The sequence below is a fragment of the Candidatus Fokinia cryptica genome, assembly GCF_034359305.1.
In the GTDB taxonomy this organism is placed as follows: Bacteria; Pseudomonadota; Alphaproteobacteria; order Rickettsiales; family Midichloriaceae; genus Fokinia; species Fokinia crypta.
This window is the reverse complement of the sequence record NZ_CP110343.1, coordinates 367,851-425,521: the sequence shown is the minus strand read 5'-3', so window position 1 is coordinate 425,521 and position 57,671 is coordinate 367,851. Positions and strand designations below refer to the sequence as shown.

Genomic DNA, 57,671 nt, shown 5'->3' with positions numbered 1-57,671 from the left:
GTAGATATCATCATTGTGACATTCAACATTTAGAATCACTTTTAGAAAATTATAAAGAAGATCTTAGGCCAAAATTTATCGTAACAGAGACTATTTTTGGGATGGATGGTGATATAGCACCCCTTAAAGAAATAGTAGAAATTGCAACGAAATATAAAGCTTTTTTATATTTAGACGAAGCACATGCAACTGGAATTTTTGGCAAAAACGGATATGGTTTTTCTACTACAATCCAACTAGACCATATCCCTCATGTAGTAATGGGGACGTTTAGCAAAGCAATAGGATGTAGCGGAGGTTATATCGCAAGCCATAAAGTGATAATTGATTTTCTTATAAATAAAGCAACGGGATTTGTATATTCTACCGCACCTTCCCCACATGTTATTGGAGCTGCTCTAATAGCATGGAAAATGATAAAATCTTTGCAAAATGAACGTTCTCATTTACAAAATCTAGGAAATATATTACGTGCAAAACTTAAAGAATATGGATTTGATACTGGAGCATCTACAACTCACATTATCCCTATTATTCTCAAAGGAGAAAAAATCTGCTTACAAATTCAAGATGAACTCCTAAAACAAAAAATAATAGTATCAGGTATCAGACCACCTACGGTACCTTATAATTCCTCTCGCTTAAGAATAGCACTCACATCAAAACATCAATTACAAGATGTTGAAAGATTGGTGAACTGTTTAAAAATAGTAATATCATGAACCGACATTTTATCTTTTGCCATGGTTTTGGATTTGATGTGAGTTTTTGGGATAACTTATCTCCATATTTCGCTAGGGAAAAGTGTACATTCATAGATTTAGGATATTTTAAAAAACCTTTATATCCAAAAATATTTCACGAGCAGAAAGTCATAGGTATAGGACATTCATTAGGGTTATTGAAATTAGTAGAATTACACAAAAATTTTGAATACATCATCATCTTAAATGGTTTTAGAAATTTTTTAGGATTCAATCCAATATTACGAAAAAAAAGAGAAGTAGAATTAGAAATTTTAGAAAGAAAATTTATGATAAATCCTCTAGATGCGTTGAATATTTTCTATAGAAAATGTGGAATTTCATCCTTTACTAAAGGTTTTCGTAAAGAAGATTTGAACTTCAATCTCATGCAATCTGAACTCAATCTACTTCGAAATATCATAATACTACCATCTATCCCAATACTTGTTCTATCGTCGAACGATGATATGATAGTACCACCACAGATTGTAAAAGATAATTTTAGTAATTTTAATGCTAAGTTAGAAATAATAAACCATGGTGGACATATACTTGGACTGGCTGAACCGTTATTTGTTTATGAGAAAATTATGAAATTTCTAGATGACAGCTCTATCAAGTAAAGTACGAAGATGCTTTAACAGAGCTAGTAAAACGTATGACTCAGTCGCTACTGTTCAACGAAAAGCAGCAAATTCTCTAGTTAAAAAATTAATAAAAATCCACACTCTCGCTCCAAAAACTATTTTAGATTTGGGAACCGGAACTGGATATGTAGCAGAATTATTAATGCAAATATATCCTAAAAGCCATTATACGCTAAACGATATTGCTGAAGAAATGCTAAATGTGTGCAAACTGAAATTTATTCAAAATTCAAATTTTACTTTTATACAAGGGAATGTAGAAGAATTAAATATCGATACTTATGACCTAATAATAAGCAATCTTGCAATACAATGGGTAGAAGACTTATTAGGAGTGATTCAAGTACTCCACTCCAAAAGCTCTCAAATATTTGCATTTACCACATTATTAGATGGAACATTTCAAGAATGGCAAGATATTATAAATATATATGCAGATGTCACACTTCAACACTATCCTACAGAAGTAGAGCTAGCTAAACATTGTAATATAATTAAAAATCAACATCATTTTCAGTACTGGACTATGAATAGCACTATGAAATTTGAAACATCATCATTATTTATAAATTATCTCAAAACATTAGGAGCATCAACATCACGTAGACAAATACCTCTACATGCATTAAAAAAACTAATACGTGAACAAATTAACCCTTTTACGGTGTCTTATAGGATATTTTTTGGAATTTTTAAAAAGATATAAAGATGAAGGTATTCATATGCGGTACAGATACTAGTGTAGGAAAAACAGTAATATCATCTTGGCTTGCAGTACATACTAAAGCTACATATTTTAAACCGATACAAACCGGCACAAGTGAAGGTACGGACTCTATAGAAGTAAAAAATTTATCTAGAACTAAAATAAATCGAGAAAGTTTTGTATATAAAGAAGCTCTATCACCTCATTTAGCTGCTAAAATTGAAAATAAGAATATTGATATCGATAAAATAAGATTGCCACAAGAAGAACATTTAATCGTTGAAGGCGCAGGAGGATTGCTCGTACCGATTAACGATAAATGTTTTATTATTGATCTTATAAAAATGCTGAATATTCCTGTTATTTTAGTTACTCATACAAAACTCGGAACTATTAATCATACTTTACTTAGTATAGAAGCATTAAGAATGAGAAATATTGAAATTCTAGGAGTTATCATGAATGGTCAAGATAATAATCAAAGCAAGGAAGCTATAGAATTTTACGGTAAAGTCCAAGTAGTAGCAGAATTTCCTTATCTAAATAAAATCGATTACGATGTTCTAAAAAGTATTCTACTTCCAGAAAAATTTATACAAGTTTTAAAAGGCAGATGACAACACTTTCTAATCTCGACAAAAGAATGATATGGCATCCATTTACACAAGAGAAAACAGCACCAAATGTAATTGATATCAAAAAAGCTTCTGGATCATACATTTACGATCAGAACAATAAAGCTTACTTAGATCTAATTTCAAGTTGGTGGGTTAATATCCATGGACATTGCAATATAGAAATAGCCAATAGTATATATGAACAAGCAAAAACCTTAGAACATGTAATTTTTGCTGGTTTCACTCATGAAGCAGCTATTAATTTATGTAAAGCCTTACGCACAATATTACCGCCAAAGCTTACGAAATTCTTTTTTTCAGATAACGGCTCTACAGCCGTTGAAGTAGCTATTAAAATGGCTTATCAATACTGGCATAATTTAGGATATAAGGGAAAAAGTATATTTCTGAGCTTTGAAGGTGGATATCACGGAGATACATTTGGAGCGATGTCTGTTGGAATGGAATCCGGATTCAACACACAATTTAAAGAGCTATTTTTCAAAGTACTTGCAATACCATACGCCGATACATGGGATGGAGATCTGGAAATTGAAGTAAAAGAAAGAAAAGCTATAAAAGTACTTCAAGAATATTTGACACAATATCAAGGAAAAATTGCAGCTATCATTTTAGAGCCATTAATTCAAGGAGCTAAAGGAATGAGGATATGTCGCACAGAATTTTTACAAAATATCATAAAACTAATACGTCAAAATAATATACTGGTAATCTTTGATGAAGTTATGACAGGATTTGGTAGAACAGGAACTTATTTTGCACTTGATCAGCTTTCTGGTATTGTGCCAGATTTTTTATGTCTTTCAAAAGGCATTACCGGAGGTTTTCTTCCATTAGCTTTAACAATTACTAATGATGATATATATGCGGCATTTTTAGGAGATGATTTTAATACTGCATTTGCTCATGGTCATTCGTATACTGCAAATCCTTTAGCATGTAGTGCAGCAATTGCCTCATTTAACTTACTGATGAAACGTGAATGCAAAACAGCAATTCAAAATATTAATAGCGTACATCATACTGGTATAAAATTTCTAAAAGAGAAATGCAAACTAATAGAAAAGTTTAGAATCATAGGTACAATTTGCGCTTTTGACATAAAAGCAAAGAATTTAATGACCATAATGAAAGCAAGATTTCTTGATGAAGGACTGTTGCTAAGACCACTTTCAAATACTATTTATTTATTACCTCCATATTGTGTATCACGGGAAGAATTAGAAAATGCATATGATAAGATTGCTGAGATTATCAATTCTCTAGAGTAATCTACACAACTAAATTTTTTAAAAGATCGTGATTCTTGTTCTATAAAGATATAATAAGCTAGATAATTTTGAGTGAAAAAAACTATGCAAAAAATGGAAATACAATTCAGTAACTGTAATTTAAAATTAATGAAGTGATTTATCACATACTTCTCCTCGAAGACCTAAACGCTTTAATAAAGCATTATCTTTTTGCATTGTAGGATTTTCTGCAGTTAGAAGCTTCTCACCGTAAAAAATGGAATTGGCACCTGCTAAAAAACATAAAGCCTGCATCTCATCCGACATTTGCTCACGACCAGCAGATAACCTCACATACGACTTAGGTATCATAATCCTAGCAAGAGCTACTATTCTTACAAAATCGAATGGATCTACGTCTTCTTGCTCAGCTAATGGAGTACCCGAAATTCTTATTAACTTATTTATAGGTATAGATTCTGGAGGCTCATCTAAATTCGCTAATACAACTAGCATCTTTATACGATCATTATTTGTTTCGCCCATTCCTATGATGCCACCACAACAGACTTTTATACCAGCTTTACGTACGCATTCAATAGTATCCAACCTACTTTGAAAATTTCTCGTTGTAATTACTTTGCTATAAAACTCTTCGGATGTATCGATATTATGATTATAAAAGTCTAATCCAGCTTCTTTTAATTTCACCGCTTGCTCTTCCTTCAACAAACCTAACGTCATACAAACTTCTAATCCTAATTTCTTTACCTCTCTTATCATTTCGCAGATTGAAGGCATATCTTTATCTCGCAAACTTCTCCAAGCAGCTCCCATACAAAATCTACTCGCTCCTTTTTTTCTAGCCTCTTTTGCCTCTTCCATCACTTCATCCAGTCCTAATAAAGATCCTTTCTCCACTCCCGTATTATGATGCATCGACTGTGGACAATACTTACAATCCTCAGTACAGCCTCCCGTTTTTATACTCAAAAGTGTGCTAATTTGGATAGTATTAGGGAGAAAATGCTGTCTATGTACAGTCTGAGCATCATAAACAAGCTGATTAAATGGAAGCTCAAAGAGTACTTTCGCTTCCTCAAAAGCCCATTTTTTTTCCATTGCCGTAGCACATTTATTTTCCGTTATGTGTACACTGAAATAGATAATATTGCAATGTATTACGGTACGTACTTATAACACATCAGTAAATTATAAAATCTCAGTTCACAAAGGGTATTTGAAGAAAGTTGATAAAATACTACTAAGCAGTAGACCACTCTTCACAAAGGAACTTTTGTAAGTGATAAAGGAAGATGAAGAATAAGTTAATATCTCAAATATATTATTCTACTTATAGCAATAACAATATAGATTTATACAAGCGAAAAACTTTTTTTTTAAATGGAAAATTTATTGCTGATTAAGATTTCTTAATCAAAGATTTTACAATAGAATTTTTAGATATTATACATGTGATATTTCTTCACTGTTTTACACGTATTACATGCCTAGATTTTGGATAGGAGTAGCATCAAAAGAGCATGTAGAAAATGGTGTAAAACATGGAATATGTCAATTCTGCCATGGGAAGCTAGCTCCTGCAAAAAGACTAAAATTAGGTGATTTTATAATATACTACTCCTCTAAGGTAGTGATGCATGAAAGTAAAATTTATCAAAAATTTACTGCAATTGGTACAATTATAGATAACGCACCATATCAACTTAATATGTCCGAAGGATTTCAACCATATAAACGTAATGTAGAATACTTTAATGGAAGACATGTTGATATTAGACCTCTTATCAATTCCCTACCATTTATAAAGAATAAAAATGCATGGGGCGTGGTTTTTCGTTACGGTTTTTTGGAAATTGACAAGGAATCTTTTAAAATTATTGCTAAAGAAATGCTGAATGAGTCTTTTATACAAGATATCGCAGTATAAATATAAAAACTTTAAAATAGACTTAGAAAATAAGAGAACATTACGATAAGTGTAGCAGTAATATAAACTTGCAGACGTATTATCATATTATCAAAAGGTGGTTAATCATCTGCTTTAGCTCACAAACTACATAATAAGATTAAAAGCAAAATCAGTGAAATTTACGAAACATAATATTGGGAGCAATATTAAAAAAAAGCGGAAAGAGATTGCATCAGAAAATACCGATAATGAAAGCGCTATCAATAACGAAGCTTTCAGAATTTTACAAGTAAACTACACAAATCGTATTGATATGTAGTTTGAGGTAATGATATAGTACGGAGCAAAAAATTATATGACAAAGTTGAAGATTATAGCTGGTACAAATTCACAAAAACTTGCACAAAAAATAGCGCTTCATCAAAATGCGGAATACATCCAAGCTACAGTACAACGTTTTCCCGATGGAGAACTTTCCGTTCAACTACATACACAATTATATAATAGCAAAGCAATTATAGTGCATTCTATACATCAACATGTAAACGACAACGTTATGGAATTACTACTTTTAGCTAATGCTACTCAAAACGTAGGAGCTTCTAAAATAATCGCCGTAACTCCTTATCTCGCATATTGTCGACAAGATAAGCAAGATTATCAAAATCAAACTATACCATCAATTAATGCAATTGCTAAAATCATCAAAGCTAGCGGAATTGAATGTTTATTAGCCATAGATATTCACTCTAAGTCAGCAAAAGAAGCATTTGATATAGAATTTCATAACATTAATACGACAAATTTATTTGCATCATGTAGTAATGATATTGATAATCCATTGCTCATCTCGCCAGATAGTGGAGGAGCTAAGAGGTGTCAAGAAATTGCAAAATTACTGCATTGTGAACACATTGTAATGAATAAAAAGCGAAACATCGGAACATTCCTCAAACAATCCGACAAGATGATAATATCTGGTAGAAATTGCATAATTATAGACGATATTATAGACACAGGATGGACTATAACGAATGTTGCAAACATTTTGATGAAGTATAAAGCTAAAACCATAAGAGCGATGGTTACTCATGCCGTGCTTTCTCAAAATACTTTTTTTGCACTACACAAGACAGCAACAATGCATGAAATCACTACAACATCAACAATTACTCATATGAAATTACCAAAATACTTTAGGGTATTAGACATAAGTACCATTATTTCAAAAAAAATTTTAGAAATTATCAATCATTAAAGAGCAGTACTACTATACTCCATATCTAGTCATATTTTTCATTTATTCTTTACTAATCGCTTCTTTTAAGCACATTTTTGATGTTTTATTATATTTATAGATATGTGTAGGTATAAAATACTAGTTGAGAAATTTAAAGAAATAATACTCTTATAACTATGATTAAACATTATCCTTTCTACTGAAAAAAAACGTAACATATCCAAAGATTAAACATTACTCACTATAATTATGAATGTAATACAAGAGATAAGAAACTCTCTCCATAATAACATTACAAGAACTTCAACAGCAGCATCTTTTGGATTTAAAACAGAAACTGGAGAGTACGCTGAGTATGATCAATTTATTGGTATCTCAGTACCAAATTTAAGGAAAATCGCGACAATATTTAGTGAAATTAGTATTAGTGATATACAATTTTTTCTATCCTCTAAAATAAATGAAGAAAGAACATTCGCTCTACTAGTTTTAATAAAGCAATTTCAAAAATCTGTGGAGCATATAAAGGATGAATTATATCACTTCTACATGAGAAATTTACAACATATTAACAATTGGAATCTTATAGATTTATCTGCTCCACTCATAGTAGGACATTACTTATACGATAAGAATCGGACTATTTTATTTACCTTAGCACAATCACATTATTGGTGGGAACGTAGAATTGCAATTGTAGCAACATTATACTTTATCAGGAAAAATGATTTAAAATGTACTTTTCAAATTGCAGAATTACTACTTAATGATGAGCATAAACTTCTTCATAAAGGAGTTGGGTGGATGTTGCGTGAAGCTGGAAAAAAGGAAAAAGATGCTTTGATAAAATTTCTCAATATTCACACAATTCACATGCCAAGAACAATGCTAAGGTATGCAATAGAGAAATTTGATAGTACAGAAAAAGCCTTTTACATGAGGAAATAGCGTTATCTATGCTTGAGTGGCAACTATCGTCTCTCCTCCTATCATAGTTTGACCTAGGTATACCTTCATAACATAATCAGAAGGCACATATATATCCATTCTACTTCCGAATCTTATAATTCCAAACCTTTCACCAGCTCTCACTTTTGCACCTTTACTAAGGTTACAAACTATTCTCCTAGCAATAAGACCAGCAATCTGAACAAAGCATACGTACTTATCTTCATCAGTACGCACTAAGATAAGCTGTCTCTCATTGAACTCACTTGCTTTATCCAGCGATGCGTTAAAAAATTTTCCGGAATTATAATAAGTATCCACTACAACACCACTAACAGCATTTCTATTTACATGCACATTAAAAACACTCAAAAATATGCTAACTTTAGTGAATTTTGAATTTTCTAATTCTATTGCCTTGTCACTTATAATTTCTTTTGGAAGAGCAACATTATGATCAATGCTAAGAATTACTCCATCTGCGGGACTTAATATTACATTGTCTATAGGAGGCGAAATCCTATCTGGATCACGAAAAAAAGAAACTACAGCTACGGTAAGAATGATAAAAAATACAACTGATAGTGACGATATGAAAAAACTTACAAGAACACAGGCTAAGCATATTGCAATAAACGACCTACCCTCCTCATGAATTTTCATATTGAACATAATTTGATAAAATTTATTCTCTAGAATTTTTTTATATCAAAAAACACTAGCACTATGCCTTGCAATTTGATTTTTAGCGTAACAGATACTACTCTGAAGTCTCAATGCTAGATTCTATACATATATAACTGCACGATCAAGATGTACAAAGACTTTACATATCTAAGTGAGCGTAAAATGCAACACTTTTGGAGTAATTTCGGAATTATAAGCTCCTACACACTAGTACTAACATTTCTCATACTATGTTATTTCGATGTTTTTGACATCTACTATCAACTTTCATCCTTTATGAATCAAACAATACGAAGTGAAAAGGATTTTATGATGTTTGAAGTCGCAAGAAAATCATGCATCATAATTACTTTTAGTGCTCTCATGTTATCATTATATTCATATTTCAAAGAAGTAGTTAGTAAGGATACACACTGGGAAACTCCATTTTTAATGATATTAGGAACTATTTGCGCACTTATTATTACAACTGCACAAGATTTAATCATAATATATCTTTGTTTTGTAGTACTTTCCCTAATAGCTCAAATACTCTTAGCTCACTCAAAAAATAAATTTGAGTTAGAAGCTGCTATAAAATATTTTATCTTCGATAATTGTATAGGGATATTATTTCTACTTGGTGTCGCTCTAATATATCTCTCGCACGGCAATGTGAGCATGTACATTCATTCTATACAACATATAGAAAATATTTCTCACTTAAATCTACCAATTTCTACTTTGGAGAATGCTGGATTTACAATATTATTAATATATGGATGCTTTAAGCTAGGAGTACCTCCACTGCATTTCTGGGTACCAGATGTATTGCAGAGTACAAAAATGGAACATTCAATATATTTACTCGGTATACTGAAAGTTCCGATATGTATAATGATGATCAGAATTTTGAAGGCTTTTCCGAATTCGGAACACATATGCCAAATAATGCTATGGCTTGGAGTATTCGCAACTTTTTGGTCTGCTGTAGTGAATTTACAACAATCTAATATAAAAAGAATATTCGGATATAGCTCAATACATCAAACAGGATTCATACTAATAGCAATCTCTATTCCATTTGGAGAAAGTGCTTCAATAATATACGCAAATACCTATGTTATACTTATACACATACCGACAATGTACTTGCTATCAAAACTTGAATCGATATCAACTGACAACAACAAGTATTTCTTAAGTATTGACAGCGTTAAAGCTTTCTCTTCACACTCAGGTTATCATCAATTCTTATCCTGTGTACTTATGCTATCCGTAGCTGGAATTCCACCACTTGCTGGATTCTTCATAAAACTTAATATTTTTGAGCTATTAATACAGCAGTCTTATTATACAGCTTTGTGTATGGTATTTTTATCAACAGTGGTAGCTGCATTTTATCCGTTTAGAATAATTTCATCACTATTCTTTTCAGAAGTAATGAAAACATTAGCAGGATTAAAACACTCAGTATCAGTTGAATACGCTCTTGCTAGAGAATTTTCTATACACGTCCCAAGCACAAAACAACACAAACATTTTACTATCGATTTTCGTTTTTGTGTTATTGCACTTTTTGTTTTGATGAATCTGATGTATATCTTTTCAGGTACGTTCGATATGGAAAAATATCTCCCTCTATAGTGCCTCGTGTAATATTATTCGGAAATGAAAAAGGTGGTGCAGGAAAAACAACAGCAGCCATACATCTTTCTATCTTACTTTGCAGTGTTGGATTTAAAGTAGTTAGTGTTGATTTAGACAGCTATCAACAATCCTTCACTGGATATATAGAAAATAGAACAATTCAGAAAAATAAACTTGGATTAAATATACAAATACCAAGTCATATATGCTTTATAGATAAATCTTTCAGTAAATATAGAAAAGACATAGAAACGACAGAAGGCGGAGATATTGCAAAGATAGCAATACATCAAAACGGAAGCATGGAAGAACTAGAGGAGTGCTTGGAGAAACATATAATAAAAGAACGTGAAGGTTACGATTACGTAATAATAGATTCACCAGGGGGAAGCATATCGCTTAGTAGAGCTGCTCATTCATTAGCTGATATAATCGTCACTCCTATTAACGATAGTATAATAGACATAGAACTATTATCTAAAATAGGAGATTCATATGAATCGGTATCTCCAGGTCCATATGCAGTAATGCTTTTTGAGCAAAAAATACGAAAAACTGCAAAATGTGGTCATCCACCTCGTTGGTACGTAATGCGTAATAGAGTTGGTAATGCAGATACAGTTAATAGCAAAAACACAGAGATGATACTCTATCAACTCTCTAAAAAACTTGGATTTAAAAACATTTCCGGCTTTGGAAATAGAAACATTTTTAAAGAACTATTCAATATGGGGTTGTGCATACTAGATTCTGACGTGCCATTAGTAAAATCTAGACTATCTACGTCTGCTATTGCTGCAAAGTTAGAAATATTAGAATTGGCAAAAGAATTAGAAATTGATCTAAAGAAATAAAAATTTTAACTTCACTTTTTCCAAATATAGCATCACTCAAAACCTTGGACTTGCAACACTATTGATTACATTCTAAACTACGCTTATCAAAGTTTCTTCATAGGCGATGAAAATTCAATTCTCTTCACAGGCTTCATCTTTATCTGATGATAAAGTAAATGTACTTCTTGTAGATAGTACGATATCTCTCCAAGGCTACTCTAATATAGAAAGAGATTTACTACTAAAAATCTCTTCTAATGCTAGAATAACAAAGCATTTCTCGGGTAAAACTAAACAATCTCTTTTCTTTATTATCGATGGAAAAAAGATACTATTGATAGGTACAGACGATACTCACAGAAAAAACATGGCAAGATCTTCCAAATTTTGCCTCTACTCTCAAATTGGCTCCACTATCACAAATCGCATTAATGCTCTTAAAGAAGAGAAGATAGCGTTTCATATGCCTGATTTTATGAAAGAGGATGAAACCACCTCTATAATACTTGGAATGCAACTAAAAAATTACTCCTTTTCAAAGTATTTTATAAACAAACTCCAAGAGCATACCAATTCTTTCATAGAATGTGCAGTACATTCCGAGCTTCATGCTATATTACAAAAACATTTTGATGAGCACTATCACCATCTAGTGAATGGAGTTTTCCTGACTCGCGATCTCGTAAATGAACCTGCAAATGTGCTTTCTCCAGAAGAATTTATTAATGTAGTGCAAGATAAATGCTCTTCTATCAATGGGTTAACAATCAAAGTACTTAAAGAAAATGAGATGCGGGCATTAAAAATGAATGCTCTGCTCGGTGTAGCTCAAGGAAGTAGTAGAGAATCGCGCTTGCTCGTAATGGAATGGAATGGTGGTAGCAATACTAATATTGGCTTGGTAGGTAAAGGAGTTACTTTTGATAGCGGAGGAATTAGTATAAAACCATCTCAAAATATGGGAGATATGAAAGGTGATATGGGAGGGGCAGCAACAGTAATAGGTACTATGTACTCTGTCGCTAAACGAAACGCTAAAATTAACGTAGTAGCAGTTATACCGTTAGTTGAAAATATGCCTTCCGGAACAGCACAAAGACCAGGTGATGTAGTTTCATCTATGTCTGGCCAAACTATAGAAATTGATAACACTGACGCTGAAGGTAGGTTAATATTGGCTGATGCCCTATGGTATCTCCAAGAAAACTACCACAACATAACGAGAATTATTGATTTAGCAACCTTGACAGGAGCTATAACAATTGCTCTTGGAGATATATATGCTGGTTTATTCTGTAATAACGACGAATTAGCTCAAAATCTCATATCTGCAGGATATGAAACAGGAGAGTTATTATGGAGACTTCCGATTGCAAGTGAATATGATGAACAAATCAACTCGACAATAGCAGATATGAAAAATGTAGGAAGTGGTAGAGGAGCTGGAAGCACAACAGCAGCTCAATTTTTATATAGATTTATTAAAGATAAAGATTATAGCTGGGCACACATAGATATTGCAGGTGTGTCTATGTCTAAACATCCAGCACACTTTGGAACAAGTGGAGGTACAGGGTTTGGAGTTTTATTGTTAGATAAATTTATACGAAAATATGAGTAGTGAAATTATGTGGATTTTTTGATTTATATATAGCATATAAGATAATGTCTTTTACTAATCACACTAATATTCATGCATCCTTTTTCTCAGAATTTCAATTTTGGTACTGATGGTATTAGAGGCCTTGCAAATGGGAAGATAATGAACTCTGATGTGGCTCTAAGACTGGGACAGGCTATTGGGATATATCTGAAGAAGTATGAAAAAGTACCTCAACAGCATGTTTATAAAGTTATAATAGGAAAAGATACTAGACTTTCATGTTATATGCTTGAAAGTGCTATCACGGCTGGTTTTACTTCTGTTGGAGTACATGTTAAACTTGTTGGTCCCATACCAACACCGGCAATTTCATACCTTGTACGCTCTATGAGATGCGATGTAGGTATTATGATAACTGCGTCTCATAATAATTACGATGATAATGGGATAAAAATCTTTGATAGAAATGGAATAAAGATCTATCATGAAGTACAAGAAGTATTAAAGACTATTGTGATTGATCAAACCCTCATGTTACATAACCTTGCTACCTCATATGATATAGGAAAAGTCTCGAGGATAGATGACGTGCATGGACGCTATATAGAATACGTAAAAAGCGTATTTTCTAAACATCTGACCTTAGATGGGAGGAAAATTGTGGTAGATTGTGCAAATGGTGCAACATATAAAGTTGCTCCCACGGTATTTAAAGAGCTTGGAGCAGAAGTAATTTCAATAGGAGTTGAACCGAATGGACTAAATATTAATAAAGATTGTGGTGCTTTATGTACGACATTACTACAAGAAAAAGTAAAAAGTACAGGTGCTGATATAGGATTTGCGTTCGATGGAGACGGTGATCGACTGGTAGTATGTGATGAAAATGGCAATATTACATCTGGCGAATATCTAATAGCATGTGTAGCTGATTATATATACAAAGATGTTACAACTATTCCACGTAATATTGTAATCACTAAATTATGCAATGCCGCATTTAGCAATTATATGAAATCTCGAGATTTTAATATAATATATTCAGACGTTGGAGATGGTGCAGTAATGAGGACTATGGTGGAAAATAAAGCCCTTGTAGGTGGAGAGATTTCTGGGCATATAATGATTAGAAATTCATCTCAAAGTAGTGATGCTATTATTGCTTCCATGTATCTTCTCTCAGCACTACAAGAACAACAAACAGTGGCGAGTAAAATGCTTGTAAAGTTTTCTCTTTATCCGCAACTTACCTTTAATTTGAAATATCATGAAAACGTCAATCCTCTAGATTCTCAAGATATACAGAGAGTAATACAGGAAATAATAGAGCAAAATAAAGATTATAGAATAATTGTACGTAGTTCTGGGACAGAAGATGTAGTAAGAATAATGATAGAAGGTCAAGATACGAACAAGATGAAAAATATCATGAATACATTAGTTAATATATTGAGCAATAGATAAAAGGAATTATGAAAGAACAAAATAAAAAAACTGGAGTTGTAATGGTAATTTCAGGTCCTTCTGGTACTGGAAAGACAACAATATCTACAATGCTAGCTAAAACGGTTGATAATTTGAAATTTTCAGTATCGTTTACTACGAGAAAGAAAAGAGTAAATGAAATTGACGGAGAGAGTTATCATTTCGTAACTAGAGAATACATGGAACAACTAAGAGACAAAGGACAATTATTAGAGTGTACCGAAGTATTCGATAACTTATATGGTACATCAAAGACTCAGATAGAAGAACAAATAATGAGCGGTAAAGATATAATTTCTGATACTGACGTACAGGGATATATGGCACTAAAATCAGCACTTCCCGAGAGCGTAGTTGGAGTATTTCTACTACCACCAAATAAGGCTGAAGTACTAGATAGGTTAACTAAGAGAGGAGGAAGTAGCATTGAAATAGCAGAAAGATTTAAAGCCTTCAAAGAAGAAATTTCTCATCATGATAAGTATGACTATGTAATATTCAACGATAACATGGATAGTACACTACACGCAGTAAAAAGTGTACTGAATGCAGAGAGAAACAAAAGAGCTAGAAATCTTTATACCATCTACAATTTTATTAACGCCATGAATGCTGAACAGTAGCGTGCTGAACAGCGATAAGCTTTCACTTACAATATGTTTCCTCTCTACACTCTAGCACATTTATAGCATGCTTTTGTCTATATAGCCATGAGGTATATAATACTATTGCACCTGCATTCGATACGTTAATACTTGGCATATTTAATTCTTCATTCATTCCGATTTTCGCTATAAAATTGCAACTTTTCTCGGTAGATACCCTCATTCCCACCTCTTCATTTCCAAATACTAAAGCTACATTATCCATCATCCCTATCGTAGCAATATCTCTATATATAGCATCTATCTCTTTTTCTCCATTAGAACTTAATCCTACTACGATAAAACCGAACATTTTTAAGGTGTTAATAGCCTGCACTAAATTACTAACTTTAATGTATGAAACCTTTTCAAAACCACCACACGAAACTTTTAAAATTATCGGCATTTCATCAGGAGAATCAATTCTCGTAGTGATTACAGCACTAACACCAAAAGCAGCACAAGATCTAATGATAGCTCCAATATTGTAAGGATCTGTTACTTTATCCAGCAATATCACCGAAAATGCTTTGTTATTCTTAGATTTCATCTCTAAAAATTCCTCTAAACACATTTGCTTTAGTGGGACAGAACGCAGAGCAATCCCCTGATGCACAACATCACCACGCATGCCGGTGACAAAACGAAATTCTTGCACAGTCTCTACTATAGTATGTGGTATATTATTGAAGGTAGTACTAGTTTCGTGTAGGAATCTTGTTGCATATTTAGTCATAACAAGCATTTTTTTCTCGCGAGCAGGATTATGCATAGCGGCAACTACTGAATGTTTACCATATATCCAATATGCATTGTGCTTACCTTTTTTTTTCATCATAAGATGACTTATCATGTTATTGGAATAGATCCAGGGCTACGCTCTACTGGATGGGCTATCCTTGCGAAAGACAAACAGAATTGCAACATTCATCACGTTACATCTGGAATCATACAGAGCTCCAACCTTCAAGACGATGCAGAAAGATTATACAATATATTTGCACAACTCAAGGAAGTTATAAAATATTCGTCAATAGACTTCGCCGCAATAGAAAATACGTACGTAAATAAGAACGCAAAAACTTCTATAAGATTAGCTCAAACAAGAACAGCTGCAATACTAGCATGCTGTGAATACGGAATAAGTATCAAAGAATATCAAGCTAAAACTATCAAAAAAAGGATTACTGGAAACGGCAACGCCGATAAAGAAACTGTAATACAATACGTATGCTTGCATCTCAATATTAAAATAGAGGAGATTTCTCTAAAAATCACAACAGATCAGAGTGATGCAATAGCAATCGCTCTGTCTTGTATTTCGGAAATAGAATGAGTTTTAAGCAATATATAATTTTTAAAAAAGTCTTGACATTCATTTCATATTACTCATAATCGCATGAAATTATACTTTGAAAATGAAAAAAAGCATATCCTTAGTGATAGTGACTGCTATCTTTTACGTTTTTTCTGATACAGTAGTTAGTGATGCAGCACCTCACGCGACACCATCCGTACAACAACAAGTACAGAAAGATAGTGTCCCCCTATCTACTGAGTTAGGTTCGAGTAATACGCCGGATGACACCTCTATACAGAGTAAAGTGAACTCTCTCGTGCAGGGAGAAGTTACTGTAGTGAAAGACGAAGTAAAAATCCTCGTAAAGCCATTGCTCAACCTTCAGTATGGTGCCGTAATGAATAACGATGTCTTTAAAAGTGCAGATGCATTACAAGAAAAGTACAAATTCAAGAACAAGACTGAACTCTTTAAAGCTGTATACCCCTATAATATAATGAATCCTGGTAATCCATCTAGATGGGGTAGTTTTAACGGATTGGTAAACTTCAATAACGTAATAGTAGATGTAAGTACTTTAAGTCAAGGACTGAAGTACGGTGGAAATCTTTCATTATATGCAAACGTATCAAAACCAACATCTGGTGGTAATATCATGACTGCAGGAGAAGCATATGTATACTGTGAATCGATAAAACATAAAATAAAGATAAAGGCAGGAAGTACCGTTGGTGTTCAAAATACTCTACTAATATCTGGTGATAATTTAGCAAAAGGCGGAATGGGATTAAGCGGAGATTTGCCGTTTTATATTCAGTATCCTGCTATAGCTCCATATGATCATAAGTACGATAAAGAAGGTATATATGTTGAAGGTGAAACACCAAAGGCGATATTTACCCTACAACCTTTCGTCGACTCTGCTTCGCTTCCTGGTCCTGCGAATATAGCACCGAAGGCAAATAAAATATCAGTGACGAAAGAGCTTGAATTTCCAGATTTTTCAGCAATTATTGGTGCTTCCTTTACTCCCGATACGCAAGTTAAGGGAACTCTTTCTAATATAACATCCATATCTGGTGGTAGTTTAAATGGTTTTAAAAATGTAATTGGATATGGTGGGAAATTCACTGCTCAAGTTAACTCTGATATTATTCTTGAAGCATCTTTAGTTGGAGAATTTACTGGTCAATTTGATACTGTATGTGATGTAGAAAAAATGGGAATTGATGCTACGGAAGGTTCCTTAAAAATTAGAATGACGAGTATAGAATTACGTAGAAAAGGAGGTAATGCTGTTGCCATAGGTGGGTTAATAAAGTACCGGGAAAAATATGCGTTAGCTCTCGGATACGGCAATTATGGTTCTACTGGAGATTTTACATCTGCTAAAGTAAGTTTCTTGTCTGATAATAAAAAGAAATCATACGAAGGTACATATAAAGACGTGGGGAAAATCTCATCAACTTCTGGATACTATATTTCAGCTGGCGCTTCTTATACCGGTGATAAAAACGGAGTAAGTTTGACATATCTCTATGGAAATGCAAATGGCTTAAGACAGCAGCAAATATACCAGATATTAACTGGAGTACCTGCGGAAAATTTTGGAGACGGTAATAGAAGTGAGTTTCTTTCTTTCGCATATGAGAGAAAAATTCTAAGCTCTATCTCTGGCTATTTATCATGTGATCATTTCGCCTTGTCATGTGACCCAAGAAGTGGAGTTAAAGGAAACTCTGGATGGGCTATTGCTACAGGATTGAAGTTAAAGGCATAGAATTTCTAAACCTAGAGTAATACCCAATTGAAGATTTAATTTTTAGTGTTTTCTAATTAATTGCATTTTTCTGAAAAGACTAGAATTTAATTATGAATTAGTTCGATATTATAATCTTAGACATATTGCTATAAGTTTTTACAGTGTTCCACTAGAGTACTGAAGGATATAAGTTTTTATGCTTTTTTTTTAAAAAAATATTATCAAGCTATTGATGGGCTACAACCCATGATTCTTATATAAGTTTTTATGCTTTTTTTTTGAAAAATGTTATCAGGCTATTGATAGCCTATAATGCATGAATTTTTATATAATTAGCTTCTATAGTGAATTTCTAATTTTTATTCTGTATATTTATAATAAATTAAACATTCTTGAAATTACTATCTAATTGATTTAATTAAGCACACTTCTAGAAGAAGCCAACTCTATTATCTCTTGCGTAATCGCAGATTGACGATGTTTGTTATACTGGATGCACAAATTCTTTTGGATCTTTTCTGCATTCCTATTAGCTGCATCCATCATAATCATCCTTGAAGCATTTTCCCCTATGTATACTTCCAGAGCCGTATTATAAAATAAAGCTACAAAGTAAGACGGTATTGTTATTTGCAATACCTCAACACTAGACGACGGCTCTAATGTAAAGACTTTCCTCTCTGTACTATTATTCCTTCTCACTCTACCATATAAGGTATGATCAGTACTTTCATCAAGAAAATTAAACACGCCCTGCTTAAATTTTTCTTTATCTTGATCGATTAAAGGGAATAATTTTATCAAGCACGGTAACTGCAAAATGGTAGTAATGAAAGCAGGATACATTACGTACAAAAATTTAGCATCAGCACAGAACTTTGTGCAGCAGACATTTATATCATTTCTAAAAATTTCAAACCCCTTCATTACGTCAACATTATGCAAAACATACTCAATTTTCGTATTCTTCAATCTCTCTCCACCTATACGTTTTGCGTTTTCAATAATTCTCTTATTAAAACAGACTATTCTTATAGTATCAACTCCCGTTGACTGCTCTATATCACAACATACAGATTTTAACTTCTTCATCACAATACTATCAAATTTTCCACATAATCCCTTTTCTGCTGAAAAAAGAACTATCACTGCGGTATTTGAAGTAACTAGCTCATCATTTCTGTATAACTTCTTCATAGTAAGATTAGTATAATTACTACCATCTGATGCAATAATATCATTTATAATTTCATGAAAATAAGATAAATAATCAGCAGAATGAAATACCATATTCTTCAGTTTTTGAAATCTAGAAGCAGCAATAATCTGCATTGCTTTTGTTAATTTATGCGTAGAAATAACTGCATTTATCCTATTTTTTAAAGCTTTTAGCTGTGGCATTATTTTCTATTATCAGAAATAGTAGTTCCATTAATTCTACTCTCTATAACATCTTTAAAATTCTTTATCAAGCCTTGTATTGGCCATGCAGCAGCATCACCAAGTGCACAAATTGTACGTCCTTCTATTTGTTTAGTAATTTCGTATAACTCATATATCTCGTGTAATTGCGCTTTTCCAGATACAAATCTTTGCATAATTCTATACATCCATCCTGTGCCCTCTCTACAAGGAGTACATTGACCGCATGACTCATGCATATAAAAACGTGAAATATTCGCTATTGCATCTATTACATCTGCAGATTTATTCATCACTATTATGCTTCCAGTACCCAGAGCACTTCCAACACTTTTTAAGCCATCAAAATCCATTAATACATCATCACATACACTATAGTGCAAAAGCGGAGTAGAAGAACCGCCAGGTATCACCGCTAATAAATTATCCCATCCTCCTATCACCCCTCCCGCATACTCATTAATCAATGTTTTTAATGGAACTGACATTTCCTCTTCAACATTACATGGATTACAAACATGGCCTGATATTGAAAATATCTTGGTACCATAATTATTTGAACGTCCCATACTTTTATACCAATTTGCACCTCTTCTCATAATCGTTGAGATAGAAGCAATAGTCTCAACATTATTTACAATTGTTGGGCAACCATATAAACCACAAACTGCAGGAAAAGCAGGAGGCTTTATACGAGGCATTCCTTTCCTTCCCTCTATACTATTAAGTAAAGCACTTTCCTCTCCACAAATATACGCACCTGCTCCACGATGCACAAAAATATTTACACTGTATTTATGCTTTGGATTATTACCTAATAATCCATATTGCTCTGCTTCTTTGATAGCATTCTCTAATATAGAAGCCTCCGTCACATACTCTCCACGAACGTATATGTACACAATACGTGCTTGTACTGCAAATGCTGCAATTAAAGCTCCTTCTATAATTTTATGAGGCTCATATCGTATGATTGCTTTATCCTTACATGCTCCAGGTTCGCTCTCATCTGCATTTACTATGACGTATGATGTAGTACCATCACGTGGCATAAACGACCATTTTATACCTGTACTAAACCCTGCTCCACCTCTACCACGTATTTCCGATTCCTTAACAATCTGTATCACTTGATCTGAAGTTGTAAGAATAGCTTGCACACCATTCCAATCTCCTCGTAACATGGAGGATTTTATGTCAATAGACGCTTTAAGATCGATATTTTTAAAAATCTTATTCTTCTCCTTTATCATAAATACATTACGTATACTCATTTACCATCACTTTATATCATCAAAAAATCAACATTTTTTCAATATCAATAGAAATAATATAGATTATAAGTTACTTGAGTATTTCAAGCTTTATTCTTAGTAATGCATTCCAAACAATTTTTTTAGACAAAGCTTGTCTAAGCATATAAGATGGATGAAATAATGGTACCACATTAAGTTGCATGTCATTGTCGGCAATGTAATCATTATGCATCTTGCCGTATCGTATTACTTTTCCGTGTATTGGCGTTAAAGCCCCTTTATAGTGCAAAACTGATTCAGCCGCAGTCGCTCCCATCAATAGCAACAGCTTAGGCTTCACTATCGCTATATGCTTTTGTACAAATGGACGACATATGTCAATTTCTTCTGATGTAGGTTTTCTATTGCTAGGAGGTCGATAAAAAATAGCATTTGTAATATATATATCTTTCCTTTGAAGCCCCATACTCTTGAAGATATGTTCAAGTAATGCTCCACTTTCTCCGCAAAATGGTATACCGTATTTATCCTCATTTTCCCCAGGTGCCTCCCCTACAATCATAATAGAAGAGCTAGGCTCGCCATCTGCAAAAACCGTATTATTAGCTCCTGATTTCAGTTTACATCCCTCAAATTTCATAACTATATCTCTTAATTCTTCAACTGTTGAGATTTCTTTAAGTAATTCTCGAATTTCATTATTTACGTTATCTTTATTTTTAGAAACAGGTGCTATGTCTTCAACTTTTTTACTTATCTCACCCTTTATCATATCGCTTGAAACTGGAACTTTGGGATTATTTACAACTCCTTCTACTTTTTCGTGATTCATTGCTCTTAATTTTTGAAAAGACGAAATAATATCACTCATTTTCTCCCCATATTCTAACTCAAAAAACCTAAAATTGGTGTTAATAGCATTATTAGCTATTTTATGTAATTGTATACATATACTAGCGAGCATCGCTTTTGTAAGTAGTATATTGTTTGCCATTAGCAGATAATTTGATTTCTATAACTAGACTCATGATCTAGCCCCTTCACTACCTTAGGGATATAAAAGGCTAATAAGTAAGTCAACATACTGCTAATTAAAATATTGTACCAACTTGGTGTAAATTTCAGTTGATATAAAAAAACACTGTTTTTATTTCGGAACTTACTGTAGTAAGATGGCATGTTTTTTTATCAGAATAAAAAACGACAAAATCTCGTAATCTATTGATTATGTAAAAAAATTGTACATCTTCTTCCGAACTATGTTTTTTCTTTTTTTAGTGGGTTTTCTTATTTTCTCCCCTTTTCTCTTTGCTTTTTCGTGTATTCTTATCGGTATTTCGTTGTATCTTCTGATAAGTGCCTTGCCAATTCTTTTGATTGCCTATGTATTTGACTTATTATAAAATTCACCTCTATCAGATACTAAACCCTCTAGAAACTGCCAGAAATAATAGCTATCTACATTTCGTAATTTCTCAGTGATATCAAAAAAATTTCAATCAATATCGCATTCACTATAAAATCGTCTAGATATATTAATATAAATTAGTAGAATTGCGGTACGTGTTTCATCTATCTTAGTAAATATGGCAGCGAAAAAAAAAGGTAAAAAGAGCAAAAAAAGTATGCTCTGTAGATTAATTAGCACTGGAGATACAGGTTTTTTCTACATACGGAAAAAAAACTCAAAGTCATTATATAGTTTAGACTGCAAAAAGTATGATCCTGTACTCAGAAAGCATATACTTTTCAAAGAGAAAAAAATGAGTGGCTAAGCCATTCTATTCACTTTCCCCTTGAAAGGTGTGAAATCATTACTATATATCCTTGTAGATAGTTGCGAACTATTGTTTTCAATATCTACATAATTCAATTTGATTTATTTTCTATTAAATGAATATGAAAGAGAACATAACGCCTTATTCCGGTAAAATTCTAATTAAGAGAATTACTGAAGAAAAATCAGAGGGCATCATCATTCCTGATAATATGAAGGAGAAGCCTACAAGAGGTGAAGTAATATCTGTTGGAAAAGCTGTAAATAAGGGCTCTAACGAACCTTCCTCTCCTATAGATCTAAAAGCTGGTGATATAGTAATATATACGAAGTGGGCTGGTACAGAAATAGAAAAGGATTCAGGATTGGTAATTTTATCAGAAAGTGATATTTTGGCTAAAATTTCGAAATAATCACTAATAAAAATTATATTTAATTAACTCATTAATTTTGTACGATGGCAACTAAAACATCTTTCGATATAGGAACTAAAGTACTGAGCGGAGTAGATAAACTCGTCAGTGCAGTCGAAACTACATTTGGGCCTAAAGGCAATGTAGTAATCATTGAACGCTCATATGGAGCTCCTAAGGTTACAAAAGACGGAGTAACTGTAGCAAAAGAAGTAGATCCAGAAGATAAAGTAGAAAGCATGGCAGTAAAGGTAGTTCAAGAAGCTGCTTCTCAAACTAACGATAAAGTTGGAGACGGAACTACTACTACTATTGCTGTTGCTGGTGCATTATTGAAGGAATGCTTTAGAATGAGAGCATTTGGTATACCATTTAACGAAATTATATCTGGTATGCAAAAAGCAAAAGAAGAAGCTATAAAGGTGGTTCACAAAATGAAGAAAGACATCAAATTTAATTCTGATGAAGTGGTACACGTAGCAACAATTTCTGCAAACAACGATCAAGATGCTGGTAAGTTGGTAAAAGATGCGTACCAAGAGGTTGGAGAAGATGGTGTCGTAATTGTAGAACAGTCAAAGAGTATGGAAAGTACCCTTGAAGTAAAACACGGAATGCAATTCGATAGAGGATACGTCTCTCCTTATTTTATTACAACTGGAAGAGAAGTAGAATACTCTGATGTGTTAGTTCTGCTTGTTGATAAAAAAGTTAGCAACGCTACCGATCTCGTAAATATTTTAAATGTAGTCGCAAAATCTGGTAAACCGCTCATGCTCATTGCTGAGGATTTCGATAATGACGTAATCACTATGCTATTGGTAAACAAAATGAGAGGTAGCTTAAAAGTTGTACCAGTAAAAGCACCTGGTTTTGGCGATAGAAGAAAAGCTGTGATGGAAGATATAGCAGTAATTACTGGAGCTACAGTAATCACGGAAGAGCTAGACATGAAATTAGAAGATGCTACTATGGAACATTTAGGCTCAGCAGAAAAAATTCTTGTGACAGCAAATGATACAACCATTGTTGCAAATAAGGGAAAATTCCAATCTAAAATCGAAGCTAGAGCTAATCTTATTCAGGAAGAAATAGCATTATCTAAATCTGACTATGATAAAGAAAAACTTAGAGAGAGATTAGCTAAACTTAAAGGTGGTGTAGCTATTATCAGAGTTGGAGGTATAAGCGAAGCGGAAGCAGGAGAACGCAAAGATAGATTTGAAGATGCTATAAATGCTGTAAAAGCTGCAATCAAGGGTGGTGTAGTACCTGGTGGAGGTAAGCTTCTCTTAATGATAAGCAAAGAATTAGAGAAAATGACTGGATTGACAGAAGCAGAGAATGCAGGGAAACAGGCTTTGAGTCGTGCTCTTTCTAGACCCGCTAAAATTATTATCGAAAATGGTGGTGAAGAATCAGCTATCATTATTCATAAACTCTTAGAGTCTAATGATAAAAATATGGTATATAACGTCTTAACAAGACAATATGTAGACGCTTGGAAAGATGGTATTTTAGACCCAGCTAGTGTTGCAGAAGAAGTATTGAAGAACGTAGTTTCTGTAGTTTCTACGTTACTTGCTTCTAACGCTATTATTACTAAAATAGAAGATAAAAAAGCTCAAGGTAATGCAGGTGCAGCACCTCATTATGGAGATGATATGTATTAGTAATAAATAGAGTGGTGGGGGAGTGAAAATCATCTCTCCCACTGCTTTCGTTTTTTCCTAAAATTCGGCTGATTCTGATATCAGCGGAAGCAGTGGTATGTTTTCCCCTATGTGTTTAGACATTAGCTTATCATAGGCTCTTTACGTGCACTTGAATGTTACTTGCTAGTTATATTGAAAGCTCGATAAAATCAATTGAAGCCTAGTACAAATCAACTATACCTGTAGTAATGCTCAATTGAAGATTCAATAAATATTTAACTATATGTTTTTTTTTGTTTTCTAAGAGAGATTTTACTTTAGAAAATAAACATGCTATCCCCTTTGTGAAATACAAAAAAAGACTCATTCCTATTGAAGCAATATCTCATATTACAGGGAATTTGTCTCTTTTTCCATTAAAACAGCATACATGCTCATGCATTTTATAATCCACTAGGAAAACTTTTCTCGATTAATTCAATTGCTATCTTATTAAAAAAATTATTTTTGATATTCTCAAACAACTGGCTGTGTGTTGTATTATGTAATTTCGATAATTCTGTAAGAGTACCTTCTACTCTAGAGTAGTAATCCTATATATTGTGTGGAGCAAAGTTGATACAAAAAAACTACATATATAATATCGTGCTTCCACCTTCAAAAATTTTAAAACGAGGATGTTGTTCTGATATTGCTCTTTTTTTTTCTCGATGTAACTTTCAAGTAAATTCATGGTAGGAACACACAATTACAAGATAGCATAGGTATAGTGAAAGCTATAAATAAGATAAACATTATTGCACTATTTTATTTATCGCCCTTTAGTCTCTAGCTAAAGTCATGATACAAAAAGAGTCTTCACTCATGGGATATTTTATCTCTATCGCCCTTAGATCTTCGCTATCCTCACGTAAATATTTTGAGCAGCACCATCTATTATCACACTTATATCTCGCGTCCTGATACAAATATTTTCAATCCCTACTTATATCAGAATAAACATACTAAAACTTCCTTTTCTAAAACAACTATTCCACAAATTGAATCTACAATAACAACAAATCTTTCCATACCCTACTTTTCATCACATTCACTACTTTCGTTATGCTTTTCTTCAGCACTATATAAATCTGTAATTTGCTTTAAAAGCTCCACCGCTTCATCTCTTGGTCTTTGAAAAATATTTCTCCCTATTATGGAGCCATTACCACCTCCTGCTATTATAGCTTTTACATCATGTATTACACTACTTTCTTCTTTTATCTCACCACCTGAAAATATCACAATCCTCTTACTGTCAAAAGCAGCTTGCATGACTTTCTTTATCGCATCAGCATCGTATGGTAAAAACTCTTCTTCTACTTCTATAGAATGTATTATTTCTATCACTTGTTTGCAGAAGGAATCCGGAAAGTGTGCTATGATAGCTGTAATTTTACCGATAGCTTTACCAGGAAACTTTTTTAGCTCATCGCGATTTTTACACTCTATATGCTTCTCTTTGATTGCGGAAATAACATTATCGGCGACAATTCTACATCTTTCATCCACGTTATACTCGTGAAATTTCACCCTAATTCGTGTAATGTATTTCTCCAGATCAAGCAATCTAAATTCTGCTTTAGGGACTTTCACCTTCACTATGTCAGCACCAAGATGGCATGCTATCTGCACCGCATGTGATACATTATCGACACTTTGCTCTTTCCCCAATACACCATCTCCACGTGGATAAGACCACACCACAGAAAACAATCCTAATCCCCGAGCCTCCGCTATCATTCGTGATGCATATTCCATCATTTTGGTATTACTACTCGTACCAGGATATATAGTAATTCCAACTCCAATACATCCTAATCTCTCTGCATCCTGAGGAGTACTCAATAACGCTTGAACATGCTCGCGCTTGTTTGGGTAAATTGCAGAACAATTCGAATTTAGCTTTAGGATTTTTGGCAGCTTTTTATACTCTTCTGTATCGTTATAAAGCACCTCCATAAATCCTAATGGAGCTGCTATCGCACTTAATCCACACTCAATTGCAAGCTTTAAATGATATGATGGATCATATGCGGCAGGATTACTACTAAAAGACTTATGAGGGCCATGTTCAAATCCTTGATCTACTGCCATTATCACGACATTTTTATCTTTACATACACCACAATTGACTAATTTTAACAAATTATCTCTTACAGCATCATTCCTTGCTTTATAATTGCGATTTATCATATCACTTAGAGAATGTGTCATGCTTATATAAAAAAACTTACCCTAACTATGATGCGAGTATAACCTAAAAATGTTACTTTCAAAAGCTTTAACCTACATATTACGCGAGTACAACGTAAAAAATTCACACATCAATTCAAAATAGATATCTACATTTTTTCTAAAAGTGATTTATATGTTTTTTTCCGTAAAATTCGTTTAGCATTAGAATAGTAAATCGTCGCTTAAACATTGATAGATATGATAAAAAGCAAAATTCTTATACTTGGCTCTGGTCCAGCTGGGTACACAGCAGGAATATACGCTGCAAGAGCATGCTTAGAACCAATATTACTCACTGGAGCATCCAAAGGAGGACAACTCACTACAACTACTGATGTGGAGAATTACACAGGCTTTCCTAAACCCGTACAAGGTTCATGGTTAATGGAACAAATGGAAGAACATGCAAAAAACGTAGGTGTAAAAATAATAGAGGATACAGCGACATCGGTTAATTTAAAGACTTCTCCATTCGAAATTATAACCGCAAATAACTCTAAAATGTACACAGATGCATTGATAATAGCTACCGGTGCAGTAGCAAAATGGCTTAATTTACCTAGTGAGAATAAATTTAGAGGATATGGAGTTTCGGGCTGTGCTACATGTGACGGATTCTTCTATAGGGGAAAAGAAGTAGCCGTAGTAGGTGGTGGGAATACAGCATTAGAAGAAGCTCTATACCTATGTAATCACGCATCTAAAGTCACTCTTATACATAGAAGAGGTGCATTCAGAGGTGATATGACGATGCAACAACGAGTTATAAATCATCCAAAAATAAATATTATTTGGAATCATGTAGTAGATGAGATAATAGGGGATGATAATCCTAAGTCCGTTACAGCTCTCAATATCAAGAATGCCGTTGCTGGTACAATTTCTACTCTTCCAATTAATGGTGTATTTATTGCAATCGGACACAAACCTAATACAGATCTTTTTCGAGGGCAAATTGATTTAGATAATGATGGTTACATTAAAACACAAGCAGGTACTTCTATTACTAACATAAGCGGTGTGTTCGCGGCTGGAGATGTACAAGATAAAATTTATAGGCAAGCTATCACTTCTGCAGGAAGTGGCTGTATAGCTGCATTAGATGCGGAGAAATACTTAAGTAGCACACTATAAAATCACATTACGGAGAAATATACCTCACTATTGACACACTTTCATCTAGCCGGTACAATCCCCAAAATCTTCTACTCTCTCATGAAGAAATGTGTTGTAATAGGAATTTCCGGTGCTTCTGGTAGCGGGAAGAGCCTTTTCGCCTCTACTATCGTTAGAAATTTCAAGTCCTCCGATGTGAGTGTAATATCTGAGGATATGTATTACCGTTCTCAAGATCACCTCTCCCTAGAAGAGAGAAAAAAAACTAACTACGATCAGCCGGCTGCATTTGAGCATGAGCTGCTTGCTGATCACATAATGCAACTCAGATGCGGTACTTCAGTTGAAGCTCCTACATACGACTATGTAAGAAGCACTCGCTCCGCATTCACTAAGTTAATTTGCGCTTGTTCTGTCCTTGTAGTAGAAGGTATCTTATTGTTACATGATGAAAAATTAAGAAATACACTGGATATTAGTATATATATAGACACTCCGCTTGATATATGCCTTTCTAGAAGGATAGTAAGAGACATTCAAGAACGTGGTCGTACTGCAGAAGGTACCATTCAACAATATAAAGATAGCACTAGGCCGATGTTTTTGAAATACGTACAACCTTCTAAAATACATGCCGATATCATAGTACCTCATGGAGGAAAAAATGAAGTTGCAGTAAATATTATAGAGGAAAAAATAAAAAGTATATTAAATCTTTCTAAGAATAATCATCTAGAAACAACGGCACTACATTCCTCAATCTTATAAATTATGCATCAGCTTTTACTACCATTAGTACTTTTTTTTCTTATATATTCGTGTGCATTCTTTCTTAGTTCTGACAAGAAATCTATCAAATTTACTACTATCGCATTTGGTATAGTAGCACAAGTAGTCTTATCTTTTTTAATACTGAAGGTTCCGGTTATAATATCATTTTTTAAATTTCTAAATAATGGTTTTGAGGTAATTACAAAAGCTACTAATGTTGGTGTAACTACTGTATTCGGAGAATTAGCTCTCGAACCACAAAAGAACAATCTTGGATTTATACTTGCACTACATGGCTTACCTTCATTAATTGTTGTATCGACCTTTTGCTCTATTCTGCTTCATTTAGGTATATTACAAAAAATCATGATATTTTTGTCGGTTTTCTACAAAAGCATTATGAGAATACCGACAGTATTATCGATGAGCATATCTGCTACTTTGCTTACCGATAAAAATTTTTCAGCTATGATAAATAAGCCATATCTTGGATTATTATCTAAAGGTGAACTTTTCACAGTATGTACTGCTGGATTAGCATTTTCTTCAATAGCAATCATAACAGTATATGACAGTATACTTTCCACAGTAGTAGAAAATGCTATCACACACATATTGTCGTCTATAGTCATATCATCTCCTGCAGTAATTACAATCGGAAGAATGATGATGCCGTATCACGCCGATCTTACTTTTAAACCCCAAAACATAAAAAGCACCCGTAATACTAATATCATGGATGTAATACAAGATGGAATAATCGATGGCTCTAAAACTTGTGCTATAATAATTGCAATAATTATAGGTATGGTAGCACTAATATCATTACTTAATGAACTTATTCATACATTCTCAACTCTATTAGGATACAGTCTTAGCATTCAGAAAATACTAGGTTTTGCTTTTACACCAATTGCTTTACTTCTTGGTATTCCAATATCTGAATGCCATATCGCTGCTAGTATTATCGGTACTAAAATTGCATTAAATGAGCTTCTAGCATTCAATGATATGCTTCTTTATCGTAACGTAATATCACATAATACAATACTAATACTCATTTATGCATGCTCTAATTTCGCTAATATTGGTAGCACAAGCTTAATAGTTGTCATATATGCTAATTACCTTCCAGATAGAAAAAACGAAGTAGCTGGATTCATATTGAAAGCATTGATGGCAGCTATATTATGTACGCTTAGCACGGCTTCTTTAGCTTCGTTTTGGCTGAACTTAGCTAGTATGTAAAACCACAGATCTCATACTTTTCTTCTCTTTAAGTAATATTAACATAATAACATAGCTTTTAATTGCCTGGAAAAATCGTCGTGAAATCAATACATTCCTACGGTAATTAAAATATTAATAATAATTATGTGCAATTACGTAAGTTCTTATTTTTAAATTTCGACATCTGAAAAGTACTTTCATACTAATATCGTGAACTACACAGAATAAAATATGAATGCTACAAAACTTGCACTACAATAATCATAGGTGTTACGGCTAAGTGAACGCATATACATTCTTTAATTCTCCTAATTAGCAATACATGATACTCATATTATTACAATAAGGTGATATCCTCACCCAATATTACCAGAAGAATCAAATTCAATTGCCATTTCCTTCCATTCATCATATTTTTTAACCGAAGGTAACTTCCGTAATGGAGAAGCGTTTTCAAGTGCTGAAATAGCATTGCTTACAAATTTTCTATATGCACTACTTTCGATCCCATGACGCTCTACCACTTTAATATCATATATGTCCCCATTTCTAGAAACTTTAATATAAACTTTTACACGCATTACATCCTTAGTGTGATGATAATCTAAATACCAATTCTCACTAATTTGACTGATAATGGCATTTTTCTCTTCATCTGATATGCCATCCCCAACAAAACCACTCTCTTCACTTACATTTTTCTCTTTTTTCCGTCCATTATTATTCTGATTCTTTTTTACATCTTTTTTAGAAATTATACTTTTTTTCTTTCTATCTTCTTTTGCAATCTCTACCTTCTCTTTTTTTGGTGAATTTTTACTGCCTAACTTCTCTTTTTTTGATGAATTTTTACTACTTAACTTTTCCTTTTTTGGTGAATCTTTATTTTTCTTACTAATATTGACTTTATGTTTTTCTACTTTTTTCTCCTCTACTAATTGCTTTTTCTCTTCTGTTAATTGCTTTTTTTCCTCTACTAGTTGCTTTTTCTCACTTACTACTTCTCTTGCTTGTTCATCAATTTGTATATTTTCTGTTGAATTTGAGCTGCTATTAAAAGTACGTTCCTCAACACTTTGATATACTTTGTCAAATTCTACTAGAGCACTACTTCGTTCTTCTTGCATTGGAATCATCGGTGCGATACTCATCTTCATCAAAGAACTTTGAATTCGTTTTTCTTCATTAATTTTCAACAAAGAAAAGAAACTAACTACTACAATACATATACAATGTAGTATTACAGAGATTACTATTTGTCGCTTCATATTTACTGACTATCATGCGCACTAAATGCATCAGCTTTACTAGAGATTAGCTTAAAAATTGCTATAGCACCACAACCATTAGCATTATTCATAATATTAAACATCCCATTATGTTCTGCTATTATCGATCTTACTATTGATAACCCAAGCCCAAAACCCTTTTTACTCTTCGCAGTTGGATTACCAATTTCATCAAATAAAACCCCACTTCCAGTATCTTCCACTGACGTTATAACATACCCATTCTCATTAGCAATTGAGATGCGAATACGTTTTTGCATAATAGTACCTTCTGCACTACAGATAGCATTTGCAGCATTTTGCAAAAGATTTATCATTACTTGATGTATTTGATTTCTATCGCAATCTACATATATCGCTACTTCGGTTGAACATAATTCATACATAATATCTACATTCGCTTTTTGCTCTAAAATCATCACTTCACTACATATATCATAAATATTACATGGTGCTAACTTTGCCTTTGAAACTCTTGCACTAAGAAATTGTATGAGCATTTTTTTAATATCTTCAATTTTAGACAGTACAATATTAACGTATTTTTTAAGAGCATGTTGCTCTTCTTCTGGAATTTTCGTAATGAGAGTAGCTTCAATATGCTCTATAGCAAGTTGTATAGGAGTAAGAGGATTTTTTATTTCATGTGCTACTTTCTTAGCTACCTCACTCCATGCTTTCAACTTATTTACTAAATTAACTTCCGTAATATCTTCTAAAGCTATAATGATATTCTCCAATTGCTCATCTCCGTAAATATAGCATAATTTTACTGATAGATTTTTCGTATCACCATTTCTTATAATGTTAATATAATGAGGATACATCGATTCTTTATCCCATTTTTCTTTCATATGTACTTCTGAAAGCAAGTCAGATATTTCAGGAAATACATTACTACCTAACTGAACAAAATCATCTACACATAAAATAGCACATGCAGCATTATTGCATATCAATACTTCATTTCTATTATTAAGCACTATAATTCCTGATAACATTTCAGAAATGATAGTTTCAGTAAATTTTTTCCTAGCTTCCAATGCATTATTCACATCAACAAGTATTTTATGCTGAGTAGCTATTTTTTCTGACATACTACTAAAAGCCTTCGAGAGAGCATATAATTCTCCACTATATTTCATTTTTGGAAGGGAAAAATTATAATCTCCTTTCTTTATCGATCTAGTTGCTCTTATTAGCGAAGATAGAGGATCTATAATAAGATAAGACAATTTATTCGCTATAAAGAACGTTATACATAGTATTAACAACGATCCTATAATAAACGCAAAAAGTACTTTTATTCTAATACTCCTCATATGAGAAATAGACTCCTCATACAAAGTAGTTAAAATCTTCGTATCATCTAGGTGCTTAACAATTTCTGGGTCTATATATCTGCCTATGATGACGTACAGTGGTAAAAAATCATACTGAGTACGTAATTTCACAATCGCGTGAACTTTATTTTCAACCTTGCTCTTGTATACAAATATTTCTCCTTTATCCACTATTGGCAATGCTTCTCGCAATAAAATAGGATCTAAAAAAATAGTAAAAATACTCCAAGAAGTTTGTAATACTGTCTGTTCTGCATTAAATATCATAATATCTGATAAATTTTGCATATTCGCTATAAAATCTAGTACCTTGGTGCCATACTCCTGATCTACTGTCAGCTTCATAAAATACTTTTCGATCTCTACTGAAGCCATCAGGGCATCAACTTTTATTGTTTTGACATGCTCATTCAAATAGAGTTGCGAAACCTCTGCCGTTCTACGTATACTGTTTTTGATTTGAGTTTCGAAATATTTCTCTACTCCAAGATAGTAATATACACTACCAAGAACACTAGAAAGTACTATTGTTGTCAAAACTCCGCCTATTACCATCAATAGGATCTTAAGTCTCAGAGATTGATTTTTAACATATGAAGTTATAGATAGCATACGAATGGTATCGATTGTGTTGATTTTTTTTGTTAAAAAAATTTAAGATAAGTTATCATTAAATGCTTTATTATAACTATATGTTTAAGCTGTAGCTGTGATATCTGTCAAAATCTTTTATCATTTCTACTGAATATCCCTATTTACCTATTGTTTTGTCTTTAAATATATTTTAACATATATTCGTATGACGAGAATAAGCTTTGCTTCACCTCTTGTCTATGTAAAATTTTTGTAAGATACGTATAGTGAATAAGACTGATCTTATTGCAGAATTAGCCTCTGCTAACAACATAACGAAAGTACAAGCTAGCGCATTCTTGGATTCGTTATTGGATATATGGAAGAATGCCCTAAAACGGAAGGAAGAAGTAAAAATGCTTGGATTTGGTTCATTCTTCGTAAAATTTTCCAAAAGTCGCATGGTGAACAATCCTAGAACTGGCGAAGCAATGGAAATCCCTTCAATGCATCGCGTTAAATTCGCTCCTGGAAAAGCTCTCCAAGACGTAATTAATGAATAATTAATTTTTAATAACTTTTATTTTATCATGTTTAAACAACTATTTATTTTTGGCGTTGCAGCTCTATCGCTCACCGCTTGTGCAGGATGCAAAACAGACGTTCCCACATTAGAGGATGGTACTGCTCTAACATCTTCTGACGGAGAACTCGCTCAAGCACTATTGAAGTCTCATACTAATGTCATATACTTTGACTTCGATAAGTACAATTTAGATAACTCTGACAGACAAAAACTTGATCATGTATCTGAACTTCTGAAGAAATATCCAAAAGCTTCCGTAGTTGTAGAAGGTCACACTGATTCAATTGGTACTGAAAAATACAATATAGGCCTTGGTGAAAGACGTGCAAACAGCATAAAACAATATCTCACTGAAAAGGGAGGTATCGCAGCTGAAAGACTAACCATAATAAGTTACGGCAACTCTATGCCTGTTGCTGACAATGGTACACCTGAAGGTAGAGCTCAAAATAGAAGAGGTGTAGTAAATAATAAATAATTGCCATCTCTCTTTTTTTCTAAGAACGCATCTCCTCACCAATGGCGAGGGGATGTGCTTGTATTAAGCAGCGTTTGATAGGTAAGGTTCTCCCCTGAAATTTATTGCATTTTGAAATGTGTTGCTACACATGTGCATCGTTTTATCACAACCGCATACTAAATCAAAACTGTCAGTCAGCGTAACGAAAGTAGGAATTTTTTTCGTTAACTCTATGATAGATATACGATCTAAACTCTCTCGGAATGCTATTATCTGAACCGGAAAACACATATCTTCGGATAACACAGTACGATGAAATATCACATGACCATAATTTAGAATTCTTAAGTAATCAGTACGAGAAATACCAGAATTTGCTATATTGAGAGCGTTAAAATATTCCCTCACACCTGAACAGTATATCCTATTACGTAATTCAATATCTTTAATAACAAGATTTTTCATTATATACGATTCTTTATCCTTCTTACAAAAATTATCGCAAAAATCAGCTCTACACGATGCAGAATATATATTCGTTGGTATTTTTTTAAAAAACTCTTTAAAACTTGATATCTCTATAGTACTCCATTGTTCATTCAATGTGATGCTTTTTATAGTACCACTATATATCTTAGTACTTTTACTATTTCTCATTCTATATTCTTTATCAGCATTTTCCAACTGTAAAGAGAATAAAGAAATTGTACTATTATCGTATACTTCGTCCATTACATTAAATACGTCTAATATATGATGTGGTAATTTTATCTCTAAATTAAATCCTTCATCTAACAAATCTGAAGTTTTTGTAATTTTACTGATATTTCTCATACTACTTCCTTGATACAATACGCCTTCGAAATTGAAACTTTGATCACAATTTGTAAAGCCTAATATACCATTATTTCGTAATATCACCTTCAAGCATAATGCACTTAAATTAGGAATATAACTCATATTACTTCAATTAATTCAATATTATCACAATGAAATTTCCCTGGATTATGCATTTCTATACGTAAAGAATCTTGTACAAATCTTACTAGTACATCAAATTCAAATGAACAAGTTATCAGTAAATCATCCGTTAATGAATCATAAAAGGAAATTATTCCGTTATTATGATCCACTTCATATCTTTTAGAATCTACTTTTTCGTTATTGATAAAAATCTCTACAGTATCAGGCACAATTTTCTTAATATACCTGAATTCAAAATGTCGATTAATATAATATCGTTTTCTTATGTGATATTCTTTTCTCTTCTCATCAGAATACGTTATTATCTCCTTTATTGCTTTGTAATCAGAAATATCTTTAAATCGAAATGTATATAAGCTCCCCCTACATACTCGAAAAAAAGATACTAATTCCTCGACATCTCCATGATCTACTAAAAACGGTGTTACAATATATCTCATCCTAGAATGTACACACATCGTATCATTTAGCTCATGTTTTAACATTTGATGTACCATATTAACATACTCAACACATTTAACTGCTTTAGTTATTAGCGACGTTGGCAATCTGATATCTATAAAATCTTTATTCATTCTTGAATTTCATCAATAAAATTAGAATTATTACATTTTATTTACAATTACATAAACTCTATCTAAGGAATAGAAAATCTCTATCTAAATGCTGTAAATTACCTAAGGAATAGCATCGATTATATTAAGATTATAGATAGGAAATACCATAGCATCACGAGATTACATCACATTGATATGGTATATATCTTGAAAGCGGGAGTGTTTTTCAGAAATTTTTATTAGGAACAATTTTTTTCAACCCGTTACAGTAAGGTATTAATACTTCAGGCACGTCTACTGTACCATCTTCATTCTGGTAATTTTCAAGAACAGCTACCAAAGCCCTTCCTACTGCTACGCCAGATCCATTTAAAGTATGCAAGAAGGTATAAATTTTCTTTTTATTACTATCTTTTACAAAATATCTTCCAAGCATCCTCCTTGATTGAAAATCAATACAATTCGAGCAACTAGATATTTCTCTATATTTTTTTTGCCCTGGAAGCCATACTTCTATGTCATATGTCAAAGCAGAGGTGAAACCTATATCACCGCTACACAATAAAACTACTCTATAATGCAAACCTAAAGATTGCATTAATATCTCGATACTATTAAGCATATGCTGATGCTCAAATTCACTTGTATCCTCACTCGTGATAGTAACCAATTCGACTTTAGAAAATTGATGTACGCGAATCATTCCTCTAGTATCCTTCCCTGCGCTACCAGCTTCTGAACGAAAACATTGAGTATGACTCATAAATCTTTTAGGTAAAGATGTGATATCCACATCACAGGCGGAAAGTAAATTTACTAATGGCACCTCAGCCGTCGGTATTAACCTATACAAAGAATCACACTTAAAAGATTCAGCATCAAATTTTGGCAATTGCCCAGCATTAAACATAGCATCTTCTTTAACAAGTACAGGTACTGACATCTCTAAGAATCCATTTTTTCTGTGATGATCTAACATAAAATTAGTTAATGCTCTTTCAAGAATAGCTAGATCGCCATAGAGATGTACAAATCTAGAACCAGAAATTTCCGCTGCTTTTTCAAAATTCATACTGCGTAAATTTTCTCCTATTTCAAAATGCTGCATAGGTTCGAAGGTAAAATGCTTTTTCTCTCCTACTTCTTTAATAACAACATTATCACTCTCTCCTTCTCCCTCCGGCACTCTACTATCTAATATATTGGGAATTTTTGAAAGAAATGCCTTAAATGCACTCTCCTCTTTTGCAACTTTTGCTGATGCATCTACTATCAAAGCTCTGATATTTTCAGCATTTCTTGTCAGCATTTCTTCTTTTTCATAGTCTGCACTACTCCTTTTAATAATCGCAATTTGCGAAGCTATTTCATTTTTCTGCGTATTTAAATCCTGCAAAATGCTTTTTTTCTTCTTTAACTCATCATGCATCTGTATTACCTCTGCGGAAAGAGAAGGTAATTTTCTCTTTCTCATCATATCATCAAAATCTGCAGGAAAATTTCTAATATATTCTACATTATACATATTAAGACGCTAAAAATTTCTAAGAGTCTTTTACTTTCATTGAAGACGGAAGAGAACCATAAAAAGGTTCAAAAAACCTACTGTGACGCTCCTCATCACACCGCAACATCATAAATTTCATTAATGCTACTCCGGTAGCAGAAGATGGTATCATGTTATCACATTTCTCCCCAAATAGATAGTATTGTTCCCATTTAGGAGTATTCAACTCATTCTCTAAAACCTCCACTACACTAGGTGAAATTGAACGCTTTTCAATAAAGTCATCGATAGAAATTTCAGCTATTTTACTTAAGGCGTCAAAATAATGGTATGGCTCCGCAATTAATTTTGATGGCATTACTGATTCTAACAGCATAATAACTTTCTTTTTATCTGTGTGAATACCAATAAAAAAAGGAGATGATTGAGCGCTTTTTAGCATTTTTCTATATATACTATATAAACATAATTGATAAGTATTTAATTGTATCGATATAATATTACTTTTTACACATAAGATGCCATTAGCATATGATACCCCTATTCTTATACTGTTAAAACTACCAGGGCCTGTATTACATCCTATATATTTAATCTGATTTAAAGAAAGTGATGCTTTTTCTAGAACGGTAGTAGTAAGTTTAGCAATTCTTTCTACTTGCATATTCTTTTCTCCATCATAGTAAGAAAAGATATCTCCACTTTCTGTCATAACTGCTATAGATGTACTGCCAGATGTTGTATCTATGAAGAGCATTGTAAGTTCAAGATGTTTTGTATTATCACTTCATATTCACTTCTAAAATGAATATAGTCCTCCTTATCATTCTGTGCGATCAGAGCACTCTTATAGAACATAAATGTATTACTTATAAGATTTCCATAAAATGATATATTTCCTAAATGTATAATATCACTAAAATTCTTTATATACTGCTGTATAATATCTTCCTTTTCAAATCTCATATTACAAATAATACTAAAACTATCTAATCCAAACTTTTTATACAGCTCATATGATTTAATAGTATTCAACAAGCTTATCGTACTTTCATTCGAAACGAGTACTACATGTACATTATGAGCATGTAAATCATATTTTTCCAAAAGTGAAAGATGTATATCTCCTGTACCAGGTGGAGTATCTATTATTAAATAATCCAAAGAACAATCAATAAACATATTCTCTTTTTTCCATCTTGATAACGATAAGATAGTATCCATCATTTTGGCAATCATTGGCCCTCTCCAAGAGAATACCTTATTATCATCCTTTGATATAAAGAAATCTGCTGACATTATCGGCATTCCTTCTGCTATGGGTGGTATAAAGACTCCATCTCGCATCATCATATGACCTTTCACTTCTAAAAAATTAGGAATTGAAGAACCATATATATCTAAATCAGCTATTCCTACATTAAAACCCTTAGCTCTTAAACTCAAAGCTATTCCAACAGCTACTGAAGATTTTCCTACACCTCCCTTTCCTGACGTTACTACTATGATATTTTTTACGTTCTCAATACGTTTTTTTTCTTTCTTATGAATCGCATTCGGTAGCTTATGCGGTAATTCTATGTTTTTTTCGAACTGCTGAATTATAACACACTTCGCTTCTGCAAGTCGTAATAAAAGCTTGATATCTTCATTACATTGATCATAGCTACGTAATATATCAATACATCTTAATTTTAAGCTATCTTTTTCACGATCAGTAATACTAATATCGGGACTGAGATATATAAGCATTATGATAATGCTTCTGCCATTTTCATAACTCTGATGCGTAATACTTACTGAAGATCCAGCACGTAACAACTCTGAAATAGCGACATTATGTATATACTCGCTTAAAACTGAAAAATCGTATTTCATCACAGATCAAAACCTTCCCTCATACATCTAGCTCTTTAACATTTAGTGCATCTTGCTCTATAAACTCTCTCCTAGGACCTACTACATCACCCATGAGCATTGAAAATGTTTGATCAGCCTGAATAAAATCATCTACTGTAATCCGTTTCAAGATCCTGTTCTTTGGATCGAGAGTTGTTTCCCATAATTGTTCCGGATTCATTTCTCCTAATCCTTTAAATCGCTGTATGTACATACCTTTTCTGGCAATGTCTAAAAGACAGGAAAATAAGGAAGATGGTAAAAGGAATCTAATTGCACTCCCTCTGATTGTAAAAGTTCCTCCTATTTTAAAATTTACAGCCGAATAAAATTCCAATACATGCCGTATTGTAGAATTTTTCATATCCTTCTTCAAAGCTACAAAATCCATTTCGCACGCTGCAGTTCTATTCTCCTCCTCTAATAAAAATTTAACTTTTTTACTCTCTTCAGAAATAGCCCAACTTATAGCAGTTTTAGTACCTTCACTTGCTCCATCTGAGAGAAAGTTTTCAACTTTTTCAACTTCCTCAGATTCCTCAGATATATCGGAATCTTTTGTATTCCCAGATTTCTGAATTTGCCCAGCACCAGTACTTTTAATGATACCCCATCCTTGATTCCATAATTTTACTATTTTTTGTGCTACTGAAATATTGAAATCTTCTGATTCTTCATCAAGAAAACCATCTGTAAATATACATATTTCGGCTAATCTCTTATACAAGACATTCTCTCTATTATTTATATATTCAGAAAAGCTACTGAGAGACTCTAGCCTCTCCCAAATATATTCTCTGGATACTTCTCCCTTTAGAGTTGCAAAAATATCATCAGATACTATAGACATCAAAAAAACTTTTAGTTCTCGTTCGTCTTTTATATACCTGTCACTTTGTCCTTTTCGAACTTTATATAATGGTGGTTCTGCAATATATAGATGTCCTTCTTCTATAATAGGGTACATATATCTAAAGAAAAAGGTAATCAATAAAGTTCTAATGTGAGCACCATCTACATCAGCATCTGTCATTAATATTATCTTATGATATCTCAATTTGGATACATCCAAGATATCTCTTCCTATTCCTGTACCAAGTGCACTCACAAGAGTGCCAATCTCAGAATGGGAAAGCACTTTATCTATCCTAGCTCTTTCCACATTTAAAACCTTCCCTCTTAATGGAAGCACAGCTTGTATCGCTCTATCACGCCCTTGTTTAGCAGAACCTCCAGCTGACTCCCCTTCAACTATAAATAATTCGCACAATGAAGGGTTTTTTTCTTGACAACTAGCTAATCGCCCTGCAAGAACTGACATTTCAAATCCTGGTTTTTTTCTACTTAAATCTCGAGCTTTTCTTGCAGCTTCTCTCGCTATAGCAGAATCTAATATCTTATTCGCTATAGCTTTAGCAGAATTCGGATTTTGCTCAAACCACCTTTCAATATAAGAAAACACAACATGCTCAACCGCACCTTTAACATTACCACTAGCAAGTTTTTCTTTAGTCTGAGATGAAAAGATTGGTTCATGAACTTTTATGGATAGTATAGCAGTTAAACCTTCTCTTATATCATCTGGTGATACTTCTAATTTTTCATACTTTTTATTCTTGATGGTATTAACATATGCAGTTACAGCTCTAGTAATAGCGCTTCTAAAACCAGCAAGATGCGTACCTCCATCTCTCTGCCTTATATTATTTGTAAAGCACATGACATTCTCTGCATACCCATCATTCCAAGCAAGACCAACATTTACTATCACGTCATCGCTTTGACCATGCACATCTATCACATCATGCAACTTATTTTTAGCTCTATCCAAGTAAGCAACAAACTCTTTCACTCCTCCTGCAAAACAGAAAGTCCTCTCTAATGGCTCTTCTTTTCTATAATCTTTCACAGTAAAAGATGCACCTGGATTAAGAAAGGCAAGTTCTCTCACTCTTTGCTCGATATGATTGCAATCGAACTCCACTACGGCAAAAATTTCTCTAGAAGGAAGGAAAGTAACTTTAGTACCGCGTTTCCCTGCACCTGTGGCATTTATTTTTAGAGCATTTACCGTTCTTCCTTCCTTGAAAAGAAGTTCGTATTCATTATCATCCCTCCATACAGTTAATAATAACCACTCAGACAATGCATTTACCACAGATACCCCAACTCCATGAAGTCCACCGGACATCTTATACGCATCACTATCAAATTTCCCACCCGCATGCAACTTAGTCATTATAACTTCTGCAGCAGAAATTCCTTCTTCTTCATGCATATCTACCGGTACCCCTCTTCCATCATCTTCTACACTTGCTGAACCATCACTATTCAGAGATATTGAGATATTTTTAGCATATCCGGCAATACATTCATCTACAGCGTTATCTAAAACTTCGTTCAACATATTATGTAGTCCTAATGAAGAACTAACATCACCGATGTACATTCCTGGCCTCTTCTTAACAGCATCTAACCCCTCCAAAACTTGGATAGACGAGGCATCATATTTTTTCGTCATTCAAAAACTATAAAAAATCGGCAAGTGGTGCGATTACCCTCAGAGTAGACTTAGAGTGATAATTTGTCAATTATACGATATCATCACTAGCATTTTATCCATCTTTTAAAACGGTAGAAGGAGATATTTTTGCAATACTAAGCGAGGGATAAAGAGATGCAAACAATGAACAAATTATTGAAAAAGTGGCTATAAGCACAATACTAGATAATGATAACTCTATTGGAAGCTCGGTTAAAATATAGATTTTAGGATCGAATAGAGATATATCGAACAACTCTTCTACCATGTATCTTATAAGTGGTAAATTTTTAGCAAATATACAACCAAAAACTACACCAAGTATCGTTCCTACTACCCCTATATAAATACTACATAAGAGAAATATGGACATTATAGACAATTTTGACATTCCAATTGTTCTTAGTATAGCAATCTCTTTTCTCTTATCTTGCACCATTACCATAAGTCCAGAAAATATATTGAAAGTGGCAACAACAATAATAATGGAAAGTATTATATACATAGTTGTTCTTTCCGCATCTAGTGCAACTATTAAATGACCATTTCTCTTCTTCCAATCGATAATAGCATATCTATCTTTAAAAAGAATATCTAATTCAGCCTTAATACTCGACATATCTAGGGGATTTTGCACCATGATCTCGATACCAGTTACTGCTTTTTCAGGGTAGCCAAATAACTTTCTACAATCTTCTATGCTCATAAAAATCATACCATTATTATAATCCATCATTCCGGAATCAAAATAATCGTTTATTTGATAACTTTTACTTCTCGGTATGATGCCTAAAAATGTTTCCACAAATTGAGGTATTGTAAGCTTCACTTTCAGTGTGCCGTCACGTAATGCACTCTTCATAATACCATTACCTACAATAAAAAATGCATTATCATCATGCTTATGAGTAGTAATATTACCACGAATAAATCCTCCTTTTGTAAAAGAATAATCCAATGCATCGTTATCAATACCTTTTATAAGAACACCATCAATATTTTTATTGTAAGTAATCATAGCTTGTCCTTGTATGACACACGATACGTGTTCTACATCTTTAATATTTTTCACTTTTTCCACGTCATGCTCATCACAAATCATAGTACCTTCGTATGGATAAACGAGGATATGGCTCTGCACTCCAAGCATTTTTGTGACGATATATGATTTATAGCCGTACATAACAGACGTTACTATTATTAAAGTAGCTACACCAATTGCTATCCCAGCAATAGCAAAAGCATTAATTATGTACATGAAAGCCCTATTTTGCCTACTTAAAGCAAATCTTCTAGCAATAGCAAACTCTATCATCATCTTCAGTCACGCAATTCATCAAATTCATTTGACATCAAATTAGTAGATTTTTTCACGTTTACATATGCTACCAAAATTGATAGCCCAACAGAAACTTCTGCTGCACCCACACATATAAGAACTACACCTATAATCTGTCCTAAGATATCATTTAGAAAAATCCCTACACTTACAAATGCTATATTCAGTGCTAGTAGCATTATTTCTATGCCGATAAAAAGATGCATTATATTTCTTCTTTTCATTATCATACAAAGAATACCAAGTATCAAAATGATAAAAGACAAGAGAAATAGATGTAATACAGAGATCATAAGTAGCAACTACACCGCATTAAAACAGGATGATATAAATTTCCAATTCAAATGATTATCAATAACTTTCCTAAGAAAATCAGCTCTTCTATTCTGATAATCTAGATAATATGCATGCTCCCATACATCACACACCATAAGAGGTTCCATATCATCAAGTAAGGGAGAGTAAGCATTCGCAGTCTTTACTATTTTTAATTTCCTTTCACGTGATGACCATACCAACCATACCCATCCACTACCAAATTGACTAATCCCAACTTTTATAAAATCCTGTTTAAACTGATCAATTGAACCAAATGCTATTTCAATAGCAGATACTAACTTATTATCAATATCGCTAGCACTTAAAATAGAATCTTTCTGAGAGCATATAGAATTCCAAAAAAAATCGTGATTTAAAACTTGCCCGGCATTATTAAATACTGAATTCCATAATTCTGTATTTTTACTATCTTTTTTGAGTTCTGTGTTAGCATCTATAAAAAGCCCTTTTACTCCATTTTCTGTCTCTAAATTATGCTCTTCAACTATTCTATTTATGTTATCTAGATAACCACGATGATGTTTATCGTAGTGAAATTCTAAAGTATTTCTAGAAATGCTTGGCTCTAATGCATCATAAGAATAAGGAAGTGATTGCAAAGAATATCTTTTCATCGTAGTAAGATCACGTATATGTATGTACTTAACATTGGAGGATAGTGTAAATAATCGCAGTTTCCAAGCATTTTTCTTTACTTTTAAAAAATGTACGAATTCACAAAATATAATCATGATGAAATTGAATTGAGAATGAGACTCTTCTGGAATTCAAGTAAATTATATCAATGGCAAGTAGCATCTAAAAGAGAAGTGTTTTCTATAGATTCTCCTCCACCAACAGTATCAGGTTATTTGCATATAGGACATGTATTTAGCTACTCTCACACTGATTTTATTGCAAGATTCAAACGAATGTGCGGGTATAATGTATTCTATTCTCCTGGCTTTGATGATAATGGATTACCAACGGAAAGATTAATAGAGAAGGAATATAATATTGCTGCACATACCGTAGGTAAGTCCGATTTTATAAAAAAATGCTCAGAAACAATAGTGAAATTTCATGAGCAATTTAAAATCTTACTTAATATTGTAGGCTTCACATATGACTGGAACTTTCAATACAGTACGATTTCAGAAAAGATCCAACGATTATCGCAAATATCTTTTATCAGATTATATCAAAAAGGAATAATATATAGAAAAGAAGCTCCCGTATTTTGGGATCACGTAGATCAAACTGCGATCTCACAGGCCGAGATAGAAGATAAAGAATTTGTAGGTAAAATGTACGAACTAGCATTCTTAATTGATAGCGATAAACAGAATAATATTACAATTGCAACAACAAGACCGGAAATGTTATACGCATGTAAAGCAGTATTAGTTCATCCAGAAGATCAAAGATACGAAACACTAGTTGGAAAATTATGCATCGTCCCTATTTCTCAGCATAAAGTATCAATTATCAAAGATGAAAGCGTAGATATGCAAAAAGGTACCGGAGCCGTGATGTGTTGTACATTCGGAGATACTCAAGATATAGAGTGGTGGCGCACCCATCAATTTACATGTACAAGCGTTATTACAAAAAAAGGGTTGATGGAAAATTCCGGCTTATTAAATGGCATGAAAATAAAAGTCGCTAGAAGCAAAATATTAGAATTACTTGAAGCAGAAGGAGTAATAAAAAATGTTATGGAAGTAGTACAATACGTGAAATGTGCAGAAAGATCTGGAACTCCTCTCGAAATTATAGTCACACAACAATGGTATATCAATGTAATGCAATATAAGGACGTATTAATGTCGCAAGTACATAAAATAAATTGGTATCCAGAACATATGAGAATAAGAGCAGAACAATGGATCGAAAATCTTAATCAGGATTGGTGTATATCAAGACAAAGGTACTTTGGCATATCATTCCCAGTATGGTACTCAAAAAAAGTTGGGGAAGAAGGTAAAGTCATATTAGCAGATGAAACGCAACTTCCACTTGAACCATCAAAAAATCTCCCATATGGTTACGAAAAAGATGACGTAATACCTGATTCTGATGTAATGGATACATGGGTTACTAGCACACTCTCTCCTCAAATTAATGCTGCACTTCTCGAGATAACAGAACCCGCTATATTTCCATTTTCTCTCAGAACACAAGCACATGAAATAATAAGAACTTGGGCTTTTGGTACGATAGCTCAATCTCTATTTCATGAAAATAGTATACCATGGCATAACATTATGATAAGTGGTTGGTGCCTTGGAAAAAATCATGAAAAAATGAGCAAATCAAAGGGAAATATTATAGATCCATTAGTAGAACTTAAAACACATGGTGCTGATGCAATACGATATTGGGCTGCAACTGCTCCACTAGGAACAGATATATCCTACTCTGACGATATAATAAAAGATGCTAAACGTTTTCTCACCAAACTTTTTCACGCTACTAAATTTTGCTCTCAACACTTAGAAAATATGACGGTAGCTCCTTCAAATATTGAAAATTCACTTAGCATTGGGGAAGTTGAGGAAACGTATGATATATGGCTTTTAAGCGAGTTACTATCTTTGACGAAAAGTGTCTTTCAACACTATAATAATTTTGATTACTGTCACGCAATGCGAGCAGTATCAGATTTCTTTTGGAAGATATTTTGCGATTATTATATTGAAATCGTTAAAGGACGTGCTTACTCCTATCATGGTACAAAAGCAGGCAATAGTGCCGCCCTTACAATGTATTATACGATCTCTACCATAATAAAATTAATAGCTCCAATAACACCATATATTGCCGAGGAAATATTTCAGAAAATAATATTAAGAAATGCAAAGGAAAAAAGTAATGCCCTTAATCACGATTTATCGCTATTCTCAGTGCACTCTCATGATGCTTTTCCGAAATACATTATAGAAATGAAAGAATTCATCACTAATAATGACATCACAATTTCTGAATCATTAAATGTAATAAATATTGTCAGAAAATTTAGATCGGAGCATAAAATCGCTATGAATAAAATGATGCAAAAAATTATTCTACACACTGATCTAGCATTTCCCAAATCACTGATAGATGATTTAACAAATGTATTATGTACTGAACAGTTAGTTATCAATAATGATAGTTTAAAAGAAACACATAATAGCGAAATTTATAAAACCAATCATATCACTATATGCATTTTCCAATAACGGCATTTCCTCTAATATCTTTTACGATACTGCTTTCATTGTTATGCTCTATATTTACACTTTTAATAACTAGCATAACAAAAGAAAAAAAAATCTATCAGATCTTAAAATGTCAGATCATTTCCTGCTCATTCATCACACTTATTTCTTCAATAGTGATGTTTGTTTATATCTGTAGCTATCAGAATGACAAATTTCTATTTTCAGAGCTTCATCCCCTATTTATACTTCGCATTTTCGGAACAAATAATAATATCACTGTAAATCATTCTGTCAGATTAGATTATATATCTGCAGTATTAGTATTACTTACAACTCTAATATCGTTCTTGACAATATTATTCACTTTTTTCAGCGAGAATCGTGATGAAATATCCAAAGCTCTGCAACAGTCGTCACTATTCCTGATGATACAAGGAATGCTGATAAATTTATTTACAACTCAAGATCTCTTAGTATTTTACACGTTATTTGAATTGGTATTGATACCAACTTTTATAATCATAGGAAGATGGGGGAATGAAGAACGTATATACGCAACTTTCAAATTTTTAATGTATACAATTGCATCGTCAGTAATAATGCTGTGGGGCATATTATATATCATGATATCTTATAATACCTTAGATATTAATGTTCTACCAAATCTAATATCTAGCACTAGCTCTTCGTCAAATATTAATTATCTAGCACTCGCTTTTTTTATACCATTCGCAGTCAAAACTCCTATCCCTCCTTTCCACACATGGCTACCAAAAGCTCACGTAGAAGCTCCAACACCATGTTCTATGATATTAGCTGCTCTCCTATTAAAAGCTGGATGCTTTGGCTTTATTAAAATTTTCATTCCTTTTTTCCCAACTTTTGTAAAAGAGTGGCAATTAATATTAGTAAGTTTTGTAATAGGAGGGGGAATATATGCGTCTTTAGTCACATTAGTACAATCCGAAGCAAAAAAAATAATAGCATATTCTTCAATCTCCCATATGAGTTTCGTCACAGCGGGACTCTTCTCTCTGAATAGCTATGGATTTAAAGGAGCCATTTTTCAGATGCTTAGTCATGGCGTAATATCATCAGGCTTATTTGCTGGGTTAGGTATTCTTCACAAACGTGTTTCTACATATAATCTTCATCTCATACCAGAAACACTAGGAAAACATATGCCAATATTAGCTAGTACTTTTGCTATTCTTACATTAGGCGCAATAGGACTTCCTCTTACATCAGGATTTATAGGAGAATTCGTCACAATATTCGGGATATATCATTTCAATAAAATCCTTGGCTTTTTGCTTTCATTAAATATGATTCTCTCCGCTATTTACATGCTAATAATGTATTCAAGAATATTCTTTTCACTTGGATTATCTAAAGTTAAGATAAATCTTAAGCTTCAAGACACTTCTAGAGCGGAGTTTTACATCTTATTTACACTTGTAATAGTATCGATTTTTTTAGGTATTAATCCAGAATTACCAAATATATCATCATAAATTATCTTGACATAAGGACTTATATTACTTACCATAACGGATAAAGCAATGAAAAAACAACAATTATACGCTGGATTTTGTGCAGTGTTCTCGGTTCTTATCGTACTAAGTAACCTCTTGTATCAGAAGCAAGTCTCTTTCATGTTTCTTGGTTTATTTTCCTTCTCAATTCCAACTGGTTCTATCTTATATCCTTTTACCTTTTTGCTCAGCGACATAATAAGTGAGTTTTATGGTAGAGATGCTGCCAGATTTTGCCTCCGACTAGGTGTGATAATAGGTGCAGGAGTAGCATGTGTTATGCTACTTTTCATGCAGATGCCAGCTACCTCTTGGTCGAAAATGAGTACTAGTACTTTTAGTGAAGTCTTCGGTTGCTATAATACAGTATTCATAGCATCTCTCATAGCATGCTATACTTCTCAAATGCTAGATGTAAAAATATTTCTTTATCTCAAAAAATTGACTAAGGGAAAATTGCTATGGTTACGTAGTAGTTGTAGTACCGCATTTTCACTTCTCATAGATACCGCTATAATGCTATCTGTAATGTCACATTTAGGAATATTCCCTAAAGAACATTTAGCATCTCTCATATTAAATACATACTCCTTTAAATTATTTTTTGTGGCGTTAAGTATTCCAATATTGTACTGCACTACTTCTCTTGTTAACAAATTTCTACCAAAAGAAAATATTAATGAATGTTTTACTGCTAATTAAGTCATTTAATAATTGACATAATACGGTATTAAATGTACAGTATGCGGTGTTGTGGTTATCCAGGATCACATTTAAAGACGCGGGATAGAGCAGTCTGGTAGCTCGTCAGGCTCATAACCTGAAGGTCGTTGGTTCAAATCCATCTCCCGCAACCAGTATTTTGATGATATGAAAATTTTCTCGTCTCTGAAAAGTGCTAAGAAGCGCGATAAAGATTGTAGGATTGTGAAACGTCGTGGCGTGATTTATGTGATCAACAAGAAGAATCCTCGATTTAAAGCCAAGCAAGCATAACTTTCGATATCCACCTCTTTAGTGCAAATGGATTTTTATTATCCGTTGTAGTTCTTTGGGTTTCACATCTATTTCATGATGTACTTTCAGGTTAGGTCTCTGACTTCATGTTGATGGTAATCGCTTTACTTTCAAGTATCTAATTCGGCGATATTTATTTTTGAGAAAACTTCCTTCCATTAAGTATAAAATACGAAAGAATAGTTTCATTCTACACCCTAATTTTCAGACTTGTCCATCGCATCATTTAATTCATCCTGCTCCCCCAGAGAACTGGATATACTACATGCCGATACTACATGATCATTCTTCTCTAAAGATACTACACGCACACCTTTCGCATTTCTTCCAGTAACACGCACTGAATCTACTGATAACCTAATTACCTTACCAGAATTACAAGCTAAAATTACACTATCAGTATCTTTAATTGGCAATACTCCAACAACATATGCACGACCAACATCCATATTTACTACACCTCCAACATTTCTACCAGTAACTCTATATTCATATGATGAAGTACGTTTTCCATATCCATTACTAGATATGCTTAATAAAAACTTTTCATGAAGCACCAACTCTATCAGCTTATCCACGGTAATATCACCATCTATTCTAGTAACTATACTTTGAAGCTCTCCATCCTCTTGCTCTACATCACCAACTAACTCATTATCTCTAGTAATCTCATTCTCACACTCATCTGTAACTTCAACTTCAACTTCAACTTCAACTTCATTACATTCTGAATAAGTCCAATATTTCTCTAATGCACTTTTTGCTAATTCAGTAATATCCCCTCCATTCTGGGACTCCTCTGACATTCGAATACGTATATCACTCGGTATCTTTAAATACGAAGATTTAATAGAATAATCGATATCTATACCTGGTAACATACACATAGAAATCACACTATCGTTCTTTTTTACAAGCCTCACTCCCTTTACCCCTTCTGAAGCTCTTCCTTTAAAAACACGAAGATTAGAGACAGGAAAACAAACAGATTTTCCCATTTTAGTAGATAGCATTATATACTGATTTTCGGAACATAACGACACACCAACTAGATAATCATCTCCATCCAGTTTAATAGCTATTTTCCCACCACTAGGAATATTTTTAAAATCTAGCAAGTTATTTCTTTTTATACTACCACGTGATGTACAGAAACATAGATACATTCCACGTGCACCCTCTAAGAACACTTCTCTATCTACTGATATTACATTGGTTATTTTTTCATCGGGACGCAAAGATATAAAATTAGCTATAGCTCTCCCAGTACTTTGAAGTGTAGTTGCGGGTACTTTATAAACTTTTAGCATATATACATGCCCAGCATTGGAGAAGAATAGCAAGTTATGATGTGTAGTAGTAACTAAAATTTCTGATAACGAATCATCTTCATACGTACTTACTCCAGATTTTCCTTTTCCACCTCTTCGTTGATCTTTATAGTGTTGAAGTGAAGTACGCTTTATATATCCACTTTTCGTTAATAACACTACAACATCTTCTTTCGAGAAAAAGTCATCTTCGCTCATATTACTACGCATCTGCGTTATTTCCGTTTTTCTCGAATCATTTAGATCGTTCCTTACTATAAGTATTTCATTCTTTATTTCTTCCATTAGAACTGAATGAGAATTCAATATCTCAAGATGAAATCTAATTTCACTGATTAAAGCTTCAAACTCTTCAGCTACTTTCTGCTTCTCCAACCCCGTCAATCTCTGCAGTCTCATATCTAAAATAGCCTTACACTGTTGTTGACTTAAGGTATACACTCCGTCTTCATAATTTTGTATATTTAGTACCTTGGTAAGAGTGGTTAAATCACCAGAATAATTAAATGACCACTTCTCGGCTAATAGTCTTTCCCTCGCAATACTTACATCTCTAGAACCCCTAATTATCTCTATTACACGAGATATATTATCAATACACATCAACAATCCAAATATTACATGAGCTTGAGAAGAAGCTTTGTTTAGAAGAAATCTACTTCTCCTCGTTACTACTTCTTGTCTAAATTCTACGAATATTTTTATAACGTTCAGAACATTTAAAATTGTAGGTCTCCCATTGTAGAGAGCTAACATATTAATTGCGAAATAAGTCTCTAATACCGTATGTTTATATAGATGATTAAGAACTACTTCTGCCGCAGCTTCTCTGCGTAATTCTACTACTACTCTTATACCTAATTTATTAGATTCATCTCTAATTTCTGCAATTCCATCTATAACTTTATCACGTGCTAATACCTCCATAGTTTTTACAAATTCCGCTTTGTTAGTCTGATATGGAATTTCAGTAATTACAATCGAAGCTCTATTTCCATTTTCTTCTATGTGCGTTTTTCCTCTTATCGTAATACTCCCTCTACCAGTAAGCATTGCATTGTAACACTTATCGTAATCTATAATCTTACATCCAGTTGGAAAATCTGGTGCCGGTATGTATTTAGATACTATTTCCTGTATTGTTATATCTGGATTTTCTATGTATGCGAGACACGCATCTAGTACTTCTAGTACATTATGCGGCGGTATATTAGTTGCCATACCAACAGCAATACCACTAGCACCATTTACAAGAAGATTAGGAAAACGAGCTGGTAGCACTGTCGGCTCTTTTTCTGAGTTATCGTAATTATCTTTAAAAGCTACAGTATCTTTATCAATATCGGCTAATAAGTATAAATTGGAGATCTTCTGCAATCTTCCTTCGGTATATCTCATCTGAGCCGGGCTATCTCCATCTATAGAACCGAAATTTCCTTGACCATCTATAAGAGTTTTATAAAGGGAGAAGGGCTGAGCCATTCTTACATAAGCATCGTATATCGCAGTATCACCATGTGGATGATATTTACCCAACACCTCCCCTACTATTCTTGCAGATTTTCTATATGGTCTATTCCAGTTATTATTTTGCTCGCTCATAGAATACAGTATTCTTCTATGAACAGGTTTTAATCCGTCTCTAGCATCGGGAAGAGAACGACTCACTATCACGCTCATCGCGTAATTTAAGTAAGCTTCTCTCATTTCCAAATCTATGGATACGTTAACACTGTTGTGTTCTATTTTTTCTACACTGCCTTTCATTGCTGAATTTGGTTATTCTGTTAAGGCTATTACCGTTGAAGAATAGTAGCTTTACTATAAAAAGTCTACTGTAAATTTATGGCAATATATGGCATAATTCGGGGAAAGAGACGTAAAATAACGTCAATTTCATCTTGACATGTAAAGCTATAAGAATGTAGCGTATGAATGATAGCTTTAAGCATTCCGTATGATATAACGCAAATAGGAGTGAGTTTTTAGTACGTTAACATAGTTTTTTAGGAGCCGTGAAGAGTGTAAAAAGAGTTAAGAAAATAGAGAGGGTTGGTACTCTTTCTTCTGCTTTAGAGCAAAATTCGATGCTCATAATTCTCAAGAATAAGGGAATATCCGTACCTAAGATGAAAGTGTTTCGCAGATCCCTTGTAAAGGTATCGGCGAATTGTATATTTCTTAAAAATAGCTTAGCAAAAATAGCATTAGGAGATGAAAAATACTCGCAGTGTAGGAATTTTCTATCTGGAACTACGGTTGGCGTATTCACAAACCAAAATAATGTAGATGCTGTGAAATTTATAGTAGATTTTGCAAATAGTGAAAATGTACTGTCTGTAGTCGGTGGATATCTTGGAGCTGCAACATATTCTGCTGAAGAAATTCTCGCATTTTCAAAATTACCTAATGTCGATGGTATGAGGGCTAAATTGCTTAGCGTTATGCTAGCTCCACACTCTAAGTTTGTACGAGTGCTTTCTGCACCTCTAGCAAGTTTCGTACGTGTATTACAGAGAAAATCAGAACAGTAGCAAAAAAAATTATAAAATATGTCAACTGCTACTCTACAAGTGCTTTCGCATATTTTTTCATTTTTCCTGCCCCCATGCAAATTACCATCTTTCCACCTCGAGGCTCGTTTAAGATAGCATTTCTTAAAAATTCATTCCTTTCCAAGACTATTACAAATTCTTCTCCTCTTTTTTCATTTATCACATTTGCTATGTATGCATTACTGGAAGTAGTAGGATAATTTTCTGCATTCTCCCAACATCCGTATATTTCCATTAGTATTATTCTGTTGGCTCTTAAAACTGATAGTACGTCAATATATTCGCTAAGATCGGAGGTAACTCTAGAATATTTATGTAATTCGATAACTATAATTATACTATAATCTGCTCTACATATATTGCAATATTCTATAAAACTATTAGCCGTACATTCTATTTCTTTATAATGATGGGCATAATCATTAAAAATACAAATTTCATCTCCATTAGCATCGGTAATTTTTCCAAGCTCATCCATTCGTGATTCAATCCCTTTAAAATTTTTAAAGCTATTTTGTACCACATCGTGATTAATCATAATCATGCCAGTAGTCTTTATTTGATATATAATTAAACCACAAACGGCACATAAAAAATTCTTCACATTATGCTTACCTAGTAACGATAATCTTATACTTTTTATCTCAATATCAGAACTTAAAGAATCATGTAATTCGGACTTTATAATCATATCAAACGTAGTATATTCTCCCACCAATATGTTTTTGGCATATATATGATTTTTGTTATCATATAATCCATATAAAATAACGCTATTATTAATTGCTTTATTGCTATACGCATTGTCATCAGTATCTCCGCATGCAATAGCACACATACCGGTTTTTCCATCATTTAAAAAACAACGATATGCTTCTTCAAATGCATCTATACTTCTAAAAAATTCCATATGCTCCGGAACAATTGTTGTGCACATTGCTATATCTCTCGAAATAGCAAGAAAAGTACCATCCGATTCGTCGGCTTCTACAATTACCGGCTGATGTACCGAAGGATATTCACCAATTATGCAATTAGTATCATATTCTTTCATTATTCCACCACTTATAACAGTGCAAGATATACCATGCTTTAGAAATAATTCCCCCGTTATAGTAGTAGTAGTGGTTTTTCCACTGGTACCACTAATTGCAATATTAAATGTATCGCGTAAAAGCCATGAAAGAGCATCAGCTCTCTTTATTACAGGTATATTATTTCTGATTGACTCCAATAATTCAGGATTATCATCTTTTATAATGCTAGATACTAGTACACATTCTGGCACCTTATTCCAACGATATAGATTAGTTGCTGAATGACCATCACACATATTAATACACTTTATTCCACTATCTGGAAATTTCGATATATCTAGATCAGAACCTTGAACATTGTAACCAAGCTTTATACACAACTGAGCTATTGCGCTCATACCAATTCCAGCAATCCCAATTATATGTATCGTTGCTGGTAAAGATGGTAGCAGTTTCATTTATTTCACAATTGTTAGTGATTTTACTTCATATATTTGTTAGTTATATTGCGAGAGAAAGAAAAGCAACTCATATGCATACTGGCACAACAAAAATCGTGCTAACCGGAGATCGCCCTACCGGAAAATTACACCTTGGACACTATGCAGGTTCCTTAAAACAAAGGGTTGAGTTACAGGAAGAACACGAGCAATACGTAATGATAGCAGATATACAAGCACTAACTGATAATTTTAACGCACCTAACGTAGTAACTCAAAATGTATATGAGGTACTTCGCGACTATATAGCAGTTGGTATCGATCCTACTAAAACTACAATATTTTTACAATCTCAGATACCATCATTGACAGAGTTAACAATCTATTATTTAAATCTCGTCACAATTTCACGATTACAAAGAAATCCGACATTAAAAGCGGAGATACAACAGAAAAAATATGAAAACAACCTTTTAGCAGGATTTTGCATATATCCAGTTAGTCAAGCTGCTGATATTACAGCATTTGATGGAGAATTAGTGCCAATAGGAGAAGACCAGCTTCCAATGATAGAGCAAACTAATGAAATAGTAAGGAAATTTAACTCTCTTTATGGAAATATTTTAAAAGAAGCCACACCAATAATCGGAACTACTAAAAGGTTAAGCGGAATAGATGGTAAAGCAAAAGCAAGTAAATCTTTGAATAATGCAATATATCTCTCCGATTCTCCTACAATTATCAAGCAGAAAGTATTTGCTATGTTTACAGATCCTAATCATCTAAAAGTAAGCGATCCAGGAAAAGTAGAAGGGAATATAGTTTTTGAGTATCTTGATGCATTTCATAAAAATAAAAACGAAATCACCGCTCTAAAAGAACACTATACAAGAGGGGGTTTGGGTGATACGGCTCTCAAAAGCATATTAAATGATACACTACAAGAACTTATAGCTCCGTATAGAGAATGTAGAAATGACATATCTAGCATCAAAATGCGTGAAATACTATATAGTGGCTCTCAGAAAGCAAATCAAAAAGCCAATGCTACTCTGGAGAAAGTAAAAAAAGCTATCGGTCTACATTATTTCTAGTAAAAGATGGTTATTTAAAAAAATCCAGCAATTCAATACTGCAAATATTTACCTAACGTTGTCGTGTAAATCTTTTTCTTTTAATATTTCGTTGTACATTTCTCTCAATTGCAAGCTCATAATTTGGTACATCTTGTGTGATCGTACTTCCGGCTCCTATCATAGAAGTATCTCCGACAGAGACAGGCGCAACAAGTGATACATTTGCACCTATAAATGCTTTGCTTTTCACTACCGTTCTATGCTTTTCATAACCATCATAATTACAAAATACAGTTCCAGCTCCGATATTACATCTATCACCGATAGTAGCATCACCAACATATCCAAAATGACCAATTTTCGTATTCTCTCCAATAATAGAATTTTTTACTTCTAGGAAATTTCCTACCTTTGCTCCACTTTTTAAAAGTGTATCTCCTCTAATTCTACAAAAAGGACCAATAGTAACTTGCGGTTCAATTATAGCTCCCTCTATATAACAATATGGTAGTATTACCGCATTCGGGTATATCATAACATTCTTACCTATAATTGAATATGGATGTATCACCACTCCAACACTAATACTAGAATAATAGTGAAAGAAATTAGTATGAGGAGCTATTAAATGTACTCCGCCATTCATCAAGGTAAGACGTATTCTGTTCTGCATTTCCTCTTCAGCACGAGAAAGATCAGATAAATTATTCGTATTAATACATTCGCTTCGTTCACATATTCTATATTCGCTCACCATATTTAGCCCGAAAAAGAAGCTCACTACCTCTGTTAAAGGAAATTCATCCTCTATCCTACATACTTTATACACATTCAATAAAGCATCTTTAAGCATATGAAATTGTGTAATCATAGCTCCTGCATTACACATTATTTTTCCAGGATTTTTCGATAAATATTTTTCCTTCTCGTAGGCTGATTCTACTATCCTAATAACGCGAAGCTTCTCTTTAATGTCAGTCTTGATAATGCCGTATCCTCGTGAATCGTTCGCAATAAAAGCTAAATGAAGCGATATAAAATTACGCTTCAGAGCAAGTCTTTTCCTATAATTTTGTACAAACTCATAAAGTGTATCTTCCTTTATAAGAGGCATGTCACCATATAACATCAAGACACCGTCGTAGCCTTCCACCTCATAAAGTACTGATAATACAGCACCTCCTGTACCTGTTACTTGTTGGGTAATTTTACATATTTGTAACTCTGGAAAATCCAACAGTACGGTATCAATCTCTGGGTTATCAAAATTTTTTTCATTTAATACTAATGATACATTTTGCATACATACTCCATGAGAAACAAGACGTCTCTGAACTTCTTGTATAGTACATAATATATGATGTAATATCGGCACTCCTGCAACTTCTAGTAGGAATTTTGGCTTAGCAGCACGCATCCTTGTATTCTTTCCACCACATAACACTATAACAAGAATTTTCATCACAAACATCAAAACGTCATAAAGAACATTAACAGCATAATCTAGCAAATTTTAAACTCAATAAACTTACGATACTTCCAGCAAATAAATACTTGCGATAATAAAAATCCATATACATAAAATTATTACTCAAGAAAATGTATGAAATAAACAACTCTCTACAAAATTCAAACTATATATTCAAGCAACAGTACAAATTACAAAGTATATGGAAAGCGGTACTTCTACAAGCTCTCACTGATGCATGTTCACAGTCTAAAAAAAAACTTTCGCACGCATTAAAAGAGATGCACTAAAATGGCTTAAAATACAAAACGATAGTTTTACTCATATATGTGAATTCTCAGGCATGAATTTAAAATATCTGGAAAAACAAATTGAAATTGCACTACAAAATAATTGCAAGTGGCGAAACGACTATAAGATTGGTAAGTTACTCTAGTAAGATTATGATGTACAATTTCCAGCATAATGCATAAGGAACGTATTAATAGCGTAAATATTATAGGTGGTGGAATGTGGGGACTTGCATTAGCTGCTACTATGCAACGTAATGATATAAATGTGCAACTTTTTTGCCATTCAATACAAAATACAAGTGTAAGAATACACGAATATTGTAATGATATAACTTTTTCATTACTTCACTTAGGTAAGTTAAA

51 protein-coding genes and 1 tRNA gene (2 of these 52 cut by a window edge) are annotated in these 57,671 nt (G+C 33.2%); 31 read left to right on the top strand and 21 right to left on the bottom strand.

Annotation, left to right across the window (positions count from 1 at the left end):
• The 5 genes in view from Fokcrypt_RS01990 to bioA are tightly spaced (at most 2 nt apart) and all read left to right on the top strand, a layout consistent with a single transcriptional unit that may run on beyond the window.
• Nucleotides 1-722, top strand: the 3' portion of a protein-coding gene (locus tag Fokcrypt_RS01990; protein ID WP_323721867.1) for an aminotransferase class I/II-fold pyridoxal phosphate-dependent enzyme. The gene continues 424 nt to the left of window position 1, outside the view; only the last 722 of its 1,146 coding nucleotides appear in the window; its start codon lies off the left edge, out of view; the stop codon is at nucleotides 720-722.
• The gene (locus Fokcrypt_RS01985; protein WP_323721866.1) at nucleotides 719-1,369 is read left to right on the top strand and encodes a hypothetical protein; all 651 of its coding nucleotides are present in this window, start codon (nucleotides 719-721) and stop codon (nucleotides 1,367-1,369) included. The genes Fokcrypt_RS01990 and Fokcrypt_RS01985 overlap by 4 nt, the downstream gene beginning before the upstream one ends.
• The gene (locus Fokcrypt_RS01980) at nucleotides 1,350-2,099 is read left to right on the top strand and encodes a methyltransferase domain-containing protein (RefSeq protein ID WP_323721865.1); all 750 of its coding nucleotides are present in this window, start codon (nucleotides 1,350-1,352) and stop codon (nucleotides 2,097-2,099) included. The genes Fokcrypt_RS01985 and Fokcrypt_RS01980 overlap by 20 nt, the downstream gene beginning before the upstream one ends.
• Before the next feature lie 2 nt (nucleotides 2,100-2,101).
• Nucleotides 2,102-2,716 (top strand): dethiobiotin synthase, encoded by a 615-nt coding sequence (bioD, locus tag Fokcrypt_RS01975; protein ID WP_323721864.1) that lies wholly within the window; start codon nucleotides 2,102-2,104, stop codon nucleotides 2,714-2,716.
• Nucleotides 2,713-4,008, top strand: a complete 1,296-nt coding sequence (bioA, locus tag Fokcrypt_RS01970) for an adenosylmethionine--8-amino-7-oxononanoate transaminase (protein WP_323721863.1) — start codon at nucleotides 2,713-2,715, stop codon at nucleotides 4,006-4,008. Before bioD ends, bioA begins: the two co-directional genes overlap by 4 nt.
• Before the next feature lie 126 nt (nucleotides 4,009-4,134).
• Here the strand turns inward: bioA and bioB are convergent, their stop codons facing one another.
• Nucleotides 4,135-5,091, bottom strand: coding sequence for a biotin synthase BioB (gene bioB / locus Fokcrypt_RS01965; RefSeq protein WP_323721862.1), 957 nt, complete (start codon nucleotides 5,089-5,091; stop codon nucleotides 4,135-4,137).
• 385 nt (nucleotides 5,092-5,476) lie between these two features.
• Between bioB and Fokcrypt_RS01960 the strand changes: the two genes are divergently transcribed.
• The 3 genes from Fokcrypt_RS01960 (at nucleotide 5,477) to Fokcrypt_RS01950 (ending at nucleotide 8,090) form a co-directional block, all read left to right on the top strand.
• Nucleotides 5,477-5,920: an EVE domain-containing protein gene (locus Fokcrypt_RS01960; protein ID WP_323721861.1), complete on the top strand. Its 444-nt coding sequence runs from the start codon at nucleotides 5,477-5,479 to the stop codon at nucleotides 5,918-5,920.
• A gap of 337 nt (nucleotides 5,921-6,257) precedes the next feature.
• Entirely contained in the window at nucleotides 6,258-7,160 is a 903-nt protein-coding gene (locus tag Fokcrypt_RS01955; RefSeq protein WP_323721860.1) for a ribose-phosphate diphosphokinase, read from the top strand.
• A 231-nt stretch (nucleotides 7,161-7,391) separates the two neighbouring features.
• Nucleotides 7,392-8,090, top strand: coding sequence for a DNA alkylation repair protein (locus Fokcrypt_RS01950; protein WP_323721859.1), 699 nt, complete (start codon nucleotides 7,392-7,394; stop codon nucleotides 8,088-8,090).
• A 6-nt stretch (nucleotides 8,091-8,096) separates the two neighbouring features.
• Here the strand turns inward: Fokcrypt_RS01950 and Fokcrypt_RS01945 are convergent, their stop codons facing one another.
• Nucleotides 8,097-8,762, bottom strand: a complete 666-nt coding sequence (locus Fokcrypt_RS01945; protein WP_323721858.1) for a phosphatidylserine decarboxylase family protein — start codon at nucleotides 8,760-8,762, stop codon at nucleotides 8,097-8,099.
• 141 nt (nucleotides 8,763-8,903) lie between these two features.
• Here Fokcrypt_RS01945 and Fokcrypt_RS01940 point away from each other — a divergent pair, with 141 nt between their 5' ends.
• The 5 genes from Fokcrypt_RS01940 to gmk all read left to right on the top strand — a co-directional run bounded on the left by Fokcrypt_RS01940 (nucleotide 8,904) and on the right by gmk (nucleotide 14,953).
• The gene (locus tag Fokcrypt_RS01940; protein WP_323721857.1) at nucleotides 8,904-10,403 is read left to right on the top strand and encodes a proton-conducting transporter transmembrane domain-containing protein; all 1,500 of its coding nucleotides are present in this window, start codon (nucleotides 8,904-8,906) and stop codon (nucleotides 10,401-10,403) included.
• Nucleotides 10,403-11,260, top strand: coding sequence for a division plane positioning ATPase MipZ (locus Fokcrypt_RS01935; protein ID WP_323721856.1), 858 nt, complete (start codon nucleotides 10,403-10,405; stop codon nucleotides 11,258-11,260). Before Fokcrypt_RS01940 ends, Fokcrypt_RS01935 begins: the two co-directional genes overlap by 1 nt.
• 106 nt (nucleotides 11,261-11,366) lie before the next feature.
• Complete coding sequence (locus tag Fokcrypt_RS01930; RefSeq protein ID WP_323721855.1) at nucleotides 11,367-12,863, top strand: leucyl aminopeptidase; 1,497 nt, start codon at nucleotides 11,367-11,369, stop codon at nucleotides 12,861-12,863.
• A 72-nt stretch (nucleotides 12,864-12,935) separates the two neighbouring features.
• Nucleotides 12,936-14,309: a phosphoglucosamine mutase gene (glmM, locus tag Fokcrypt_RS01925; protein WP_323721854.1), complete on the top strand. Its 1,374-nt coding sequence runs from the start codon at nucleotides 12,936-12,938 to the stop codon at nucleotides 14,307-14,309.
• A gap of 8 nt (nucleotides 14,310-14,317) precedes the next feature.
• Nucleotides 14,318-14,953 (top strand): guanylate kinase, encoded by a 636-nt coding sequence (gene gmk, locus Fokcrypt_RS01920; protein ID WP_323721853.1) that lies wholly within the window; start codon nucleotides 14,318-14,320, stop codon nucleotides 14,951-14,953.
• Between the two features lie 22 nt (nucleotides 14,954-14,975).
• Here the strand turns inward: gmk and Fokcrypt_RS01915 are convergent, their stop codons facing one another.
• On the bottom strand, nucleotides 14,976-15,812 hold the full coding sequence (locus Fokcrypt_RS01915) for a TrmH family RNA methyltransferase (RefSeq protein ID WP_323721852.1): 837 nt from the start codon (nucleotides 15,810-15,812) through the stop codon (nucleotides 14,976-14,978).
• A gap of 3 nt (nucleotides 15,813-15,815) precedes the next feature.
• On the opposite strand from Fokcrypt_RS01915, the gene ruvC reads away from it, so the two are divergent.
• Nucleotides 15,816-16,310: a crossover junction endodeoxyribonuclease RuvC gene (gene ruvC / locus Fokcrypt_RS01910; RefSeq protein ID WP_323721851.1), complete on the top strand. Its 495-nt coding sequence runs from the start codon at nucleotides 15,816-15,818 to the stop codon at nucleotides 16,308-16,310.
• Nucleotides 16,311-16,392: 82 nt separating this feature from the next.
• Nucleotides 16,393-18,054, top strand: coding sequence for a hypothetical protein (locus Fokcrypt_RS01905; protein ID WP_323722513.1), 1,662 nt, complete (start codon nucleotides 16,393-16,395; stop codon nucleotides 18,052-18,054).
• 396 nt (nucleotides 18,055-18,450) lie between these two features.
• On the opposite strand, the gene Fokcrypt_RS01900 is transcribed toward Fokcrypt_RS01905, so the two are convergent.
• From Fokcrypt_RS01900 to Fokcrypt_RS01890, 3 genes are all read right to left on the bottom strand, one after another.
• Complete coding sequence (locus tag Fokcrypt_RS01900) at nucleotides 18,451-19,437, bottom strand: F0F1 ATP synthase subunit gamma (RefSeq protein WP_323722512.1); 987 nt, start codon at nucleotides 19,435-19,437, stop codon at nucleotides 18,451-18,453.
• Nucleotides 19,437-20,711, bottom strand: coding sequence for an NADH-quinone oxidoreductase subunit NuoF (nuoF, locus tag Fokcrypt_RS01895; protein ID WP_323722520.1), 1,275 nt, complete (start codon nucleotides 20,709-20,711; stop codon nucleotides 19,437-19,439). The genes Fokcrypt_RS01900 and nuoF overlap by 1 nt, the downstream gene beginning before the upstream one ends.
• 91 nt (nucleotides 20,712-20,802) lie before the next feature.
• On the bottom strand, nucleotides 20,803-21,708 hold the full coding sequence (locus Fokcrypt_RS01890; RefSeq protein ID WP_323722511.1) for a uracil-DNA glycosylase: 906 nt from the start codon (nucleotides 21,706-21,708) through the stop codon (nucleotides 20,803-20,805).
• A 592-nt stretch (nucleotides 21,709-22,300) separates the two neighbouring features.
• Between Fokcrypt_RS01890 and rpmG the strand changes: the two genes are divergently transcribed.
• The 3 genes from rpmG (at nucleotide 22,301) to Fokcrypt_RS01875 (ending at nucleotide 24,577) form a co-directional block, all read left to right on the top strand.
• Nucleotides 22,301-22,489, top strand: a complete 189-nt coding sequence (rpmG, locus tag Fokcrypt_RS01885) for a 50S ribosomal protein L33 (protein WP_323722510.1) — start codon at nucleotides 22,301-22,303, stop codon at nucleotides 22,487-22,489.
• A 118-nt stretch (nucleotides 22,490-22,607) separates the two neighbouring features.
• A complete protein-coding gene (locus tag Fokcrypt_RS01880; RefSeq protein WP_323722509.1) occupies nucleotides 22,608-22,904 on the top strand; it encodes a co-chaperone GroES in 297 nt (98 codons plus the stop codon).
• A 44-nt stretch (nucleotides 22,905-22,948) separates the two neighbouring features.
• On the top strand, nucleotides 22,949-24,577 hold the full coding sequence (locus Fokcrypt_RS01875; protein WP_323722508.1) for an Hsp60 family chaperonin: 1,629 nt from the start codon (nucleotides 22,949-22,951) through the stop codon (nucleotides 24,575-24,577).
• A gap of 1,056 nt (nucleotides 24,578-25,633) precedes the next feature.
• Here the strand turns inward: Fokcrypt_RS01875 and Fokcrypt_RS01870 are convergent.
• The gene (locus Fokcrypt_RS01870; protein ID WP_323722507.1) at nucleotides 25,634-26,815 is read right to left on the bottom strand and encodes a beta/alpha barrel domain-containing protein; all 1,182 of its coding nucleotides are present in this window, start codon (nucleotides 26,813-26,815) and stop codon (nucleotides 25,634-25,636) included.
• 219 nt (nucleotides 26,816-27,034) lie between these two features.
• On the opposite strand from Fokcrypt_RS01870, the gene trxB reads away from it, so the two are divergent.
• The 3 genes from trxB (at nucleotide 27,035) to Fokcrypt_RS01855 (ending at nucleotide 29,971) form a co-directional block, all read left to right on the top strand.
• A complete protein-coding gene (gene trxB / locus Fokcrypt_RS01865; protein ID WP_323722506.1) occupies nucleotides 27,035-27,970 on the top strand; it encodes a thioredoxin-disulfide reductase in 936 nt (311 codons plus the stop codon).
• Between the two features lie 81 nt (nucleotides 27,971-28,051).
• Nucleotides 28,052-28,720, top strand: a complete 669-nt coding sequence (gene udk / locus Fokcrypt_RS01860) for a uridine kinase (protein ID WP_323722505.1) — start codon at nucleotides 28,052-28,054, stop codon at nucleotides 28,718-28,720.
• A gap of 3 nt (nucleotides 28,721-28,723) precedes the next feature.
• A complete protein-coding gene (locus tag Fokcrypt_RS01855; RefSeq protein WP_323722504.1) occupies nucleotides 28,724-29,971 on the top strand; it encodes a nucleoside transporter C-terminal domain-containing protein in 1,248 nt (415 codons plus the stop codon).
• Between the two features lie 338 nt (nucleotides 29,972-30,309).
• On the opposite strand, the gene Fokcrypt_RS01850 is transcribed toward Fokcrypt_RS01855, so the two are convergent.
• Nucleotides 30,310-31,221: a cell envelope integrity protein TolA gene (locus Fokcrypt_RS01850; protein ID WP_323722503.1), complete on the bottom strand. Its 912-nt coding sequence runs from the start codon at nucleotides 31,219-31,221 to the stop codon at nucleotides 30,310-30,312.
• Nucleotides 31,222-31,223: 2 nt separating this feature from the next.
• The gene (locus tag Fokcrypt_RS01845; protein WP_323722502.1) at nucleotides 31,224-33,197 is read right to left on the bottom strand and encodes a sensor histidine kinase; all 1,974 of its coding nucleotides are present in this window, start codon (nucleotides 33,195-33,197) and stop codon (nucleotides 31,224-31,226) included.
• 248 nt (nucleotides 33,198-33,445) lie between these two features.
• Here Fokcrypt_RS01845 and Fokcrypt_RS01840 point away from each other — a divergent pair, with 248 nt between their 5' ends.
• A complete protein-coding gene (locus Fokcrypt_RS01840) occupies nucleotides 33,446-33,721 on the top strand; it encodes an HU family DNA-binding protein (protein WP_323722501.1) in 276 nt (91 codons plus the stop codon).
• 27 nt (nucleotides 33,722-33,748) lie between these two features.
• A complete protein-coding gene (locus Fokcrypt_RS01835; RefSeq protein ID WP_323722500.1) occupies nucleotides 33,749-34,222 on the top strand; it encodes an OmpA family protein in 474 nt (157 codons plus the stop codon).
• A 63-nt stretch (nucleotides 34,223-34,285) separates the two neighbouring features.
• Here Fokcrypt_RS01835 and Fokcrypt_RS01830 read toward each other — a convergent pair whose 3' ends face one another.
• The 9 genes from Fokcrypt_RS01830 to Fokcrypt_RS01790 form a co-directional block, all read right to left on the bottom strand.
• On the bottom strand, nucleotides 34,286-35,164 hold the full coding sequence (locus Fokcrypt_RS01830; RefSeq protein WP_323722499.1) for a baseplate hub domain-containing protein: 879 nt from the start codon (nucleotides 35,162-35,164) through the stop codon (nucleotides 34,286-34,288).
• On the bottom strand, nucleotides 35,161-35,763 hold the full coding sequence (locus tag Fokcrypt_RS01825) for a DUF2460 domain-containing protein (RefSeq protein WP_323722498.1): 603 nt from the start codon (nucleotides 35,761-35,763) through the stop codon (nucleotides 35,161-35,163). Before Fokcrypt_RS01825 ends, Fokcrypt_RS01830 begins: the two co-directional genes overlap by 4 nt.
• 208 nt (nucleotides 35,764-35,971) lie before the next feature.
• Nucleotides 35,972-37,270, bottom strand: a complete 1,299-nt coding sequence (gene serS / locus Fokcrypt_RS01820; RefSeq protein ID WP_323722497.1) for a serine--tRNA ligase — start codon at nucleotides 37,268-37,270, stop codon at nucleotides 35,972-35,974.
• Nucleotides 37,271-37,289: 19 nt separating this feature from the next.
• On the bottom strand, nucleotides 37,290-38,009 hold the full coding sequence (locus Fokcrypt_RS01815) for a hypothetical protein (protein ID WP_323722496.1): 720 nt from the start codon (nucleotides 38,007-38,009) through the stop codon (nucleotides 37,290-37,292).
• A complete protein-coding gene (locus Fokcrypt_RS01810) occupies nucleotides 37,997-39,130 on the bottom strand; it encodes a P-loop NTPase (protein ID WP_323722495.1) in 1,134 nt (377 codons plus the stop codon). Before Fokcrypt_RS01810 ends, Fokcrypt_RS01815 begins: the two co-directional genes overlap by 13 nt.
• Nucleotides 39,131-39,149: 19 nt before the next feature.
• Nucleotides 39,150-41,672: a DNA topoisomerase (ATP-hydrolyzing) subunit B gene (gene gyrB / locus Fokcrypt_RS01805; RefSeq protein ID WP_323722494.1), complete on the bottom strand. Its 2,523-nt coding sequence runs from the start codon at nucleotides 41,670-41,672 to the stop codon at nucleotides 39,150-39,152.
• 94 nt (nucleotides 41,673-41,766) lie between these two features.
• Nucleotides 41,767-43,011 carry an FtsX-like permease family protein gene (locus Fokcrypt_RS01800; protein WP_323722493.1) on the bottom strand — a complete coding sequence of 415 codons (1,245 nt, stop codon included), beginning with the start codon at nucleotides 43,009-43,011 and terminating at the stop codon, nucleotides 41,767-41,769.
• Nucleotides 43,012-43,013: 2 nt separating this feature from the next.
• On the bottom strand, nucleotides 43,014-43,325 hold the full coding sequence (nuoK, locus tag Fokcrypt_RS01795) for an NADH-quinone oxidoreductase subunit NuoK (protein ID WP_323722492.1): 312 nt from the start codon (nucleotides 43,323-43,325) through the stop codon (nucleotides 43,014-43,016).
• Between the two features lie 9 nt (nucleotides 43,326-43,334).
• Complete coding sequence (locus Fokcrypt_RS01790; RefSeq protein WP_323722491.1) at nucleotides 43,335-43,985, bottom strand: superoxide dismutase; 651 nt, start codon at nucleotides 43,983-43,985, stop codon at nucleotides 43,335-43,337.
• A 90-nt stretch (nucleotides 43,986-44,075) separates the two neighbouring features.
• Here Fokcrypt_RS01790 and Fokcrypt_RS01785 point away from each other — a divergent pair, with 90 nt between their 5' ends.
• From Fokcrypt_RS01785 to ykgO, 5 genes are all read left to right on the top strand, one after another.
• Complete coding sequence (locus Fokcrypt_RS01785; protein ID WP_323722490.1) at nucleotides 44,076-46,574, top strand: valine--tRNA ligase; 2,499 nt, start codon at nucleotides 44,076-44,078, stop codon at nucleotides 46,572-46,574.
• 38 nt (nucleotides 46,575-46,612) lie between these two features.
• Nucleotides 46,613-48,070 carry a complex I subunit 4 family protein gene (locus tag Fokcrypt_RS01780; RefSeq protein WP_323722519.1) on the top strand — a complete coding sequence of 486 codons (1,458 nt, stop codon included), beginning with the start codon at nucleotides 46,613-46,615 and terminating at the stop codon, nucleotides 48,068-48,070.
• A gap of 48 nt (nucleotides 48,071-48,118) precedes the next feature.
• Entirely contained in the window at nucleotides 48,119-48,793 is a 675-nt protein-coding gene (locus tag Fokcrypt_RS01775; RefSeq protein ID WP_323722489.1) for a queuosine precursor transporter, read from the top strand.
• A 78-nt stretch (nucleotides 48,794-48,871) separates the two neighbouring features.
• Nucleotides 48,872-48,948, top strand: a tRNA-Met gene (locus Fokcrypt_RS01770).
• Between the two features lie 13 nt (nucleotides 48,949-48,961).
• A complete protein-coding gene (ykgO, locus tag Fokcrypt_RS01765) occupies nucleotides 48,962-49,087 on the top strand; it encodes a type B 50S ribosomal protein L36 (RefSeq protein WP_108673110.1) in 126 nt (41 codons plus the stop codon).
• Between the two features lie 218 nt (nucleotides 49,088-49,305).
• Here ykgO and gyrA read toward each other — a convergent pair whose 3' ends face one another.
• The gene (gene gyrA, locus Fokcrypt_RS01760; RefSeq protein WP_323722488.1) at nucleotides 49,306-52,206 is read right to left on the bottom strand and encodes a DNA gyrase subunit A; all 2,901 of its coding nucleotides are present in this window, start codon (nucleotides 52,204-52,206) and stop codon (nucleotides 49,306-49,308) included.
• Nucleotides 52,207-52,454: 248 nt separating this feature from the next.
• Here gyrA and rplJ point away from each other — a divergent pair, with 248 nt between their 5' ends.
• Nucleotides 52,455-52,973: a 50S ribosomal protein L10 gene (gene rplJ / locus Fokcrypt_RS01755; protein WP_323722487.1), complete on the top strand. Its 519-nt coding sequence runs from the start codon at nucleotides 52,455-52,457 to the stop codon at nucleotides 52,971-52,973.
• 28 nt (nucleotides 52,974-53,001) lie between these two features.
• Here rplJ and Fokcrypt_RS01750 read toward each other — a convergent pair whose 3' ends face one another.
• On the bottom strand, nucleotides 53,002-54,489 hold the full coding sequence (locus Fokcrypt_RS01750; protein ID WP_323722486.1) for a Mur ligase family protein: 1,488 nt from the start codon (nucleotides 54,487-54,489) through the stop codon (nucleotides 53,002-53,004).
• Between Fokcrypt_RS01750 and trpS the strand changes: the two genes are divergently transcribed.
• The gene (trpS, locus tag Fokcrypt_RS01745) at nucleotides 54,474-55,565 is read left to right on the top strand and encodes a tryptophan--tRNA ligase (protein WP_323722485.1); all 1,092 of its coding nucleotides are present in this window, start codon (nucleotides 54,474-54,476) and stop codon (nucleotides 55,563-55,565) included. The two genes, Fokcrypt_RS01750 and trpS, sit on opposite strands and share 16 nt — an antisense overlap.
• A 52-nt stretch (nucleotides 55,566-55,617) precedes the next feature.
• Here trpS and Fokcrypt_RS01740 read toward each other — a convergent pair whose 3' ends face one another.
• Nucleotides 55,618-57,018 (bottom strand): NTP transferase domain-containing protein, encoded by a 1,401-nt coding sequence (locus Fokcrypt_RS01740; RefSeq protein ID WP_323722484.1) that lies wholly within the window; start codon nucleotides 57,016-57,018, stop codon nucleotides 55,618-55,620.
• Nucleotides 57,019-57,480: 462 nt separating this feature from the next.
• On the opposite strand from Fokcrypt_RS01740, the gene Fokcrypt_RS01735 reads away from it, so the two are divergent.
• Nucleotides 57,481-57,671, top strand: partial view of an NAD(P)H-dependent glycerol-3-phosphate dehydrogenase gene (locus Fokcrypt_RS01735; protein ID WP_323722483.1) — the 5' end (the start) only. The gene runs 820 nt beyond the window's last position; 191 of the gene's 1,011 nt are visible here — the first part of the coding sequence; the start codon lies at nucleotides 57,481-57,483; its stop codon lies beyond the right edge, outside the window.

Bases quoted from the DNA above. Each gene is read 5' to 3' on its own strand.
- bioD (WP_323721864.1), top strand. From the start codon at position 2,102: ATGAAGGTATTCATATGCGGTACAGATACTAGTGTAGGAAAAACAGTA.
- nuoK (WP_323722492.1), bottom strand. From the start codon at position 43,325: ATGATCTCTGTATTACATCTATTTCTCTTGTCTTTTATCATTTTGATA.
- bioA (WP_323721863.1), top strand. From the start codon at position 2,713: ATGACAACACTTTCTAATCTCGACAAAAGAATGATATGGCATCCATTT.
- Fokcrypt_RS01950 (WP_323721859.1), top strand. From the start codon at position 7,392: ATGAATGTAATACAAGAGATAAGAAACTCTCTCCATAATAACATTACA.
- Fokcrypt_RS01850 (WP_323722503.1), bottom strand. From the start codon at position 31,221: ATGAAGCGACAAATAGTAATCTCTGTAATACTACATTGTATATGTATT.
- Fokcrypt_RS01930 (WP_323721855.1), top strand. From the start codon at position 11,367: ATGAAAATTCAATTCTCTTCACAGGCTTCATCTTTATCTGATGATAAA.
- rpmG (WP_323722510.1), top strand. From the start codon at position 22,301: ATGGCAGCGAAAAAAAAAGGTAAAAAGAGCAAAAAAAGTATGCTCTGT.
- Fokcrypt_RS01775 (WP_323722489.1), top strand. From the start codon at position 48,119: ATGAAAAAACAACAATTATACGCTGGATTTTGTGCAGTGTTCTCGGTT.
- gmk (WP_323721853.1), top strand. From the start codon at position 14,318: ATGAAAGAACAAAATAAAAAAACTGGAGTTGTAATGGTAATTTCAGGT.
- Fokcrypt_RS01980 (WP_323721865.1), top strand. From the start codon at position 1,350: ATGACAGCTCTATCAAGTAAAGTACGAAGATGCTTTAACAGAGCTAGT.
- Fokcrypt_RS01890 (WP_323722511.1), bottom strand. From the start codon at position 21,708: ATGGCAAACAATATACTACTTACAAAAGCGATGCTCGCTAGTATATGT.
- Fokcrypt_RS01830 (WP_323722499.1), bottom strand. From the start codon at position 35,164: ATGAGTTATATTCCTAATTTAAGTGCATTATGCTTGAAGGTGATATTA.
- Fokcrypt_RS01835 (WP_323722500.1), top strand. From the start codon at position 33,749: ATGTTTAAACAACTATTTATTTTTGGCGTTGCAGCTCTATCGCTCACC.
- udk (WP_323722505.1), top strand. From the start codon at position 28,052: ATGAAGAAATGTGTTGTAATAGGAATTTCCGGTGCTTCTGGTAGCGGG.
- Fokcrypt_RS01870 (WP_323722507.1), bottom strand. From the start codon at position 26,815: ATGACACATTCTCTAAGTGATATGATAAATCGCAATTATAAAGCAAGG.
- Fokcrypt_RS01810 (WP_323722495.1), bottom strand. From the start codon at position 39,130: ATGAAATACGATTTTTCAGTTTTAAGCGAGTATATACATAATGTCGCT.
- Fokcrypt_RS01945 (WP_323721858.1), bottom strand. From the start codon at position 8,762: ATGTTCAATATGAAAATTCATGAGGAGGGTAGGTCGTTTATTGCAATA.
- Fokcrypt_RS01845 (WP_323722502.1), bottom strand. From the start codon at position 33,197: ATGCTATCTATAACTTCATATGTTAAAAATCAATCTCTGAGACTTAAG.
- trxB (WP_323722506.1), top strand. From the start codon at position 27,035: ATGATAAAAAGCAAAATTCTTATACTTGGCTCTGGTCCAGCTGGGTAC.
- Fokcrypt_RS01855 (WP_323722504.1), top strand. From the start codon at position 28,724: ATGCATCAGCTTTTACTACCATTAGTACTTTTTTTTCTTATATATTCG.
- glmM (WP_323721854.1), top strand. From the start codon at position 12,936: ATGCATCCTTTTTCTCAGAATTTCAATTTTGGTACTGATGGTATTAGA.
- serS (WP_323722497.1), bottom strand. From the start codon at position 37,270: ATGTATAATGTAGAATATATTAGAAATTTTCCTGCAGATTTTGATGAT.
- Fokcrypt_RS01815 (WP_323722496.1), bottom strand. From the start codon at position 38,009: ATGCTCTTCATAGATACAACATCTGGCAGTACATCTATAGCAGTTATG.
- Fokcrypt_RS01905 (WP_323722513.1), top strand. From the start codon at position 16,393: ATGAAAAAAAGCATATCCTTAGTGATAGTGACTGCTATCTTTTACGTT.
- Fokcrypt_RS01900 (WP_323722512.1), bottom strand. From the start codon at position 19,437: ATGCCACAGCTAAAAGCTTTAAAAAATAGGATAAATGCAGTTATTTCT.
- Fokcrypt_RS01785 (WP_323722490.1), top strand. From the start codon at position 44,076: ATGTACGAATTCACAAAATATAATCATGATGAAATTGAATTGAGAATG.
- gyrA (WP_323722488.1), bottom strand. From the start codon at position 52,206: ATGAAAGGCAGTGTAGAAAAAATAGAACACAACAGTGTTAACGTATCC.
- Fokcrypt_RS01790 (WP_323722491.1), bottom strand. From the start codon at position 43,985: ATGAAAAGATATTCTTTGCAATCACTTCCTTATTCTTATGATGCATTA.
- ruvC (WP_323721851.1), top strand. From the start codon at position 15,816: ATGACTTATCATGTTATTGGAATAGATCCAGGGCTACGCTCTACTGGA.
- ykgO (WP_108673110.1), top strand. From the start codon at position 48,962: ATGAAAATTTTCTCGTCTCTGAAAAGTGCTAAGAAGCGCGATAAAGAT.
- Fokcrypt_RS01875 (WP_323722508.1), top strand. From the start codon at position 22,949: ATGGCAACTAAAACATCTTTCGATATAGGAACTAAAGTACTGAGCGGA.
- Fokcrypt_RS01825 (WP_323722498.1), bottom strand. From the start codon at position 35,763: ATGAATAAAGATTTTATAGATATCAGATTGCCAACGTCGCTAATAACT.
- bioB (WP_323721862.1), bottom strand. From the start codon at position 5,091: ATGGAAAAAAAATGGGCTTTTGAGGAAGCGAAAGTACTCTTTGAGCTT.
- Fokcrypt_RS01955 (WP_323721860.1), top strand. From the start codon at position 6,258: ATGACAAAGTTGAAGATTATAGCTGGTACAAATTCACAAAAACTTGCA.
- Fokcrypt_RS01985 (WP_323721866.1), top strand. From the start codon at position 719: ATGAACCGACATTTTATCTTTTGCCATGGTTTTGGATTTGATGTGAGT.
- Fokcrypt_RS01960 (WP_323721861.1), top strand. From the start codon at position 5,477: ATGCCTAGATTTTGGATAGGAGTAGCATCAAAAGAGCATGTAGAAAAT.
- Fokcrypt_RS01740 (WP_323722484.1), bottom strand. From the start codon at position 57,018: ATGTTTGTGATGAAAATTCTTGTTATAGTGTTATGTGGTGGAAAGAAT.
- Fokcrypt_RS01800 (WP_323722493.1), bottom strand. From the start codon at position 43,011: ATGATGATAGAGTTTGCTATTGCTAGAAGATTTGCTTTAAGTAGGCAA.
- Fokcrypt_RS01940 (WP_323721857.1), top strand. From the start codon at position 8,904: ATGTACAAAGACTTTACATATCTAAGTGAGCGTAAAATGCAACACTTT.
- Fokcrypt_RS01880 (WP_323722509.1), top strand. From the start codon at position 22,608: ATGAATATGAAAGAGAACATAACGCCTTATTCCGGTAAAATTCTAATT.
- nuoF (WP_323722520.1), bottom strand. From the start codon at position 20,711: ATGATAAAGGAGAAGAATAAGATTTTTAAAAATATCGATCTTAAAGCG.
- Fokcrypt_RS01915 (WP_323721852.1), bottom strand. From the start codon at position 15,812: ATGATGAAAAAAAAAGGTAAGCACAATGCATATTGGATATATGGTAAA.
- gyrB (WP_323722494.1), bottom strand. From the start codon at position 41,672: ATGACGAAAAAATATGATGCCTCGTCTATCCAAGTTTTGGAGGGGTTA.
- trpS (WP_323722485.1), top strand. From the start codon at position 54,474: ATGGTAGCAGTTTCATTTATTTCACAATTGTTAGTGATTTTACTTCAT.
- Fokcrypt_RS01750 (WP_323722486.1), bottom strand. From the start codon at position 54,489: ATGAAACTGCTACCATCTTTACCAGCAACGATACATATAATTGGGATT.